Annotated in this window: 41 protein-coding genes and 1 rRNA gene (1 of these 42 cut by a window edge); 25 read left to right on the forward strand and 17 right to left on the reverse strand. The window is 29.2% G+C overall.

From position 1 onward, the window contains the following. Both CRV01_RS08710 and CRV01_RS08715 read left to right on the forward strand, forming a co-directional pair. Window positions 1–2,913, forward strand: partial view of an efflux RND transporter permease subunit gene (locus CRV01_RS08710; protein WP_129007821.1) — the 3' portion only. 225 nt of this gene lie to the left of the window's left edge; only the last 2,913 of its 3,138 coding nucleotides appear in the window; its start codon lies beyond the left edge, outside the window; the stop codon is at window positions 2,911–2,913. Next, window positions 2,906–4,294 carry a TolC family protein gene (locus tag CRV01_RS08715; RefSeq protein WP_129007822.1) on the forward strand — a complete coding sequence of 463 codons (1,389 nt, stop codon included), beginning with the start codon at window positions 2,906–2,908 and terminating at the stop codon, window positions 4,292–4,294. The genes CRV01_RS08710 and CRV01_RS08715 overlap by 8 nt, the downstream gene beginning before the upstream one ends. A 16-nt stretch (window positions 4,295–4,310) precedes the next feature. Here CRV01_RS08715 and nfo read toward each other — a convergent pair whose 3' ends face one another. After that, window positions 4,311–5,153, reverse strand: coding sequence for a deoxyribonuclease IV (nfo, locus tag CRV01_RS08720; RefSeq protein WP_129007823.1), 843 nt, complete (start codon window positions 5,151–5,153; stop codon window positions 4,311–4,313). Between the two features lie 43 nt (window positions 5,154–5,196). Further along, window positions 5,197–5,619, reverse strand: coding sequence for a hypothetical protein (locus CRV01_RS08725; protein WP_258238368.1), 423 nt, complete (start codon window positions 5,617–5,619; stop codon window positions 5,197–5,199). Window positions 5,620–5,648: 29 nt separating this feature from the next. Between CRV01_RS08725 and CRV01_RS08730 the strand changes: the two genes are divergently transcribed. From CRV01_RS08730 to mreC, 7 genes are read left to right on the forward strand one after another with little or no spacing between them, the layout of a single operon-like run. Continuing rightward, complete coding sequence (locus CRV01_RS08730; protein WP_129007824.1) at window positions 5,649–6,722, forward strand: epoxyqueuosine reductase QueH; 1,074 nt, start codon at window positions 5,649–5,651, stop codon at window positions 6,720–6,722. Then, window positions 6,719–7,762, forward strand: coding sequence for a lipid-A-disaccharide synthase (gene lpxB, locus CRV01_RS08735; RefSeq protein WP_129007825.1), 1,044 nt, complete (start codon window positions 6,719–6,721; stop codon window positions 7,760–7,762). The genes CRV01_RS08730 and lpxB overlap by 4 nt, the downstream gene beginning before the upstream one ends. Window positions 7,763–7,817: 55 nt before the next feature. After that, window positions 7,818–8,261, forward strand: coding sequence for a 3-hydroxyacyl-ACP dehydratase FabZ (gene fabZ / locus CRV01_RS08740; protein ID WP_129007826.1), 444 nt, complete (start codon window positions 7,818–7,820; stop codon window positions 8,259–8,261). Between the two features lie 12 nt (window positions 8,262–8,273). Continuing rightward, complete coding sequence (lpxA, locus tag CRV01_RS08745) at window positions 8,274–9,065, forward strand: acyl-ACP--UDP-N-acetylglucosamine O-acyltransferase (protein WP_129007827.1); 792 nt, start codon at window positions 8,274–8,276, stop codon at window positions 9,063–9,065. Window positions 9,066–9,068: 3 nt separating this feature from the next. Beyond that, complete coding sequence (gene clpX, locus CRV01_RS08750) at window positions 9,069–10,292, forward strand: ATP-dependent Clp protease ATP-binding subunit ClpX (RefSeq protein ID WP_129007828.1); 1,224 nt, start codon at window positions 9,069–9,071, stop codon at window positions 10,290–10,292. Window positions 10,293–10,307: 15 nt separating this feature from the next. Continuing rightward, window positions 10,308–11,339 (forward strand): rod shape-determining protein, encoded by a 1,032-nt coding sequence (locus tag CRV01_RS08755; protein WP_129007829.1) that lies wholly within the window; start codon window positions 10,308–10,310, stop codon window positions 11,337–11,339. Then, on the forward strand, window positions 11,332–12,144 hold the full coding sequence (gene mreC / locus CRV01_RS08760; RefSeq protein ID WP_129007830.1) for a rod shape-determining protein MreC: 813 nt from the start codon (window positions 11,332–11,334) through the stop codon (window positions 12,142–12,144). The genes CRV01_RS08755 and mreC overlap by 8 nt, the downstream gene beginning before the upstream one ends. Here the strand turns inward: mreC and ribE are convergent. Further along, on the reverse strand, window positions 12,134–12,748 hold the full coding sequence (ribE, locus tag CRV01_RS08765) for a riboflavin synthase (protein ID WP_129007831.1): 615 nt from the start codon (window positions 12,746–12,748) through the stop codon (window positions 12,134–12,136). The genes mreC and ribE overlap by 11 nt on opposite strands. 160 nt (window positions 12,749–12,908) lie before the next feature. Between ribE and mnmG the strand changes: the two genes are divergently transcribed. After that, the gene (gene mnmG, locus CRV01_RS08770; RefSeq protein ID WP_129007832.1) at window positions 12,909–14,798 is read left to right on the forward strand and encodes a tRNA uridine-5-carboxymethylaminomethyl(34) synthesis enzyme MnmG; all 1,890 of its coding nucleotides are present in this window, start codon (window positions 12,909–12,911) and stop codon (window positions 14,796–14,798) included. 188 nt (window positions 14,799–14,986) lie between these two features. Here mnmG and CRV01_RS08775 read toward each other — a convergent pair whose 3' ends face one another. From CRV01_RS08775 to CRV01_RS08790, 5 genes are read right to left on the reverse strand one after another with little or no spacing between them, the layout of a single operon-like run. Then, the gene (locus tag CRV01_RS08775; RefSeq protein WP_129007833.1) at window positions 14,987–15,457 is read right to left on the reverse strand and encodes a hypothetical protein; all 471 of its coding nucleotides are present in this window, start codon (window positions 15,455–15,457) and stop codon (window positions 14,987–14,989) included. Window positions 15,458–15,495: 38 nt separating this feature from the next. After that, a complete protein-coding gene (locus CRV01_RS08780; RefSeq protein WP_129007834.1) occupies window positions 15,496–16,089 on the reverse strand; it encodes a hypothetical protein in 594 nt (197 codons plus the stop codon). An 11-nt stretch (window positions 16,090–16,100) separates the two neighbouring features. Continuing rightward, complete coding sequence (locus CRV01_RS13735; protein WP_164970036.1) at window positions 16,101–16,256, reverse strand: hypothetical protein; 156 nt, start codon at window positions 16,254–16,256, stop codon at window positions 16,101–16,103. A gap of 54 nt (window positions 16,257–16,310) precedes the next feature. Next, the gene (locus CRV01_RS08785) at window positions 16,311–16,598 is read right to left on the reverse strand and encodes a hypothetical protein (RefSeq protein ID WP_129007835.1); all 288 of its coding nucleotides are present in this window, start codon (window positions 16,596–16,598) and stop codon (window positions 16,311–16,313) included. 48 nt (window positions 16,599–16,646) lie between these two features. Further along, a complete protein-coding gene (locus tag CRV01_RS08790) occupies window positions 16,647–17,201 on the reverse strand; it encodes a hypothetical protein (protein ID WP_129007836.1) in 555 nt (184 codons plus the stop codon). 137 nt (window positions 17,202–17,338) lie between these two features. Here CRV01_RS08790 and CRV01_RS08795 point away from each other — a divergent pair, with 137 nt between their 5' ends. From CRV01_RS08795 to recJ, 6 genes are all read left to right on the forward strand, one after another. After that, window positions 17,339–18,700 (forward strand): NAD(P)/FAD-dependent oxidoreductase, encoded by a 1,362-nt coding sequence (locus CRV01_RS08795; RefSeq protein ID WP_129007837.1) that lies wholly within the window; start codon window positions 17,339–17,341, stop codon window positions 18,698–18,700. 4 nt (window positions 18,701–18,704) lie between these two features. Beyond that, window positions 18,705–19,700, forward strand: a complete 996-nt coding sequence (locus CRV01_RS08800) for an amidoligase family protein (RefSeq protein WP_129007838.1) — start codon at window positions 18,705–18,707, stop codon at window positions 19,698–19,700. Next, on the forward strand, window positions 19,685–20,365 hold the full coding sequence (locus tag CRV01_RS08805) for a gamma-glutamyl-gamma-aminobutyrate hydrolase family protein (RefSeq protein ID WP_129007839.1): 681 nt from the start codon (window positions 19,685–19,687) through the stop codon (window positions 20,363–20,365). Before CRV01_RS08800 ends, CRV01_RS08805 begins: the two co-directional genes overlap by 16 nt. Window positions 20,366–20,470: 105 nt before the next feature. After that, window positions 20,471–21,853 carry a cytochrome c oxidase accessory protein CcoG gene (gene ccoG / locus CRV01_RS08810; RefSeq protein ID WP_129007840.1) on the forward strand — a complete coding sequence of 461 codons (1,383 nt, stop codon included), beginning with the start codon at window positions 20,471–20,473 and terminating at the stop codon, window positions 21,851–21,853. A 103-nt stretch (window positions 21,854–21,956) separates the two neighbouring features. Beyond that, window positions 21,957–23,573, forward strand: coding sequence for a CTP synthase (locus CRV01_RS08815; protein ID WP_129007841.1), 1,617 nt, complete (start codon window positions 21,957–21,959; stop codon window positions 23,571–23,573). Beyond that, on the forward strand, window positions 23,573–25,138 hold the full coding sequence (gene recJ, locus CRV01_RS08820) for a single-stranded-DNA-specific exonuclease RecJ (protein WP_129007842.1): 1,566 nt from the start codon (window positions 23,573–23,575) through the stop codon (window positions 25,136–25,138). The genes CRV01_RS08815 and recJ overlap by 1 nt, the downstream gene beginning before the upstream one ends. On the opposite strand, the gene CRV01_RS08825 is transcribed toward recJ, so the two are convergent. Both CRV01_RS08825 and CRV01_RS08830 read right to left on the reverse strand, forming a co-directional pair. Beyond that, a complete protein-coding gene (locus CRV01_RS08825) occupies window positions 25,133–25,786 on the reverse strand; it encodes a FlgO family outer membrane protein (RefSeq protein ID WP_258238369.1) in 654 nt (217 codons plus the stop codon). The genes recJ and CRV01_RS08825 overlap by 6 nt on opposite strands. 6 nt (window positions 25,787–25,792) lie before the next feature. Then, on the reverse strand, window positions 25,793–26,485 hold the full coding sequence (locus tag CRV01_RS08830; RefSeq protein WP_164970037.1) for a FlgO family outer membrane protein: 693 nt from the start codon (window positions 26,483–26,485) through the stop codon (window positions 25,793–25,795). A 131-nt stretch (window positions 26,486–26,616) separates the two neighbouring features. On the opposite strand from CRV01_RS08830, the gene CRV01_RS08835 reads away from it, so the two are divergent. Beyond that, window positions 26,617–27,165 carry a DJ-1 family glyoxalase III gene (locus CRV01_RS08835; RefSeq protein ID WP_129007843.1) on the forward strand — a complete coding sequence of 183 codons (549 nt, stop codon included), beginning with the start codon at window positions 26,617–26,619 and terminating at the stop codon, window positions 27,163–27,165. A 17-nt stretch (window positions 27,166–27,182) separates the two neighbouring features. Here the strand turns inward: CRV01_RS08835 and CRV01_RS08840 are convergent, their stop codons facing one another. Next, a complete protein-coding gene (locus tag CRV01_RS08840; protein WP_129007844.1) occupies window positions 27,183–27,755 on the reverse strand; it encodes a FecR domain-containing protein in 573 nt (190 codons plus the stop codon). 48 nt (window positions 27,756–27,803) lie between these two features. Between CRV01_RS08840 and CRV01_RS08845 the strand changes: the two genes are divergently transcribed. Beyond that, entirely contained in the window at window positions 27,804–29,921 is a 2,118-nt protein-coding gene (locus tag CRV01_RS08845; protein WP_129007845.1) for a CHASE2 domain-containing protein, read from the forward strand. On the opposite strand, the gene CRV01_RS08850 is transcribed toward CRV01_RS08845, so the two are convergent. Then, window positions 29,905–31,056 carry a glycosyltransferase gene (locus CRV01_RS08850; protein WP_129007846.1) on the reverse strand — a complete coding sequence of 384 codons (1,152 nt, stop codon included), beginning with the start codon at window positions 31,054–31,056 and terminating at the stop codon, window positions 29,905–29,907. The genes CRV01_RS08845 and CRV01_RS08850 overlap by 17 nt on opposite strands. A 79-nt stretch (window positions 31,057–31,135) precedes the next feature. On the opposite strand from CRV01_RS08850, the gene CRV01_RS08855 reads away from it, so the two are divergent. The 5 genes from CRV01_RS08855 to CRV01_RS08875 are packed head-to-tail and all read left to right on the forward strand — an operon-like array spanning window position 31,136 to window position 37,252. Continuing rightward, on the forward strand, window positions 31,136–31,873 hold the full coding sequence (locus CRV01_RS08855; protein ID WP_129007847.1) for a UDP-2,3-diacylglucosamine diphosphatase: 738 nt from the start codon (window positions 31,136–31,138) through the stop codon (window positions 31,871–31,873). Beyond that, the gene (locus CRV01_RS08860; protein ID WP_129007848.1) at window positions 31,870–32,613 is read left to right on the forward strand and encodes a patatin-like phospholipase family protein; all 744 of its coding nucleotides are present in this window, start codon (window positions 31,870–31,872) and stop codon (window positions 32,611–32,613) included. The genes CRV01_RS08855 and CRV01_RS08860 overlap by 4 nt, the downstream gene beginning before the upstream one ends. A gap of 43 nt (window positions 32,614–32,656) precedes the next feature. Next, complete coding sequence (gene dnaE, locus CRV01_RS08865; RefSeq protein ID WP_129007849.1) at window positions 32,657–36,202, forward strand: DNA polymerase III subunit alpha; 3,546 nt, start codon at window positions 32,657–32,659, stop codon at window positions 36,200–36,202. Next, window positions 36,202–36,990: a 5'/3'-nucleotidase SurE gene (gene surE, locus CRV01_RS08870; protein WP_129007850.1), complete on the forward strand. Its 789-nt coding sequence runs from the start codon at window positions 36,202–36,204 to the stop codon at window positions 36,988–36,990. Before dnaE ends, surE begins: the two co-directional genes overlap by 1 nt. Window position 36,991: 1 nt before the next feature. Then, window positions 36,992–37,252 (forward strand): hypothetical protein, encoded by a 261-nt coding sequence (locus CRV01_RS08875; protein ID WP_129007851.1) that lies wholly within the window; start codon window positions 36,992–36,994, stop codon window positions 37,250–37,252. Between the two features lie 10 nt (window positions 37,253–37,262). Here the strand turns inward: CRV01_RS08875 and CRV01_RS08880 are convergent, their stop codons facing one another. From CRV01_RS08880 to moaC, 4 genes are read right to left on the reverse strand one after another with little or no spacing between them, the layout of a single operon-like run. Next, window positions 37,263–38,633, reverse strand: a complete 1,371-nt coding sequence (locus CRV01_RS08880; protein WP_258238370.1) for a M14 family metallopeptidase — start codon at window positions 38,631–38,633, stop codon at window positions 37,263–37,265. Then, a complete protein-coding gene (locus CRV01_RS08885) occupies window positions 38,617–39,561 on the reverse strand; it encodes a M15 family metallopeptidase (protein ID WP_129007853.1) in 945 nt (314 codons plus the stop codon). Before CRV01_RS08885 ends, CRV01_RS08880 begins: the two co-directional genes overlap by 17 nt. A 9-nt stretch (window positions 39,562–39,570) precedes the next feature. Continuing rightward, window positions 39,571–39,834 (reverse strand): YbeD family protein, encoded by a 264-nt coding sequence (locus tag CRV01_RS08890; RefSeq protein ID WP_129007854.1) that lies wholly within the window; start codon window positions 39,832–39,834, stop codon window positions 39,571–39,573. After that, on the reverse strand, window positions 39,831–40,301 hold the full coding sequence (gene moaC / locus CRV01_RS08895) for a cyclic pyranopterin monophosphate synthase MoaC (RefSeq protein ID WP_129007855.1): 471 nt from the start codon (window positions 40,299–40,301) through the stop codon (window positions 39,831–39,833). The genes CRV01_RS08890 and moaC overlap by 4 nt, the downstream gene beginning before the upstream one ends. A gap of 114 nt (window positions 40,302–40,415) precedes the next feature. Here moaC and rpsU point away from each other — a divergent pair, with 114 nt between their 5' ends. Further along, entirely contained in the window at window positions 40,416–40,628 is a 213-nt protein-coding gene (gene rpsU, locus CRV01_RS08900; RefSeq protein ID WP_114840528.1) for a 30S ribosomal protein S21, read from the forward strand. Between the two features lie 158 nt (window positions 40,629–40,786). Beyond that, window positions 40,787–42,370 (forward strand): nitrite/sulfite reductase, encoded by a 1,584-nt coding sequence (locus CRV01_RS08905; RefSeq protein ID WP_258238371.1) that lies wholly within the window; start codon window positions 40,787–40,789, stop codon window positions 42,368–42,370. Window positions 42,371–42,499: 129 nt separating this feature from the next. Here the strand turns inward: CRV01_RS08905 and rrf are convergent. Then, window positions 42,500–42,615 (reverse strand): 5S ribosomal RNA (gene rrf / locus CRV01_RS08910). Window positions 42,616–42,633: the final 18 nt, after the last annotated feature.

The following is a 42,633-nucleotide window of genomic DNA, read 5'->3' on the forward strand; positions in this document are numbered from 1 at the left end:
TTACTTTATTTTTCTTCAACAAGTCAAACAGGAAGTTCAAGTATAAATGTTGTATTTGAAAAAGGTGTAGATCCAGATATTGCTCAAGTTAAAGTAAATAATAAAATTCAACAAGTATTACCAAGGCTTCCAGAAGATGTTAGAAAAGAAGGGGTGACTGTCGTAAAATCACAAGATGATTTTCTTATGATAGTTAGTATGCATGATGAATCAGGAAAATCAGATGAAAGTGATATTTCAGATTATCTAATCACCAATATAAAAGATGGACTTTCTCGAATAGAGGGTGTTGGTGGAGTTGAACTTTTTGGTTCAGAATATGCAATGAGAGTTTGGATAGATCCCAAAAAACTTAAATCTTATAATCTAATACCAGCAGATATAAATAATGCAATCTTAAAGCAAAATTCACAAGTATCTGCAGGAAGTATTGGAGCAAGACCACAAATAAAAGATCAAGAATTAAATGCAGATGTTGTATCAAGAGATAAATTAGAAAATGTAAAAGAGTTTGAAAATATTGTGGTAAAAAGCAATAAAAATGGTGCAGATGTTTTTTTAAAAGATGTTGCAAAAGTTGAATTAGGTAGCAATGATTACTCTTTTATATCAAAAAATAATGGTTATCAATCAAGTGGTATAGGTGTAAAATTATCTGCTGGGGCAAATGCTGTAGATGTAGCAAAAAGAGTTAGAGAATATTTATCATCATTTGAAAACTCTTTGCCAAGTGGATACGTAGTTTCATATCCATATGATACAACTATTTTTATTGAAGAGTCTATAAAAGAAGTTGTAAAAACACTATTTGAAGCCATATTTTTAGTAGTTGTTGTAATGTTTGTTTTTCTTAATAGTTGGCGAGCCACTATAATCCCTGCTATTGCCGTACCCGTTGTATTGCTTGGTACCTTTGCTATTTTAAATTTTTTAGGATTTACAATAAACTCTTTAACTATGTTTGCAATGGTATTATCTATAGGCTTATTGGTTGATGATGCTATTGTTGTTGTTGAAAATGTAGAAAGAAACATGAGAGAGAAAAAACTTTGCGCAAAAGAAGCCACAATTATAGCAATGGATGAGATCACTAGTGCTTTAATTGGGGTTGCAACTGTACTTTCTGTAGTATTTTTACCAATGATATTTTTTACTGGTTCTACTGGAATTATATATAAACAATTTGCAGTTACAATTATATCTTCAATGGTTTTATCTGTTGTTGTAGCATTAACTTTATCTCCTGCTATTTGTGCTACATTTTTAAAACCTCATAATACAAATAAAAAAAGTAATGATGTCCTTGATTGGTTTAATATAAAATTTAGTAATTTAACAAAAAAATACAAAGCAGGTATTTTTAAATTTATCAATGCACCTTTTAAATCACTTGTTGCTTATGTGGTAATAATAGCAGTTAGTATTTTATTTTTTATAAAATTACCTACGGGATTTATACCACCTGAAGATCAAGGTGATTTGATGATTCAATTTACCCTTCCAGCTGGTGCAAGTGCAACACGTTCTGAAAATATTGAAAAAATCATAAGAGATTATTTTTTAACAGAAGAAAAAAATACTATAAATTCAATTTTTTCAATTGTTGGTTTTACTTTTTCAGGAAATGGACAAAATGGGGGATTAGGATTTGTTGAGTTAAAAAATTGGAATCAAAGAGCTGGTATAGAAAATAGTGCAGATTCTATTGCCAATAGAGCAATGATGAATTTTACAGATAATACATCAAAATATTTTATAAGAGATGCACAAGTATTTGTTATGAATCCATCTTCTGTTCCAGGTTTGGGTAATACAGATGGATTTGAATTTCAATTACAAGCTGGTGCTAAAATGACAAGAGATGATTTAATAGAAGCAAAAGATTCTTTATTAGAAAAAGTAAATTCAAATGAATTGATAGTAAATGGAAGAGTTGAAGGAACTGAAGAAACACCACAATTAAAACTTAATTATGATAAGAAAAAAATATTTTCTTTGGGCTTATCATATGATGATATTGATGATACATTAAATACAGCATGGGCTGGTTCTTATGTTAATGATTTTATTGATAAATCAAGAATAAAAAGAGTCTATGTACAAGCTGATGCCCAATACCGATCTAAACCTGAAGATTTATATCAATGGAATGTTAGAAATAATCAAAATAAAATGGTCTCTTTTGAAGAGTTTACTGATATCTCTTGGAAAACAGCTGAAAAATCATTGACACGATATAATGGTTTAGCCTCTTATCTAATTCAAGGAGAAGCTGCTACTGGTGTAAGTTCTGGAGTTGCGATGGATGAGATGGAAAGATTAGCAAAACTTAATAATAAAGACACTAAATACTCATGGAGTGGTTTATCTTATCATGAAAGATTATCAAGTGGGCAAGCTGTATATTTATATGCATTATCTTTAGTTGTAATATTTTTATGTTTAGCTGCTTTATATGAGAGTTGGAGTATTCCTTTTTCTGTTTTATTAGCTGTGCCATTAGGAGTTATTGGAGCTGTTATTGCAGTATATTTTAGAGGTTTAAACAATGATATATATTTTCAAGTTGCACTTTTGACAACAATTGGACTGGTTTCAAAAAATGCAATATTAATAGTTGAGTTTGTTGAAACTGCTTATAAAAAAGGTGAATCCTTAACAGTTGCAGCAGTAGAAGGAGCAACACTTAGATTTAGACCAATAATTATGACTTCATTAGCTTTTATTGCTGGTATTATTCCTTTAGCTATTTCAACAGGAGCAGGAGCAAATAGTAGAATCTCAATAGGTACAGGAATCATTGGTGGAACACTGACAGCAACAGTTTTAGCAATATTTTATGTTCCTCTTTTATTTATCTTAGTAAAAAAATTATTTAGTAAAAAAGAGCAAAAAGGTACAAAAAATGTTTAAATCTTTATTTATTTTAATAAATATTCTTATATTTACAGGATGTAGTTTAAAACCAGAGATTGTATATAATAACTCTGTAATTCCATCTAAATTTGAAAATGCTGTAGATAAAAATAGTAAAGTAGAATATATTCAACCAAAATGGCAAGATTTTGTAAAAAATGATAAATTAAAAAAATTGATTAAATTGGCTCTTGAAAATAACAAAGATTTAAAAATAGCAATTTTAAATATAGAATCAGCAAAAGCTACATATAGAATAGAAAAATCAAAATATTTTCCTTCTATTGAAGCAAAAGCCAATAATACAAATTCAAGAGATATTTCATCAAATAATAATACAGAAATATCTCGTACATACTCTTCAAAATTTGCAACTTCTTATGAGCTTGATTTATTTGGAAAAATCAGGAATTCAAATGATTTTGCATTACAAAGTTACTTATCTACAAAATATGCAACAACAGCAACAAAAATAAGTTTAATATCTGAAGTTATTAATAATTGGAATACTCTTTGTGCCAATATTGAACAATTAAAAATATTAGAAAAAAGTATTGAAAATTTAACCTTATCATATGAATTAACACAAAAAAAGTTTGATATGGGCATTATCTTAATTGATGATGTTTTTAGTGCAAAAACAAGTTTAAAAGAAGCAGAAGTAAGCCTTTTAAATCAAAAAACAATTATTGAAAAAAATAAAAATACTTTTGAGTTATTAGTATCAGCAAATATTCCTAAAAATTTAATACCAAGCGGTTTTGAAGAGAATGAAAAAAGTCTTATGTTAATTCAACCTGGAATCTCATCAAAAGTTTTATTATCTCGTCCTGATATTATTCAGGCAGAATACAATTTAAAAGCAAAAAATGCAAATATAGGTGTTGCAAGAGCTGCCTTTTTCCCTTCTATTAGTTTAACTGCAGATTATGGTCTGGCAAGTAGTTCTTTGAGTTCATTATTTAATGGAAATTCTCGTACTGTATGGTCTTTTATTCCAAGTATCAATTTGCCTATTTTTAAAGGAGGTGAAAATATGGCAAATTTAGATTATGCAAAAGCTCAACAAAAAATAGCCCTTGCCCAATATGAAAAAACCATCCAATCTGCATTTAAAGATGTATCTGATGCTTTGGATGAAAGAGCAAATATAACTAAACAACTTAATGCACAAAAAGATTTAGTAAATACAGCAAAAAAAAGTTATGAGGTATCTTTAAACTCTTATAAGTATGGATTGGGAAACTATTTAAATGTGTTAATTTCACAAAAAAAGTTTTTTGATTCAAAAAGGGCTTTAATAGATACAAAACTAAATGAATTGATAAACAGAGTAAGTTTATATACCTCTTTTGGTGGAAATGAGAAAATAGAGTAAATCTATTTTCTTATTTTTATTTAATAAAACTATATAAAGCTTGAATCTCTTCAGCCCAAATCTCTTCATCAATAGTTTCTAAAACCAGTGGAATATCATCCATTCTTTCATCATTCATGATAAATCTAAAGGCATCCCAACCAATTTGTCCCATTCCTAAACTATGGTGTCTATCTACTCTACTTCCAAGTTCTGGCTTTGAATCATTTAAGTGCATACCCATAAGATATTGTCGTCCTACTACCTCATCAAACTCTTTCCAAGTTTTATCATAGGCTTCCCTTGTTCTTATATCATATCCAGCAGTAAACATATGACAGGTATCAATACACACACCAATTCTACTTTTATCTTCAACTTTATCAATTAGATAAGCTAAATGCTCAAACTTATATCCAAGGTTACTTCCTTGACCTGCAGTGTTTTCAATTACAAGCTTTACATCATTTGTAGCATCAATTGCTTGATTAAGTGATAAAGCAATTCTATCTAAACACTCTTCTTCACTTATCTTTCTTAAATGACTTCCTGGGTGAAAGTTTAGTCTATCAAGTTTTAGTATCTCACATCTTTCAATCTCATGTAAAAACCCATCTAATGATTTTTGTCTTTTCTCTTCTTCAGGGTGCCCTAAGTTAATTAAATAAGAGTCGTGAGGTAAGATATGTTTTGCTTCAATACCTGTTTTTTCCAACTCCTCAAACCATTTGTCTAAAGTCTTTGTATCAAAATCCTTTGCTCTCCACTGTCTTTGGTTTTTAACAAATAGTGCAAAAGCTTTGCAACCTATTTCTCTAGCGTTGATTGGAGCGTTATAAACGCCACCACTAGCACTAACATGTGCTCCAACATATTTCATATTTATGTCCTTTCTAAGTGTTCTATTTTTTGGGATTGTACTATTAATCTTTTTTTATTTTTATTAAGATTGAGTTTTCTTTATCTCTGTGAATAATAATTTTTTCATCTTTTTCAAACAAATTTTTTAAAAAATTTTTTTCATAAGAACTATGTAAAAACTCTTTGTTGAAGTTCTTGCTTTTTTGGCATTTAAAGGTGTCTTTACAAACTTGATTATCATAAATATCTAAGCGTAAAACAGTAACACCTGCTGAAAATACCTCAACTCTAGTAAAGTTTTCAAATTTAGAGATAAAGCCTTTATCATAAAATTTTAGTTTTGGTGTTTTTATAAGTATAGTGGCACTTGAGACAATTTTTGGCTGATTAAAAGAGCATCCAGTAAAAAATATTATGAAAAAAACAAGAAAAGATAACTTTTTAATTCCTAATCCTTTATTATAAAAGTTTCCACTATAATACAAAAAAAACTATAATTAATCAAAGGTTATCCTTGTTAGTACATATTTGTTGCGCAGTAGATTCACACTATTTTTTAGAAAGGTTGCAAGAAGATTTTCCAGATGAAAAACTTGTTGGCTTTTTTTATGACCCAAATATTCACCCATATAATGAATACAGACTTAGATATCTTGATGTTGAATATTCATGTAAAAAACTTGGTATTGAACTTCTTGAAGGTCCTTATAACTTAGAAGAGTGGCTAAAAAAAGTAAAAGGCTTAGAAAATGAACCTGAAAAAGGTGATAGATGCACAGTTTGTTATGATGACAGATTAGAAGTTAGTGCAAAAAAAGCTTTAGAGTTAGGACATGATAAATTTACTACTTCACTGCTTATTTCTCCTAAAAAATCTCAAGATAAATTAGAAAAAATTGGAGCTAAGCTTACAGAAGAACTTGGTTGTGAGTTTATCTTTAAAGACTATAGAAGTGGAAGTGGAACACAAAAACAAGGTGAAGTTGTAAAAGAAAATAGTCTATATAGACAAAACTATTGTGGCTGTTTATTTGGACTAACGGCTCAAAGAGAACAACAAAAGAAAATCATGGATGAAATGTTTTCACCCCTTTCTCACCAAATCCTTCCAGAATCAATAGAAAGTAGGCTTGAACTTTATAAAAAAAGAGATGAAATGGAAGAGCAAGGTATTCCATATCAAATTATTAAACAAAGATTTTTAAACTATAGGCTTTTAAGTGCTAAAGTTAAAATAGACAAAAAAGTAATTCCTTCTTATTTTTTATGTTATTCAACTCTAAATAGAAAAAAAATGAACGGAAGAATAGCTTACGAAAAAGATGAAGTAGCTTATTTAAATAAAGATGAAGTAAAAATCTTAAGTATAGATATGTTTAATTCAATAGGAAATAGCACATATAGAAATGTTTTAAAACTAATGTATAATCCTCCTACATTTGAATCAGAACTAAATATTAGAAATGCTATTACTCAAAATCCATATGGACTTTCAGCTATTGTTATTGTAGATGAAGTAATAGATGGAAAATACGAAATAGAACTAGATTCTGTTATTTATGAAGATGTTAAGGAAGTACTTATATGAAACTTCTAGTTTGTGCAATGGAAGCTTCATCAAATATTCACCTAAAAGAATTAAAAAAACATTTACGTGAAGATGTAGAATTAAAAGGGGTTTTTGATAACTCTTTAGGTAATCCTTTATATGATTTAACATCTTTAGCTATCATGGGTTTTACAGACGCAATAAAAAAACTTAGATTCTTTTTTCGCCTTCGTGATGAACTTGTAGAACTTGCAGGTGATTGCGACAAAGTTTTACTTATGGATAGCTCTGGTTTTAATCTTCCCTTAGCAAAAAAGTTAAAAGAAAGATATCCAAATAAAGAGATTATTTATTATATTTTACCTCAAGCTTGGGCTTGGAAGAAAAAAAGAGTTTTTAAATTACAAAACTTTTGTACAAAACTTTGTTCTATTATTCCTTTTGAAAGTGAACTTTACACCGATAAGGAAAAAATAACTTATGTGGGTCATCCTTTACTTGATGAAATAAAAGAATTTAAAGAAGAACTTACAAATACAAATAAAATCATTTATATGCCAGGAAGTAGAAAAACAGAAATTGTAAATCACATGAATGTATATAGACAACTTGCTTCAAAAATAAAAGATAAAGAACATATTTTAATCATTCCTAAAAAGTTTGATGAAGAGTTTATCAAAAAATATTATGGAGATATTTCATTATTTAAAGTTTCAAGTGATTCGCACGAAGAGTTAAAGCAAGCAGAGTTTGGATTTATTTGTAGTGGAACTGCTACACTTGAAGCAGCACTTATTGGAACTCCTTTTGTCATGAGTTATGTTGCAAAAAAAGTTGACTACTTTTTAGGAAGATTATTTGTTAAACTACCTTTTATTGGATTAGCAAATATCTTTTTATACAAATCAGGAAAAGATGCTATTCATAAAGAGTTTTTCCAAGATGAAGTAACTTTTGAAAACCTTTATAATGAATATAAAAATATAAATAAAAATGATTTCTTAGAAACCTCTAAAGTTCTAAGAGAATATTTGAAACACGGAAGTTCTAAAAATGTAGCTGACATAATTCAAAGCTAATATTTTTTTAGATAAAATGAATGATTTTTAAAAAACTTGAATTATAGGAATAAGAATGCTAGATATAAATGAAATACAAGAAATATTACCTCACAGATATCCTTTTTTACTTGTAGATAGAATTACAGAAATGGAAAAAGGTAAAAGTATAGAGGGATTTAAAAATATTTCTATTAGTGAACCTGCATTTATGGGACACTTTCCTGGACATCCAATTTACCCAGGAGTATTAATCTTAGAAGGTATGGCTCAAGCAGGTGGAGTACTTGCCCTTAAAAGTAATGACCTTTCAAATGAAGAATTAAAAAGTAAAGTTATTTATTTTATGAGCATTGATAAAGCAAAATTTAGAAGTCCTGTTAAACCAGGTGATCAATTAGTATATAAAATTGATATCATTAAATTAAAAGGTACTTTAATTGTACTTGATGGAAAAGCTTATGTTGATGATAAGTTAGTTGCTCAAGCAGAATTAAAAGCAATGGTAGTTGACAAATAGTTGGGAATTTAAATGAATAATATTCACAAAACTGCAATAATTGAAGAAGGTGCACAAGTAGGTGAAAATGTAACTATTGGTGCATATACAATTATTGGTAAAGACGTAAAAATTGGAGATGGTACAGTTATTGATTCTCATACACTTATTGAAGGTAAAACTACAATTGGTAAAAATAATCATATCTTTTCTCATGCTTCAATAGGAACAATTCCCCAAGACTTAAAATTTAATGGGGAAGATGTAGAATTAATAATTGGGGACAATAATAAAATTAGAGAATACACTCTATTTAATCCAGGAACTCAAGGTGGTGGTTCAAAAACTGTAATTGGAAGTAATAACTTATTTATGGGTTATGTTCACGTTGCACATGATTGTATCATTGGAAGTAATTGTATTTTTGCTAACTGCGCAACTTTAGCAGGACATGTAGAGATTGATGATTTTGTTGTAATTGGTGGAATGACACCAATTCACCAGTTTTGTAAAATAGGAACTGGTTCTATGATAGCTGGTGGTTCAGTTGTAACACAAGATATCCCTCCTTATTGTTTAGCAGAAGGGAATAGAGCTAAAATAAAAGGTTTAAACCTAACAGGTCTTAGAAGAAGATTTGAAAATAAAGAAGATATAAACGAAATAAAAAAAGCCTATAAAGCTTTATTTAGAAGTTCAAATGCCATAAAAGACTCTGCAAAAGAGTACTTAGAAGAATCAAACAATGAACATGCAAAAACAATGTGTGACTTTGTTTTAAATACAACAAGAGGAATTCCTTTTGATAGAAAGACAGGAGAGTAATTAATGAGTAAAGAGATTATATGCGACTTTTGTGGTTCAAAAGATAGCGAAACCAATCCTGTAATTGCTGGAGACAATGCATTTATTTGTAAAGCTTGCGTAACTGCAGCACATGAAATAATGACAGGAAGCGCTCCTTTAAATGATGATAGTGACACTGAAGAAGTTTCAATTAAAGAGCAGATAAAACTTAGAACTCCTGCTCAAATAAAAGAGATTTTAGATGATTATATCATTGGGCAAAATAAAGCTAAAAAAGTTCTATCTGTTGCAGTTTACAATCACTACAAAAGAATTTTTAGAAAAGATGAAATTGATGATGATACAGAAATCAACAAATCAAATGTTTTATTAATAGGACCTACAGGTTCTGGTAAAACTTTATTAGCACAAACAATTGCAAAATATCTTGATGTTCCTTTAGCTATTGCCGATGCTACATCTTTAACAGAAGCTGGTTATGTTGGTGATGATGTTGAAAATGTAATCACAAGACTTTTACAATCTGCAAATGGAGATGTGAAAAAAGCTGAAACAGGTATTATCTTTATTGATGAAGTTGATAAAGTAGCAAGAATGAGTGAAAATAGATCAATCACAAGAGATGTATCAGGAGAAGGTGTACAACAAGCACTTTTAAAAATAGTAGAAGGTTCAGTTGTAAATGTTCCGCCAAAAGGTGGAAGAAAACATCCTGGACAAGATGCAGTTCAAGTTGATACTACAAATATTCTTTTTATTTGTGGTGGAGCCTTTGATGGTCTTGAAGAGATTGTTAAGAAAAAACAAGGTGCAAATGTACTTGGATTTAACCAAAAGAAAACTGGTGCAAAAGAAGAAAAAGATTTAATCTCAAATGTAGAAGCTCACGACTTAGTTAAATATGGACTTATTCCTGAACTAATTGGTAGGCTTCATATGATTGCAACATTAAATGAAATCTCTGAAGATGATATGATTCATATTTTAACTGAACCAAAAAATGCACTTATCAAACAATATATAAAACTATTTGAACTTGATAATGTTAAGTTACAGTTTGATAAAGCAGCTTTAAAAGAAGTTGCTAAACTTGCAATTGAAAGAAAAACAGGAGCAAGAGGACTTAGATCAATTTTAGAAGATATCATGCTTGATATTATGTATGATTTACCTCTTTATGAAAATAAAACTGTTACTATAACTAAAGATGTTGTGACAAATAAAAAAGAACCAAAAATAGCTTAAAAAAGAAGGAAGAGTATGTTATTAGATAAACTAATAGGTCTGTTTTCAAGTGACATGGCAATTGACTTGGGTACTGCCAATACAATTGTTTCTGTAAAAGGAAAAGGTATCATTATCAATGAGCCTTCAGTTGTTGCAGTACAAAATGATAGATTCGGAAAAGATAAGATTCTTGCAGTTGGACAAGAAGCTAAACAAATGATTGGTAAAACACCATTAAATATTCAAGCGGTTAGACCAATGAAAGATGGTGTTATTGCTGACTTTGAAATGACTGAAAGAATGATTAGATATTTCATTGAAAAAGCACATGCAAGAAAATCATTTATCAGACCAAGAATTATTATTTGTATTCCATATGGAATTACGCAAGTTGAGAGAAAAGCAGTAAAAGAATCAGCTTTAAGTGCTGGAGCTAGAGAAGTATTCCTAGTAGAAGAACCAATGGCAGCTGCAATTGGTGCTGGTATTCCTGTATCAGATCCATCTGGTTATGTTGTTGTTGATATTGGTGGTGGTACTACGGAGATTGGTGTAACTTCACTTGGTGGACTTGTACTTTCTAAATCAATTAAAGTAGCTGGGGATAAGTTTGATAAATCAATTATTGATTATGTTAGACAAAACTACAACCTTTATATTGGGGAAAGAACAGCTGAAAATATCAAAATCGAAATTGGTACTGCTATTAAACTTGATACTGAACTAAAAATCAAAGTAAAAGGTAGAGATAACTCAGGATTACTTTCAACTATTGAATTAGGTAGTGAAGGTGTTAGAACAGCAATAAAAGAACCTCTTAGAGAAATCGTTTCTGCTGTAAGATCTGTATTAGAAGACATGCCACCTGATTTAGCTGGTGACGTTGTTGATAATGGTGTTATTTTAACAGGTGGAGGAGCACTAATTAGAGGTTTAGATAAATATTTAGCAGATATAATTAAACTTCCAGTAAAAGTTGCTGAAGAGCCATTATTAGCTGTTGCTTATGGTACAAGCAATGTATTAGATCAGGCTGCATTATTAAAACTAATAACTAATGAATAAATTTCTATTCTTTCTTCTTTTTATAGCAGTTAGCTTAGGTTATATCTTTGAGATAGACCAGCTAATTGCTAGAAACTTCAATCCCCTTACAACACTGAAAAAGATGTATGTAAATAATGCAGTAAAGGTACAAAACAATATTGAAAAATATTTTAATCAAGCTGCAACAATAAGTAAACTTCAAGAAGAAAATGCAGAACTTAAAAACTATAAAGAATTATATTTAGCCTCAAACAATGAACTACATTCAGTTCTAGATGCAATTAGTATAACAAAAAACACAAGAGATGATATTAAGTTTACTAAAGTTTTATCTTATGTAAAATTTGATGATTTTACAAAAGTTTGGATTGACTACAAAAAAGAAGATGACTCTATTTTAGGAGTTATTTCAAATGGCTTTGCAGCAGGAATTGTAGTAAATCAAGATGGAAGAGCTAAGGCTTTATTAAATGGTAATGACAAATGTAACTACTCAATCTTTGTGGGAAATACCAAAGCTCCTGGTATTATTCATAAATCAAAAAACAAACACCTATTAATAGCAAAATATATCCCTATTTGGTACAAAATAAGAGTAGGAGACGAAGTTGTAACTTCTGGTATGGATAATATTTTCTTTGAAGGATTAAAAGTAGGAAAAGTTGTGGGTATCAAAAAAATGCAAGATATGCAAGAAGTTCAAATAGAACCTTATGCAAAAGTTTTAACTCAAAAGTATTTCTTTATTTACAAAAAAAAGCAACTAAATCCTGAAGCTAAAGAAGAAGATAAAAAAGTAGAAGAAAAAACTTCTAGTAATTAGCCATAATCGAATCTACTTTATCCCAAGTAAGACCATCTTTTTTACCATTGCTAAACATGTTATAAATATATCTAGCAAACATATCTGTCTCAAGATTTACTTTTGTTCCTACTTTGTATGTTTTAAATAATGTATTTTCGATTGTATGAGGAATAATAGTTAATCTAAAAGAATCTTCTAAAACATCATTTACAGTTAAAGAGACTCCATCAACTGTAATACTTCCCTTTGGAATAATATATTTTGCATATTCACTTGGTAGAGAAATTATATAATCTGTTGAATTTCCAACTTTTTTTATGGCTTTAATAGTCCCTAAACAATCAACATGCCCTTGGACAATATGACCTTCAAATCTATCCCCCATCATCATCGCAGGTTCTATATGAACTTCACCTCTATAGTTTTCCATTGCTAATATCTTTTGAGACTCAGGAGATAACTCTACAGTAAAAGTATCATTTGTAAATCTAACAACAGTAAGACAAGCACCATTTACAGCAACAGAATCTCCAATTTTTGGAGAGTATTTAGCTTTTAGTGTTAGAAAGTTGTTTTGAAGGCTTACTACTTTTGCCATTTCTCGAATTAAACCAGTAAACAAAAAATATCCTTGTATTTATAAAAGTTAGTTAAATATTAATTTGTAATATAAAGTATTCCATAATATCAATTTGTTATAATAGCGAAAATTTATTAATGTAAATCTTTTAGATAAGTGGAAGAAAACATTTATCTAAGAGATTTCATCAAAAAGGACTATGATGAAATATGATGTAATCGTTGTAGGTGGAGGTCATGCTGGAATCGAAGCTTGTTTAGCAAGTGCTAGAATGGGTAAAAAAACTCTTCTAATTACTATGCTTGTTGAACAAATTGGAGCAGCTAGCTGTAACCCTGCAATTGGTGGACTTGCAAAAGGTCACTTGGTAAGAGAAATTGATGCTATTGGTGGAGAAATGGGACTTTGTACTGATGCTACAGGTATTCAGTTTAGAGTTTTAAATGCTTCAAAAGGTGCAGCAGTTCAAGGAAGTCGTGCACAAATTGATATGGACAAGTACAGAGAGTACATGAGAAAAGTTTGTCATAATACTCCTAACTTAGAAGTTTATCAAGATGAAGTAGAATCTTTACTAATAAAAGATGAAAATGAAGTTTATGGTGTAAAAACAAAACTTGGAGAAGAGTTTTTTGCTCAGAAAGTAATTCTTACAACAGGTACTTTTATGAGAGGTCTTATTCACATAGGTGAAAAAACTTATGATGCAGGAAGAGCTTGGGAACTACCTTCTTCAACTCTATCTATCCAATTAAAAGAATTAGGACTAAATGTAGGAAGATTAAAAACAGGAACTCCTGCAAGAATAGATACTGCATCAATTGATTTTTCAGTAATGGAAGAGCATGGTGGAGATGAAAAACCAATGCCTTTTTCTTTTAGAACAAATAAGGATGAGTTTAACCCTACTCAATATCCATGTTTTATAACATATACAAACACAGGAACACACAGTACTATTTCAGGAAACTTCCACCGCGCACCTATGTTTACAGGACAAATTGAAGGGACAGGTCCTAGATATTGCCCAAGTATTGAAGACAAAGTAAATAGATTTGCTGATAGAGATAGACACCAACTATTCTTAGAGCCACAAACAGAAATGAGAACAGAATATTATATCAATGGGTTATCAACTTCACTTCCTATTGATGTACAAAAGCAAATGATTCATTCAATTGCTGGACTAGAAAATGCAAAAATCATTAGATATGGATATGCTATTGAGTATGATTATGTTGATCCAACAGAGTTAAAACATACTTTAGAAACTAAAAAAATCAATAACCTTTATAATGCAGGTCAAATCAATGCAACAACTGGTTATGAAGAAGCAGCAGCACAAGGTTTAATGGCTGGAATTAATGCTTGTCTTGCAATTGATGGTAAAGAACCATTTGTTCTAAGACGGGATGAAGCATATATTGGTGTTTTAATTGATGACTTAGTTACAAAAGGAACAAATGAACCATATAGAATGTTTACATCAAGAGCTGAGTATAGACTTTTACTTAGAGAAGAGAGTGCTGACTTAAGACTAACTGCTTATGGTCATGAGTTTGGATTAATTACTGATGAACAAAATGCAAAAGTTGAAAACAAAAGAAAAGTTATTGATGAAGCTGTTGAATTTATGGCTGAGCAATGGTTTACTTCTAAAAAAGAGAATCTAGAATTATTAGAAGAAATTGATGAAGATAAAATCAAAGATAGAGCAAAACTTATTGACTTAGTAGGAAGAAATACAATAACTGCTGAAAAATTTGATAGGTTAGTTCCTTCATTCAAAGATACAGAGAGTTATTTAAAAGAACAAATTATAGTAGAAGCAAAATATTATAGATATGTTGATAAGCAAAAGAAACAAATAGAAAAAATGAAGAAAATGCTTGAGATGAAGATTCCTGAAAACTTTGATTTCAAATCAATTCCAGGTCTTTCAAATGAAGTTACAGAGAAGTTAGAAAAATTTAAGCCACCAACACTATTTAATGCAAGTGAGATATCAGGTGTTACACCAGCTGCAATTGATATTATTCATATGTATATAAATATTAATTCAAAAAATAAAAAAGGGATAGTGACATTATAATCTAGCATGTCACAAAATAAAAGTATCATCCCTAGATTTATGAGTAATAATCTAGATGATACTTTTAAATTCCTATTTCCTCTAAAACTCAAACCTGATGAAAATAAGTTTGGAAACAGTCACTATGAAGTTGTTGTAAAATAGATTTATAAAGTAAAATTATCTCTTCCCTAAAAGTAAGGAAGATGTTAGTTTTTGTTAGTGATACATTGTTTTTTTATAATATCAAAAAATGAGTGTGAAGTGCTTGTTAGAACTATAAAACTTGATAATCCCCTTGTTGCAAGATGCTTAACTATACTATTAGAAAATTCAACTAAGTAAAGCTCTCCTTTAACTTCCTTTCTTTTTATTTTAAATCCGTTTTTTCTTAATATTTTAAAATATCCTTCTGAATCAAGATAATATCTAGAAGAATCATATTTAAATGTATTAAGTGTCATGTTTATATATTGTCCTTTGTGTAAGGCACCATATCTAATTGATCCATTTGGCAAAACCTCTTCGGATAGCTTATTCAATTTTATCTCGCATGATTGATTCAAAATAAGAGCTTGCTTTTCTGGTGTATTTTCTATCATTATATCTTCATTTATTTTTGCACATCCACTAAAAAAAATAATAGTGCATACAGATAAAAGAGATATTGTCTTTTTCATCTTTTCTCCTTGAATTATTTAATATAGTTTGTCTAGAATCATCTTTTATATTTAAGTCTATATTTCAATGTAATTGTTTCATTGGGGTAGTTTAGTATATAATCAAATCTTGCTTCATTTATTGCATCGTAGAAAGTATTATTTACTTCTTCAAATCTTGATTTTTCAACAAATCTGAAATTTTTTAAATCTTTTGTTTTTGGATCTATTTTAAAGCTAATAATTAAATCTTCTTTTACCGGAGCTACTTTTGGATAACCATGAAATTTTAAATATGGAAGCATTTTTGTTTCGTGTTCTTTTCTTAGTGCTTCTTCCTTAGCATTCTCAATTTCTTCTTTTCTTTTCTCCATCATAGAATATCTATAGCCCTGCTTAATACTGTTGAGTGTATTTATTGCTCCTGTATATGATTCTGAGCTTGCACCTTCCTTAATACTCAATGATGCTTTAGTTACTTTTGCATTGTTTGAATGTTCATTAAAATTGATTGTATAGTAGAAGTTTTTTGATTTTATTTGTGTTGTTTTTCCCTCTAAGTTACCAATATCTCCTTTTGTAAGCATACCTTCAAGACCATTTGCAAATAATGAACAATAAAGTAGTGATAAAAATAAGATTAATTTAATCATGTGTTTTCCTTTTAATTATACTCATCTAATAAGTAAGGTTGTCCACTACCACCAAAGAAAAAGGCACCAACGCCAAAAATCAAACCTAATGTTATAGATATATATTTCGCATACTTCTCATCTAGTTCAGGGTTGATTTTATAAACAACTTGGTCAAAAAACAACATAGAACTAAACCACACACAAGCAAAGACTGCTGGTATAACAATTAATTCTTTCATTTAATTTTTTATTGGTTGATACAGCTTAACTGGAAGCATCTTTTTACTTTTATCATCATAGTAAAAATCAAGAATTTCAATTGGTTCAAGGCTTTTATTGCCATTTTTATCTGCTACAATATTCCATACTTTTCCATTTTTTGTATCTAATAGATATTGGTCTGCCCTCATTTCAGAAATTTGTCCTAATACATATCTTCCATTTTCAGAGGATAATATTTTTGACTCTTTAGCTAAAGAAAAAGTTGTCAATATAGTTAATAGAGATATAAATGTTATTGTTTTCATTTTAGTCCTTTAGTTTACATAAAAATTATAACAAAATATTATTAATTATTATCTTCCAATCATTTTAAGTATAGCTTCTCTATTGTTTGCCTCTGGATTTATTATTCTATGCACTTTGTGAATTGTTAATCTTGAAAGAGTATCCTCATCGTCAAGTATTACTATTTTTGTTTTAAAATCATCACTTGAGTTAATAGGAACAGATCTCATTGGTAACTCTTTTTGTCTTCCTTTTAAATAATCTATAGTAACACCAAAATGTTCGGCAATACTTTCTAGTGCAAAATCTGGAAAATTAACAGCTCCTGACAAATATATACTAACATTTACTCTTTCTTTAGTTTCAATTTTTTCTTTTTTATAAATTATTCTTTCTCGTTTTGCTTTCTTCTTCGGATTATAAAAATTTCTAAAATTAATTATTAGCCTACCGTTAGATTTAAGAAAGTGTTTTATACTTTCAAAAACTTCACAGAGATAATCATTAAAAGTATAATCACAAGAACAATATAAATCATTTGGATATGTATATATTGCATATGAACAAAAAATTAAATCAAATCTAGTTTTACACTTATTTTCATCCCTTGAAATAAAAAACAAAGAAAACTACATCCATACAAAGAATACTGCTAGTTCGTATAAATAATCATTATTTTTTTGTTTTAGTTCAAAAATAAGTCTGATTTCATAAAACTATTCTATAATAAATAAAATATCTCTATTTAAAGGGAGAAGAAATGAAGACTTACGATACGATTATACTTGGAGGAGGAAGAGCCTCTTATTTAGCAAAAAGAATAGGTAGCCTTGGAAAAAAAGTTGCCCTAATTGAAAAATCAAGTTTAGGGGGAACATGTGCAAACAGAGGATGTGTCCCATCAAAACTTCTAATTGGATATGCAGATGTTGTAAGAAATATCCAAGCTTCTGAAAAACATTATATATTAAGTAAAATAGAAAATATTGATGTAGAAAAAATTTTTAAAGACAATAACTCATTTATTGATAGTGTGGATGAAGATTACAAATCTCGCTTAAATGAAAATGTCGATTTATATAGAGGCATAGGATATTTTCTTTCAAATAATGTAGTTGAAGTAAACAATGAAAAACTAACATCAGAAAAAATCATCATAGCAACGGGAACTTCGCCAAAAGAAGCTCTTATTGAAGGTGCATGGACAAGTGATGATATATTTCCATTAGAAAGAGTACCCTCTTCTATTTCTATTGTTGGTTCAGGTTTTATTGCCTGTGAACTAGCAAATGTTTTTGATGCTTTAGGAATCAAAACAAAACTTCTAGTAAGAGGGAATGAACTTCTATCAAATGAAGATGAAGATATTCAAAAAACCTTTAAAGAAGAGTTTAGCAAAAATATTGATATAGAGTTTAATACTACTGTAAAAGATGCTAAATACAAAGATGGTTCTTTTGAAATCACTCTTGAAAGTAAAGACAAAAGTACAAAAGAGTATAAAAGTGAAGCCTTATTATATGCAATAGGAAGAAAATCAAATGCAAAAAGCCTTAAACTAGAAAATACAAGTATTGAAACTGATGATAGAGGTTATATAAAAAGAGATGAATTTTTTGAAACAAATGCAAAAGGAGTATATGTTGTAGGAGATGCAGCAGGAGAATATATGCTACAACATGCAGCAGCATATGAAATGAATTATCTTTATAAAATTCTATTTGAAGATAAAAAAGAACCTTTAAAATTTAAATATATGCCACATGCCGTATTTACTAGTCCAGAAATTGCAAGTGTTGGTCTTACACAAAAACAAGCCAAAGAAAAAAATTTAGATTTTGTTGTATCAAAGACTTCATGGGAAGCAAGTGCAAAAGCAGAAGCTATGAAAATAGATTATCCCTTTACAAAGCTTATTGTTGATAAAAATAGTTATAAAATACTTGGTTGTCATATAATTGGACCACAAAGTTCAACAATGATTCACCAAGTATTAACAGTAATGCATATTGACAATGATATTAGACACTTAAAAGAGATGCTTTATATACATCCTGCATTAAGTGAAACTCTTTTACCAGCTGCTATAAATACAATTAAAGATATTGAAAAAAGGAAATAGTTTTATGAATAACTTTTTAGAACCAAAGGTAACAAAAAATTACAAAGATGAGATTAGACATATTGGATTTGAACTTGAATTTGCAAATATCGATATAAAAGATGTTTTATCTATTTTAGAAGAAAAGTTTGATTTCAATGTAAAAAAAATAAATAATTATCTGTATAAAATCATTTCAAAATATGGTGATTTTACACTTGAACTTGATTTTGAACTTTTAACACAACAAAAAATTAAAAAGAATGCAAAAGATTTATCTAATAAAGTAGGCATAAACATAAAAGAAAAAGATATTGAAAATATTGAAAAAATGATTGGAGATCTTTCAAAAGATATAGTTCCCTATGAAATAAGTACCCCACCTCTTCCTTTAGATGAAGTATCAATAATACATAGCATAATAAAAGAATTAGCAAAAAATCATGCAAAAGGGACTAAACACAAAATATATTATGCTTTTGGTTTACATATTAACGTAGAAGTTATTTCTTTAGAAGTTGAAAGCTTACTAAGTTATACAAGAGCATATTTAATACTTCAAAACTATATAAATAAAGATGCAAAAATAGACTTAGCAAGAAAAATAACACCTTTTATTGATAACTTTAAAAATGACTATATCAAACATGTATTAGATAAATCATACAATCCTTCTATTGATGAATTTATTGAAGACTATTTAAAATTTAACCCAACAAGAAATAGATCCCTTGATCTTCTTCCAATTTTAGCTTTTATCAATGAAGATAAAGTAAGAGCAAAGCTTCCAAAGGAAAAAATCAAACCAAGACCTGCCTTTCATTATAGATTATCAAACTCTATGATAGGTAATGAAGGATGGGAGATTTCAGAAGAGTGGAATAGATGGATTCTTGTTGAAAATCTTGCAAATGATAAAGAATCATTAGAATTTTTATCAAAAGAGTATTTAACACACTTAGATAATATTATTAATCTAACAACTTGGCATGGGAAAGTAGAGTCATGGCTAAACCATTAGTTGGTATTTGCTTACCCGACAAAGGCAATTTTTTTGCATATTTATTTATAAAATTAAACTTGAAACTTCAAAAGGCTTCTTGTGTTAGGTTAAGACCTTCAAAAAAAAATATTGATTTCAAAAAATTAGACGGTTTAATTTTAAGTGGAGGAAGTGATATTGATCCAACTTTGTATGGAGCAAATAAAGATGCTCATAATACAAAACTAGATAAAAAAAGAGATGCCTTTGAATTAGAGATGATTGATAAAGCCTATAAAGAAGAACTTCCTATTCTTGGTATTTGTAGAGGAGCTCAATTAATCAATATCTATTTTGAAGGAAACCTTTATGCAAAAATACTTGACTTAGATGAATATCTAATACATCAAAACTCTATCTTCCCAATAAAAGAAGCAAAAGTTAAAAAAGACACAACTTTACACTCAGCAGTAGAAGAAGATGAAATAGTAATTAATAGTATCCATAATCAAGCAATCCATAAAGTAGGAAAAGACCTAGAGGTTTCATCAAAACATGAATCTATTATTGAATCTGTTGAAAAAAAAGATTACCCTTTTTTACTTGCTTTGCAATGGCATCCAGAATATTTAATATACTTAAAAAAACACAGAAATATTTTTAAAAAATTCATCAAAGCTTGCATCAATTATAAGAGTGATTAAAATTGATTATTAATTTTACTCTTTATTATAACATCAGCTTATAATAGTTTATGCTTATTATAAGCGAGATTTATATAGAATAAAAAAAAAGATTTAGGATATATTATGGAAGAAAATGCCGCTGTTTTAAATAAAACACCATATAGAATCAAAAGATATTACGCATATATCATTGCAACTATTGTTGCTTTAGCTGTTCCATTTATAAGAATAGATGGTAATCATATATTCTTATTATCATTTGATAAGAAACAACTTCATCTTATGGGTATTGCATTTGATATGCAAGAATTATATTTAATGCCATTTTTACTTATGCTTTTATTCTTAGGGATATTTGCAGTAACGGCTATTGGAGGTAGAGCTTGGTGTGGTTGGGCCTGTCCTCAAACTATATTTAGGGTTATTTATAGGGATTTAATTGAGTCAAAACTTTTAGGTCTTAGAAGAATCAAAAACAAACAAAAAGAACCAAACTGGTCAAAAGCAGAAAATGCAGCTAAAAGAGTTGTAGCAATTATCTTATGGACTATTATTGCTTTAGTTGCTGCAGCTGATTTCATGTGGTATTTTGTTCCACCTGAAGACTTTCTTGCTTATATTTTAAATCCAACTGAACACTGGTTTTTAATTGGTTTTGTTTTAGCAATTGCAGGTTTTTTAGTTTATGATGTAATTTGGCTAAAAGAAGATTTCTGTGTTTATGTATGTCCATATTCAAGAGTTCAATCAGTACTTTATGATGATGACACATACCAAGCTATTTACTCTACAAATAGAGGTGGTCATATCTATAATGAAAATAAAGAAAAAATAATTTTCAAACAAAAAGACTTACCTGAAGAATCAAATGAATGTACTACATGTGAAGCATGTGTAACAGTTTGCCCTACTCATATTGATATTAGAAAAGGTTTACAACTTGAATGTATCAACTGCTTAGAGTGTGTAGATGCATGTACTACTGTTATGGGAAAACTTGGTAAAAAATCACTTGTTCAATGGACAAGTACAAGAGATATTAAACAGAATGAGCCAACTAAGTTTGTAAGAAAATCAACTATTATGTACACTATTGCATTAGTTGTGGTTATTGGGCTTCTATTTGTAATGGGTGGTAAAAAAGAGTATATGCTTTTAAATGTAAATAAAACTACTCAATTATATAAAATAAAAGAAAATAATGTAGTTTCAAATAACTTCTTACTGTTATTCCAAAATACTGATTCTAAAACACATACTTATAATCTAGAAGTTTTAAATCACGATGATATTGTAATTAAAAGATTTTCACCTTTCAAATTAGGTGCTGGTAAACTTAGAAAAAAAGTTGTAGTACTTGAAACAGATAAAGTTCTTGTAAACGATAATACAAAAGATACACCTATTTCGGTAAAACTAAGAGCTTTTGCTGTTGACGAACCAAATAGAGTATCAGTAATTAGAGATGCTGTATTTATTTACCCAAGAGCTGACAAACTAAAATAAGTAAAAAGAGGTTAATGTCCTCTTTTTACTTAAATACTTATTAACCTCATATTAGCTATAATCGCGAAATATTTTACTATTTATTTAATTCATGGAGCTATTAATGACTAAATTCATATTTGTTACTGGTGGAGTACTAAGTTCACTTGGTAAAGGTATTACTTCTGCATCTATTGCAACAATTTTAAAACAATCAGGGTTCAAGGTAAGTATGCTTAAAATTGACCCATACTTAAACGTTGACCCAGGAACAATGAGTCCACTAGAACATGGAGAGGTTTTTGTAACAGCAGATGGAGCAGAAACTGATTTGGATTTAGGAAACTACGAAAGATTTATTGACAAAACACTTACAGCTAAAAACTCTTTTACAACAGGACAAGTTTATCAAAGTGTAATTAAAAGAGAAAGAGAAGGTGGTTATTTAGGTAAAACTATTCAAGTAATCCCTCATGTTGTAGATGAAATCAAAGATAGAATCTATTATGCTGCAGATGAGCATGACTTCTTAATCATCGAACTTGGTGGTACAGTTGGTGATATTGAAGGTCTTCCATTTATGGAAGCAATTAGAGCTATTAGACATGAACAACCTAAAACAAATACTATGAATATCCATGTAAGTTTAATTCCATATATTAAAGCAGCAGGTGAATTAAAAACAAAACCAACACAACACTCAGTTCAAGAGTTAAGAAGAATTGGTATTACTCCACACATGTTAGTTTGTAGAACAGAAAAAGAGCTTCCAAAAAATTTAAAAGAGAAACTTGCATTATCTTGTGATATTGATAGAAATGCAGTAATTGAGGCAGGTGATGCACAATCAATTTATCAAGTTCCATTACACTTTATTAAAGAAGGGATTTTAACTCCTTTATCAGAACACTTTAACATCAAAATCAAACCAAATATGGAAAAATGGGATACTTTAGTTAAAAATATTCTTGTACCACAAGATGAAGTAACAATCGCATTTGTTGGTAAATATTTAGATTTAAAAGAGTCATATAAATCTTTAATCGAGTCATTAATTCATGCAGGAGCACACTTAAATACTAAAGTAAATATTCACTGGTGTGATAGTGAGAGAATTGAAGATAATGGAGCATATGAAGTTATTGGAAACTCAGATGCAATCTTAGTTGCAGGTGGATTTGGACACAGAGGTGTTGAAGGAAAACTTTCTGCTATTAAGTATGCAAGAGAGAATAAAATCCCTTACTTAGGTATCTGTCTTGGTATGCAACTATCAATTGTTGAATACTCAAGAAATGTACTTGGAATCGAAAATGCAAACTCTGTAGAGTTTGATGAAAATGCACAAGAGCCAGTAATTTATCTAATTGATGAATTTATGGATCAAAGTGGTAACAAACAATTAAGAACTCATGAATCACCAATGGGTGGAACAATGAGACTTGGTGAATATCCTTTTGAGCCATTAAAAGGAACAAATTTACAAAAAGCATATGGAAATGAAGAAGTGTACTATGAAAGACATAGACATAGATATGAAGCTAATCCAGCTTATAAAGAGAGATTAGAAGCAGCAGGGATGATTATTTCTGGACAATCAAATGGTCTTATTGAAGCAGTTGAAATCAAAGATCACCCTTGGTTTGTTGGTGTGCAATTCCACCCAGAATTTACTTCTCACTTAGAGACACCAAACCCTATAATCTTAGAGTTCGTAAAACAAGCAAATAAAAAAGCTTAATGTCTAAGGTTACAAAACAAAGACTTTTTGAACTATTAAGCGCAAGACACGAGAATAACCCTTATTCTCGCCTTGCAAATATTCCTAGCCCTAATAGTTTAAAAGATATAAAAAAAGCCTCACAAAGAATCAAACAAGCCTTACTTAACAATGAAACAATAACTATTGTTGGTGATTATGATGTTGACGGAGTTGTTTCAACAACTATTATTGTTGATTTCTTCCAAAGAATAGGTAAAAAAGTAAATCATATTATTCCAAATAGATTTGAACATGGATATGGACTAAGCCCTAAAATTGTTGATTTAATTGAGGAAGGTTTAGTTATTACTGTTGATAATGGAATTTCAGCCTGTAGTGCAGCTGACCTTTTAAAGCAAAAAGGTATTGATTTAATTATTACTGATCACCATACAGTTGGTGAACAAATTCCTAAAGCCTATGCAATAATAAACCCTAAACAAGAAGATTGTACTTTTCCTTTTAAAGATATTTGTGGAGCACAAGTTGCATGGTATCTTTGTGCAGCAGTAAAAAAAGAGATAAATGCAAAGGTAAATCTTGAAGAGTTTTTTGATTTACTTTGTATAGCTATTATTGCAGATATTATGCCAATGACAAATCTTAACTATACTATGGTTAAGCATGGTCTTAAAAAAATTAAAACATCATCAAGACCTGCCTTTAAAAAAATCAATGAAATGATTTCAAAAGAGATTTTTGTATCAGATGATGTTGGTTTTACAATTGCCCCTAAAATAAATAGTGCTGGAAGAATGGAAGATGCCTCTATTGCATTGAATTTTTTATTAGCCTCTTCTGAATATGAAGCAAATGATGCTTTACAACTTTTAGAAGAGTTAAACTGTTTTAGAAAAAATCTTCAAGAAGAGATTTCAAAAAAAGCAACTAATGCAACAAATCCTGAAGAAAACGCCGTTATAGTTTGGGGAGAAGATTGGCATGAAGGTGTTATTGGAATCGTTGCTTCAAAGCTTTCTAATGCCTTTAAAAAGCCTGCTTTTATTTTTTCTATCAATAATGGAATTGCAAAAGGAAGTGCAAGGGCAAATGCAAATATAAATTTGCATACTATTATCAATGAAGCTTCTGATTTACTTCTTGGATTTGGTGGACACAAAAATGCGGCTGGCTTATCAATGGAAGCAAAAAATCTAGAAGAGTTTAAAAATAGAATAAATAAATCCCTTGAAGAGCATAAAGAGGACCTACATATAGAACATGATGTTTTAGGTGAGCTCGATGTATCAAATGTAGATATTGAGTTTTTAAATATCATTGAGCAGTTTGAGCCATATGGATTAAAAAACCATAGACCAATATTTAAAATCTCAAATTCACAAATCATAAAAGCTGAACTTTTTGGAAAAGATAAAAATCATACAAAACTAACACTAAATAGTGATGGTTTTTTATTTGAAGCTATTAAGTTTTATTGTGATGAAAAATTTGATAAACCAACTATTGATTTAGTTGTATCAGTAAATAAAAATGAGTTTAGAGGGCAGATAAACCCTCAATTTTTAATACAAGATATTTTATAAAACAACTCTAGGAGGTAAAGAAAGTTGTCTTTCTTTCTTTATTCCTTCTAACTCTAATATCTCATCATCTACACTAGTACTAGAACTAGCAGAAGCTAAGATATTTCCATTTGATACATCAATTAATTTTATAAATACAATCAATGTCTCTGTTGTAATTGTATATGTACCTACAACAGCAAACTTACCATCAACTGTCTTATTAGTAATATCTCTTTGTTCTCTTGTTAAAAGATTTAAGCCATGTTGTCCATAAGAGAAATTTTCACTTAATTCAACTTGTCTTACTATAATATTTTTATTTAATAAAGCATCTTTTAAATGTTCAGATAATAAAAAACCTAATTTTGACCTATTTTCTAACTTATCAATATTTACAAAGTCTGATACTAAAACAACATCATCATCTAGTATATATCTATCAAGTCTAGCTGAAGTTTTTTTAATTAGATTTGTTACTAATGAATTAAAATCATTTGAACCTGTAATTTTTTTATGATTACTAGGAGCTTTTTTAGCTATATTTTCCATAAAAGATGGAAGGTCTTCACTTCCTGTCATCTTCTTTAATGAACAAGAAGTAAATAAAAAAAGAGGGATTGAAACTAATATTATTAGTTTACTTATTTGTAAAAAAGCCTTTATCATAAATCTCTATTTTTCTTGAATGATTTTAATTGTTCTTGCTGGTTTACAATCTTTAAAAAGAATACAATCATTTCTTCTATTGTGTAAATACGTTGCTCTTGCACTTGAAATAATTCTTCCAGTAATATTATCAATTACTCTTGCATTTAAAATCACTTTACCAAATTGTCTTGAATAAGTACCAACTACAACATATGTATTTGGAATTTCATCTTTTAATTTATAAGGGTTTCTTGTAATAAAGTACTCACCTTTTTCATTAATAGAAACTGCCATTTGACCTCTATATTCAATTACATTGAAGCCTCTATTTGACATCTCATTAATCATACTTTCACTTACAATTCTTCCAAACTCTGTAGTCTTTTTAAAATTGTCTAATCTAACAAAAGACGTAATAAGAACAGGTTTGCTAGTATTCATTTTCTTATTTCTCATCATTTGAGTAGCAAGAGAGTTGATTGAACCTTCTAATGTTCTTTGATTAATCACATTATATTGTAAGTCTTGAGCTATTTTCATATGCTCCTTAGTAACTTGAACCTTGTTGTTTTCTTTGATTACAGTATATTCATTCTCTGCATCTACTGATTGTGCTTTTTGTCCTGTAGCCCCATTTATAGACGAATGAGCGACACATCCAGAAAATAAACTAATTGCTGCTGTAGCAAGACAAGCTTTAGCGAAAGTTTTAAGCATAAAATCCCCTTTTTATAATTGCATAAATTTTATTTAAAAACAGCTTATAAATTCTTGAAAGCTCCTTATTTCAGCATTTAGTAATTTAATTTGTTTTATTTTAGTACAATAAAAATCTACAAGGAGATTATATGTCAAAAATAGTAATTCCAATTTCAAACGGTTTTGAAGAGATTGAAGCAATTTCAATAATAGATGTTTGTCGAAGAGCAGAGATAGAAGTAGTTATTGCAGGAGTTGAAGCTTTAGAAACAATAGGAGCACACAAAGTAAAAGTAAGCGCAGATTGTAAAGTTGAAGATATTAAAGAAAATAACTTCGACATGATAGTTCTTCCAGGTGGATTACCAAATGCCTTTACACTCGCAGATAATGAACATGTGCAAAGACTTTTAAAAGAGTTTAAAGCAAGTGATAAATATATAGCAGCTATTTGTGCAGCACCATATGCCTTACATAAAGCAGAAGTTTTAAATAAAAACTATACTTGTTATCCAAGTTTTGAGCAAAAAATAGTTCCAGAAAATTATATCAGCAATCAAAATGTCGTAAAAGATGGAAACGTAATCACATCAAGAGGGCCAGCAACAGCTATGGAGTTTGCACTTGAAATAGTAAAACTTCTTGAAGGGGAAAAGATTTATAAGGAAGTAAAAGAAGGGCTATTAGCAAATAATTAATTGCTAATAGCTATTTATTATTTATCAAAAGGTGGAATTCTTCCTACCATAGCCTCAAGTTCTCTAAGCTCATCATCATTATGGTCTATTAGTTTTTTTGCAGGTTTTACAGTACCATCTGCTAAAACCCAATCCATTTCATGGTGAGCTGCTTCATAAAATTTATGCCCTTTTGCTGTTTTTAATTCTGTTTCTCCATAACAAGTACAAAAATATGATTTCCCATCTTTATGTTGTACATAAACACCAGTTCCTCTAATACCTGCTGTCATATTTTCTGTTTTAACTTCATGCTTATCTCCACCTTCACCAAACACTGCTAAAACACCACCTGTTACTACATTAAGAGTTTTTAATCCACCCTTTTCTTCTATTGAAAATTTTGTATCAGAATTTGCTAAAAAAGCATCTTTGCCTATATTAAATTTTATCTTAGATTTTTTACCAGTTTTTACAAAATCTCCAAGTTTTACAACACTATTTTTTGTAGCTTTTTTGCCATTTATATAAACATCTCCACTACTATGAATCATATCTGCAAATACATTTAGAACAAAAAGAGAACAAAGTCCAATTATAATTTTTTTCATTTTTTGCCTCTCAAACAATAATTTAGTACAAATATTATATCATAAGCAATGAAATTTCTTATTAGACATAAATTATTATTCTTTTTTATATCCTTCATACTACTCACTTTTAGTTATTTAAATTTTGATGAAGTAACTAGTAATTTTGATGAAAAAATTAGAGAAATATTTTTTGAAATAAGAGGGGAAATTCCCACTACAAATAAAGTAGTAATAATAGATATTGATGAAAAATCAATAAATCAACTTGGACAATGGCCTTTTAGTAGAGACTATATGGCACAAGTTTTGGCAAATCTTACAAATGCAGGTGCTGGAATTATAGGTGTTGATATTATATTTTCAGAAGCAGATAGAAGTTCTCCTTCTTATATGTCAAGAAAACTAAATGTAAAGGGTGAATTTAGAGATAATGATCAACTTTTAGCTGCTGTTATTTCTCAAACACCTACTATATTAGGATATTATTTTACAAAAGATTTATCAAAAAATTCCAAACCAACTCCTGTTACAAAATTTACACCTAACTCATCACCTCATCTTTTAAATTTTAAAAATGTAGTTACAAGTATTTCTCCTATACAAGAGAATGCTTATTCTTCTGGATTTTTTAATGCTTTTAATGATCAACAAGGAAAGATTATAAAAATGCCATTATTACTGCAACATAAAGATAAGATCTATCCTTCTTTAGTCTTTGAAATGATTAATATTGCAAGTAATACACAAAATGTAAAAATAGTTCAAGATAACTATGCTATTTCAGGGGTAAAACTTTCAAATATAGATATACCAACAGATAAACATGGTTTTATGAGAATAAATTTTAGAGGGGCAAAAAAAAGTTTTAAATATATCTCTTTTTTAGATATTTTAAATGGCAACTTTGACAAAAATGATATAAATGGAAAATTTATTTTAATAGGAACTTCTATTACTACTTTAGCGGATTTACGTTCTACAATATATGACTTAGCCATGCCAGGAGTTGAGATACATGCAAACATGATTGATAACATTTTAAAAGGTGACTTCTTATATGAACCAACATTTGGCAAAGCCATTGATATTTTAATCATATTTATTTTAACTGTAATTTTAGGTGTATCTTTACTTTTCCTTTCATCTATTAACATAGTAATTGTTATTGTTGTATTAACTACTATTCTTTATTCATGCTTTTATTATTTACTATTTTCTCAAGGTCTTATTTTAAATCTTTTTTATCCAATAGTATCAATTATTATAACAAGCTTGAGTGCTTTTTATATAAACTATCAAAAAGAGCAAAAGCAAAAAGAGTTTATAAAAGATAAGTTTGCAAAAAAAGTTTCACTGGAAGTTGTTAATGATTTATTATCAAATGACAATAATGATTTTAAAACAAAAGAAAAAGAGTTAACTATTTTCTTCAGTGACATAAGAGGATTTACAAATATTTCTGAAAAGTTTAAATCTCCTCAAAAACTAATTGAAGTACTTAATAAATATTTTGAACCAATGAGTGATGTCATTATTCAAAACCAAGGAACAATTGATAAATTTATAGGTGACGCAATAATGGCCTACTGGAATGCACCATGTGATATAGAAAATCATGCTGATAAAGCAGTACAAAGTGCACTTATTCAACTTGAGAAATTAAAAAATCTAAATGAAGAGCTTAAAAAAGATTTTAATTTATCTATTCAAATAGGAATAGGAATTCATACCGGAATTGCTGTTGTTGGAGAAATGGGTTCAGAAGGAAGAAGTGACTATACAATTATTGGTGATAATGTAAATATAACATCAAGAGTTGAAAGTTTATGTAAATACTTTGGTGTTGATTTATTAATTACTGAATCTACAAAAACCTCACTAAAGCAAAAATACCATTTAAAATACTTAGGAAAGGTTATAGTAAAAGGTAAAACTACTGCAATTAAACTCTATGAAGTACTTTTACCAAAAGATTTTAATAAATACCAAGATATCAAAGAAGATTATGAAAAGGCTATTAAACACTATCAAGATAGAAATTTCGCTGCTAGTAAAATTATTTTTGAAAAGATTGAAGATACCTATTCTTCAAAAATAAATAAACTTTATATAAAGAAATGCCATGAGCATATAAATGCAAAAAAAGACAATATTGTTTTAGACTTTGTTATGGATGAGAAATAGAATTTCTACAGAATAATCTATTTTTTTCCCAAAAGTCTAAAAAACTATGAGAGATAGATTTATCTCTCATATATTCATAGGCATTTGATGATTTTTTGAAGTAAGCATCATCTTTTTTTGATAACTTTTCTAAAGAGTTTTTCACCTCATCAAATGAATTTATATCAATGACATATCCAAACTCTTTTTTTACAAAACTACTTGGACCACCACTATTTGTAACTATTACAGGAAGTGAGGAAGCCAAAGCTTCTAATACAACTTGACCTAAAGTATCAGTTGTAGAAGGGAAAATAAAACAATCACTTGAAGCATATATTTGAGATAACTCCCTTTTTTGTTTTCTTCCTAAAAAAACTATATTTTTAAGCTCTTCTTTTCTTTCTAACTCAAACTCTAAATCCCCTACTAAAATAAGTTTTGCATTTTCTAGTTTTAACTTTTTCCAATGTTCTATTAACAAATCAACATTCTTTTCTACAGATAATCTACCTACATACAAAACTTTAAAATCATTTTCTTTAATATCATACTTTTCCCATATATTCTCATTTTTATAGGATTTATCAAAGTTTTCTATATTTATTCCTGCTTTTAGAAGATATAAATCATCTCTTTTAAAAGCTAACTGCTTTTCTATGATATCTATATATTCACAAGACCTAGAAAATAAAGCAGTAAAACTTTTATAAAAAAGCTTCAAATACATAAGTGTGATTTTCTTTATAAATTTACTTTTTGTATTTTTATACATATATGAAGGAAAGTCAGTATGATATATTCCTGCAACTGGTATGTTTAAAAGTTTTGCACTAATCAAAGCACATAATCCAACAGTCCCAGGAGTTGAGATATGTAGTAAATCAGGATTTAGCTCTTTGATTTTATTTTTTATTTTAGAAAAATTAGGAATAACCAAATCTAAAGAGTTATAAAAAGGCATTTTAATTTTAAAAATAGGTTTTATATTAAAAATATTTTCTATTTCTTCATAATGTCTTTTTGAAGTTGAACTTATCACATAAAAATCTTTCTTATGTTTTATTGCTTCTTTACAATAGTCTTGAATAAATCTTGATACACCGTTTAAGTCATATACTGTATCACTTACTAAACATACTTTTATATCATTCATTTTGAAATTTTATTACCTATTAATTACAAAGGTATTACATGTTATTAACTTGTAACCAAGATGGCATAAACTTCTTTTTATGAAATATAAAAGTATCTTTATCTCAGATGTTCATTTAGGAACAAAACATTCAAATACAAAAATGTTGCTTGATTTTTTTAAGCACAATGATAGTGAAAACCTTTTTTTAGTTGGTGATATTATTGATGGTTGGTCTATAAAAAGGAAGTTTATCTGGCCTCAAACCCATTCTGATGTCATTCAAAAAATACTTAAAAAAGCAAGAAAAGGTTGTAAGGTTACATTTATAACTGGTAACCATGATGAGTTTTTAAGACCTTTTGTTCCTTTGATATTAGGAGACTCTTTGGATATAAAAAATGAGTTGGAATATAAGTCAATCAAGGGCAAAAAATATCTCATAACACACGGTGATTTCTTTGATTCAATAACAATGACTAAAAAATGGCTTGCTATCTTAGGTGATTATGGATATGACTTATTATTAAACGTAAATCAGTTTTTAAACTACTTTAGAAACAAGCTTGGAATCAAATCAAAATGGTCACTATCAAAATATGTCAAAGACAATGTTAAATCCTCTGTCTCTTTTATCACTGATTTTGAAGATACCCTTGCAAATCATGCAAAACATAAACAATATGATGGCATAATATGTGGACATATCCATAAAGCAGAGATACGAAATATAGATACAATAGAGTATCTAAACTGTGGGGATTGGGTTGAGTCTTGTACTGCAGTTGTTGAAACTTTAGAGGGAGAATTTAAAATCATAAATTGGCTAGATAAATGAAACTAGGATTAGTATTAAGTGGTGGTGCAGCAAGGGGAGCTTTTCATCTTGGAGTATTACAGTTTTTAGAAGAACAAAATATTAAAATAGATACTTATTCAGGTAGCTCAATTGGAGCTATTATCTCAGTTTCCCATGCAAGTGGAATAAGTGCAAAAGAACAACTAAAAATTTTCTCATCAAATGACATCAAACAAGTTTTAAAATTTAATTACCTCAACAAAGGTTTATTAAAAATAGATACAAAACACCAAATACTAAATGAGCTTCTTCCAATAAAAAAACTTGAAGACCTACCAAAGAAAGTATATATAAATGCCTATGATTTAAAATCAAAAAAGCTTTACTATTTTGATAAAGGAGATAGTCATGAACTTTGTATGGCATCAAGTGCTTTAACACCTCTATTTAGACCTATAAAATATAAAAATATGGAACTAATAGATGGAGGTTTATTTGACAATATGCCTATCAAACCCTTACTTGATTTAAAACATGAAATATATACAGTAGATGTAATGCCTAGTAAAAATATCCTAAATGAAAAAGCTAGTTACAATCCAATTAAGAGAATAAAAAGAAAAATCTTCAAACAACTAATTGAAAATGCAAAATATAGCATAGAACATACAAATCACTATATTACTTCCCCTAAAATAAGGCACTTTAAAATGTTTACTTTTAAAGAGCTAAATAATTGTTTTAACTTAGGATATAAAGAAGCACAAAAACATTTTTAGATATAATTAAATCTATAAGAAATCCAAAATAAAAGTTAAATTCATGTCAGAAATACCAAAGTTTACCCATTTACATTTACATACAGAATATTCATTACTTGATGGTGCAAACAAGATTAAACCCCTTGCAAAAAAAATAAAAGAGTTAGGAATGGACAGTGTTGCCATGACAGACCATGGAAACATGTTTGGAGCTATTGACTTTTATAATGCAATGAGAGCGCAAGGTGTAAAACCAATCATTGGAATGGAAGCATATATTCACAACTCTGAAGAAATAGGTGACAAATCTACAAAACAAAGATTTCACTTATGTTTATATGCAAAAAATGACACTGGATATAAAAACCTTATGTATCTTTCATCACAAGCTTATATGCATGGTTTTTACTACTATCCTAGAATTAATAAAAAGATGTTAAGGGAAAATTCTGAAGGTCTAGTTTGTAGTGCTGCTTGTCTTCAAGGAGAAGTAAACTGGCATTTAAATTTACAAAATGAAAGAAACGTAAAAAACGGTGCTAAAGGTTATGAAGAAGCGAAAAGAATTGCCTTAGAATACAAAGATATCTTTGGAGATGATTTTTATTTAGAGATTATGAGACATGGTATTGGTGACCAGCACTTTGTTGATGACCAAATCTTAAGAATTTCACAAGAAACAGGAATAAAAGTAGTTGCTACAAATGATACACACTACTTAAAACAAAAAGATGCTGATGCCCATGAAGCATTTATGTGTATTGCAATGAATAAACTTTATGATGATCCAAATAGATTAAGACACTCAGTTCATGAATTTTATTTAAAATCACCAGAACAAATTGCAATGCTTTATGCTGATATTCCTGAAGCAATAGAAGCAACTCAAGAGATTGCTGATAAATGTAATTTAGAGATAAAACTAGGAGATCCTACTCCACCAAACTTTAAATTTACTAGAGATAAATTAAGAGAACAAAATCTTGAAATACCATTTCCAGATGAAGAATACTCTTTAGAAAACGATAAAGCCTTATTTATCCATGAATGTTGGAAAGGTTTAGAAGATAGACTTAAAATTGTTCCAGAGGAAAAACATCAAGAGTATAGAGACCGACTTCAAGTTGAAATTGATATTATTAATAACATGAAATTCCCAGGATATATGCTTATTGTATGGGATTTCGTTATTGTAGCAAAACAGATGAAAATCCCTGTTGGTCCAGGAAGGGGTTCTGCTGCGGGAAGTTTAGTTGCCTATTCTTTATATATTACAGATATTGACCCTATGCCTTATGGCTTACTATTTGAGAGGTTCCTAAATCCAGAAAGGGTATCGATGCCCGATATTGATATGGACTTCTGCCAAAGTAGAAGGGGAGAAATTATTGACTATGTTGTTCAACAGTATGGTAGGGAAAACGTTGCTCAAATTATTACCTTTGGTAAACTTCTTGCAAAAGGGGTTATTAGAGACGTTGCCAGAGTTCTTGATATGCCATACTCAAAAGCAGATGCAATGGCAAAGCTTATTCCAGATGAACTTGGAATTAATCTTGTAGATTCATATGAAAAAGAACCAAAGATTAAAGAACTTTGTGACTCAGATCCACTATCAAAAAGAGTGTGGGAGTTTGCTTTAGCCTTAGAAGGTCTAAATAGAAATGCAGGTACACACGCAGCTGGTGTTGTTATTTCAAATGAACCTTTATGGAAAAAAACACCTCTATTTAAACCTTCTGGACTAGATACAATTGCAACCCAATATAATGGTAAATATGTAGAAGATGTTGACTTAATTAAATTCGACTTCTTAGGTCTAAAGACCCTAACAGTTATTGAAGAAGCAAATAAACTTATTGAAAAAAGACATGGAAAAAGAGTTGACTTCTTAACAACAGATGTTAATGATAAAGGTGTTTATGACCTAATCCAAACAGGTAATACAATTGGATTATTCCAGATAGAATCGGCTGGTATGCAAGATCTTGCAAAAAGACTTAAACCTTCAGGATTTGAAGATATCATTGCGATGCTTGCACTTTATAGACCAGGTCCGATGGAGTCAGGGATGCTTGATGACTTTATTGATAGAAAACATGGACGAGCAGAAATTTCTTACTTCTATGATGAATTTATTGAACCATTACAACCTATTCTAGAACCAACTTACGGGGTTATTGTTTACCAAGAGCAAGTTATGCAGATTGTGCAGACAATCGGTGGTTTCTCACTTGGTGGTGCGGACTTAGTTAGACGGGCTATGGGTAAAAAAATTAAAGAAGAGATGGATAGACTTAAAGGTGAGTTTGCCCAAGGTGGAGTAAAAAAAGGTTATGTAAAAGAGCATTGTGAAGAACTGTTCGACCTGATTGTAAAATTCGCAGGATATGGTTTTAATAAATCTCACTCAGCTGCTTATGGATTAGTTACATTCTATACCTCATATTTAAAATGCTACTACCCTGCTGAATTTATGGCGGCACTTCTTACACTAGAAAAAGATAACACAGATAAAGTTGTAAAATATGTGGATGAAGTTAAAAGATTAGGTCTAGATCTTTTCCCACCTGATATAAATAAATCTGACCTTGTATTCTCTGCAAAGAAAATTGATGGTGAAGAAGTTGTAATGTTTGGTATGGGTGCTATTAAAGGTGCAGGTGATGTTGCTATTAACTCAATTTTAAAAGAAAGAAAAGAGAATGGTGACTTTAAAGATATGTCTGACTTTATTTCTCGTATTGATGGAAGTAAAGTAAATAAAAGAGTAATAGAATCCCTTACAAAATCAGGTGCTTTTGATTGCTTTATGTATTCTAGAAAATCTTTATTAGATCAAATAGAAGTTATTGGTGATACAGTAAGTAAAGCAATGACTGCAAAAAAAATGGCAACGGGATCACTTTTTGGTGACAGTGAAGAGCTTACTAGAATTGAACTTGATTTAGAACACTTACCAGAATATGAACCAAAAGAGATACTAGAGTTTGAGAAAGCTTCTTTAGGTTTTTATGTATCAGGACACCCTTTAGATAGCTATAGAGAAGACCTTGATAAAATTTCTTATACTCTTAGTTCAGAAATTGATGAAGTTGCAGATGGTTCACAAGCATTGATTATTGGTAAAATTGAAGAAATAACTCAAAAAATTTCAAAAAAAGGAAATAAATTTGGTATTGCCAATATCCTTGACCTTCACGGAAATATTGAGATTATGCTTTTTGAAAATAGATTAAAAGAGCTTGAAGAAAAGTTTGATTTAAATGAGCCAATTGCATTTAAAGTAAAAGTTACAAAAGATGGTGATTTTACTAGAATGAATATCCTAAAGATTGAATCTTTAGATGATGCAAAAAAAGAGAAAATTAAAACAAAACATAGGGAAAAAGAAGAGCCACCTTTAACTGTTGCTCTACCATTTAATCATACAGATGAAACTATGTTTAAACTTTTTGAAATAGTTGCCAATAATCAAGGGAAAAGAAGTTTACGAGTAATTGTAAAATCAAAGCTTGCAGATGTAGAACTAGAGACAGGGTTTGCTGTTACTTCACAAGTAGAGACCCTAATTAAACAAATTGATGGAGCTTATGTAGTTGCATGATGAAACAAATATTAATTACAAATGATGATGGCTTTGATGCAATAGGACTTAAAGCTTTAGTTGAGGCTTTATCTTCTCTTGCTAAAATAGTAGTAGTTGCTCCTGCTAAAAATAAATCAGCTTGTGGTCACTCATTAACCCTTGACAAACCACTTAGAATGGTAAATGTGGATGATGATTTTTATAAAATTGATGATGGTACTCCAACTGATTGTGTTTTTATCTCATTAAATAATCTATTTAAAGAAGGATATAAACCTGATTTAGTAATTAGTGGTATAAATATTGGTGCAAATATGGGTGAAGATGTAACTTACAGTGGAACTGCTGCAGGAGCTATGGAAGCAGTGCTTCAAGGTGTTCCTGCAATTGCTATTTCACAAGTATGTAAAGATAGATGCCAAGATATTAAAAATGGTTGGGACTTTGCTCTTGCAAAAGATACTATTTTTAAACTTGCTAAAAAAATATTAGCTAATGAGTTTCCTTTAGGCAAAAGAAGATTTTTAAATGTAAATATCCCTCCTATAAAAAAAGAAGAGTGTAAAGGAATAAAAATTACTAAAGCTGGTTTTAGAGAGTATGGCAATGATACTCATAGGCACTATAACCCAAGAGGAGAAGAGTATTATTGGATTGGATTACATCCATTAATTTGGCAAGAAAGTGAGAATAAAGATTGTGATTTTGAAGCCATTAAAGCAAACTATATATCAATTACTCCTATAATGCTAGACTTAACTTCTTATGATGATATAGACAAATTAAATACATGGATAAAGGAATAAAGTGAACTTTACAGAATCTTTAACAAAACATATTGATAAGTTAGTAGGTACTTTAAAATCTGAAGAGGATTTAAAAGAGGTTTTAAAAAGAAAACTTACAAAAAAAGAGCTAAAAGTTTTTATTGCTATTGAAGAAGGAAAATCAATTCAAGAAACAATGGAACTAATCAAAGATGATGAAGAAAGAGTTAATGAACTTTACAAAGTAGCTTGTAAAAAAGTAAATCAAGAAAAGATCAAAAAAGAATTAGTTGATTTATAAATAAAAAGTTCTACAATGAATTTGTAGAACTTTTATAATTTTTATTGTTGAAATAAGAAACTCTCGCCGTTGTATTAGGGTTTTTATCAAAATTCACTAAAACCATTCCAGCAAATTTATCTTTTTTATAAAACTCTACACGAAATATCTTTCCACTTTTATCAATAGAAAATCTTTTAAGTAATCTATTTTTATTTACTGTTACACCTGCTTCATCATTTTTCTTATGTACAAAACCAATTACATTTACTCTTAAATCTTTTATTGGTTTAATTTTAAAGTTTTTATCCACATTGATAATTGAACCTAATGGAACAGTAAACTCTTTGCCATCAATTGTTACATCAATATTTTTATCAATACTTTCATGCTCTAAATAATCAGGACTTAGCACTGCAAGTCTTCTATTCCCATAATGAATTGCATATCCATCACCTCTTTTAATAACCGTTAATAAAGGGTTTGAAGGACTAAATTCTAAACTTCCATCTTTTTTTATAGGGAAATATCCTAAATGACTTCTAATTTCACTTAATGGCAATTGAATTTTTTCATCGTAAAAACTAATATAGATATCGTTATCAATAACATCTCTAACAGCCATAGGTTCTAAGGGAAAATACCTTTCATATTCAATTCCCATAATATCCATATATTTTTCAATAGCTAATAAATGATAATATGTTCTTTCATGTAGTGGTAAAGATTTGCTAGCCTCATTTGCAAAAGCTGCTTTTTTATTATTGATAGAAAAGTAAGTTAATGTCTTTTCCATCTCTTTATCACCAAGTCTAGTGTGAGTGTTTTTAACTCTATACTTATGTTTTGAAGTAATAAGACTACTATTAATTGAAGTTACAACCTCATTTGCTATTTCACTTAAATTTCCATAATGTTCAGTATCAATTGATTCTTGATCAACAATTGCACTTTGTCCCCATCTTAATGGAGAGTGTAATCTATCTATGTGTTTTTTTCTATAAAAACCACTTCCATCATGTAAATTTAATACAAGTTTAACTTCATCAGAAGTGATGTATTCTTTTATTCTTTGGATTGAGTCATAATCAGGATCTGTAGAAGATATTTTTGCAAACTTTCTATTCATATCTCCAAAAGGTCCTCTATCTCTTTTAATAATAGAATAGAAATTTAGATTAGGAACAACCCAAACAGAACCTTTCTTAATCTTATAATGAGTAGTAATTAGTGATGCTGCCATAAATCCACCTGGCTCATCTCCTTGAATACCACCAATAATTAGTAAGGTATTATTATCTTCTTTCCCTTTTTTAATAAAGTCAAAATCAAAATCATGACTATCAGCATAAATATTTTGTGAAAGCAGAAGTAGTAAAAAAAGTTTAAATAATCTTAACATGCCAAGGTTCATACCTTACACCATCCTTATTGTTAACTGTATATCTCATATCTATATATTTTAATTTTCTCATTTTGAAGAATTCATCTGTTAATGCAAATCTCGATGAGAAATTAGCTTTTCCAAAACCTTTTTTACCAACATCAAAATCTGCAATGCTATGATAAGTATATGCAGGAGGTGCTAAAGATTTAGAGGCATCTGTTAGATTACCATCTACACTATGTACTTTATCTAAAAAAAGTTTAGTTTGCTTTACGATACTTCTTACACCTGAAGTTAAAGTCAAACTTTCTCCAATATCATCAATCATTTGATAATAAGTCTCTTCGGGATGTCCTTTAAATAAATAGTGTCCTGTATAAGGGATTTTCCTAACATCTTTTTTATTTATAGAATCAGTAATATTTTGAGAAATTCTTTTACCATAAAAACCATGAATAGAAGGATCATAATAAAAAATTGATTCTAAAAAATCTAACTCTTTTTTAGTAAACTCATCCATCTTACTAGAGTGTCTTGCAACTTTTAACATATAATCAAAGTCAATAATATTAAAGTTTCCATAACCAACATGTCTTTGTACAAGATTAATTTTCTTTCTAACACTTTGGAACTCTTTTAAAAACTTCTCTTCTATAAAAACATCTTCAATAATCGTTTTATTTTTTCTAGCAATAGAAGAGTTATTAGTATCTTTTGTATTAATTTGTAAAGAGTCTTTTACTTCACCTATATACTCTTCTTCACTTAATACATACTCATCTTTATTTCTATCTATTTCTTCTAGCTCACTATCTTTATTTCCAAAGATATTGTTAATTATTTTCTCAAAACTACTATCAAAAGTATCTGTTTTTGCAAATAAATTTGAAGTTCCAAATAATGAAGCTAATGCTGTTGATTTTAAAAAATCTCTTCTTTTCATCTTTATGTCCTAAAGCACCATTTTAATATCTTTATGATCGCCTAACATTTTGTAAATCTCTTTCCTATCATCTTCATTATGAACAATTAACTCTAAAGAATAGCTTTTAAATTTACCTTTTTTACTTACTTTTGACTTTTCAATAGAGTATTCTCTTTTAATAAGAATTTCTTCTGTAATCTTATTAGCATTAGATGTTTCATGTATTACAATTTTATATTTCCATGAACATGGATAATCTAATTGAAGTTTCTCTTTACTTAAATCTATCATCTTGTAAAATCTCCACTTTTACCACCACTTTTTGACTCTAATTGAACTTTTGAAATAACCATTGATTTATCAATTGCTTTTACCATATCGTAAATAGTCAATAATCCAACAGATACACCAGTTAGAGCTTCCATTTCAACACCTGTTTGTCCATTTAACTTTGCACTAACAGTTAATTTAAAACCTGGAAGTTCTGGTAATTCATCAATATCACAATTTATTCCAGTTAATAATAAAGGATGACACATTGGTATTAAATCACTTGTTTTTTTAGTTCCCATGATTGCCGCAACTACAGCAGTTTGAAGAACAGGACCCTTTTTACCAGTATTATTAATAATTGCTTCATATGCTTCTTTGCTCATAGTTATAATTCCAGAAGCTACTGCAATTCTTTTTGTTTCATTCTTTGATGAAACATCAACCATTTTAGGTCTATCATTTTCATCTAGGTGTGTTAATTCCAATTTAAAACCTTTATTCTTATTACCTTTATTATACCTTTTTAATAGTTAAATAGAAATTAAGTAAACTTTAAATATAATGCAACCCTAAATTTAAAAAGAAAGTGGGTGATTTTAGTGCCAGGCATTAAAGTTAAAGATAACGAATCTTTTGACGAAGCATATAGAAGGTTTAAGAAGCAATGTGATAGAAATCTTATTGTAACTGAAACTAGAGCTAGAAGATTTTTTGAGCCGATGACTGAAAAAAGAAAGAAGCAAAAAATTAACGCTAGAAAGAAAATGCTTAAGAGATTATACATGCTTAGAAGATACGAATCTAGGCTGTAGTATTCGTTTTCTATACCAAAGCCTCGATTTTATCGGGGCTTTTTTTTATTCTACTCACACATAACTCTATATATCATTTAGAAATCTATATACCACTATCTTGACACTAAAAACAACTAAAATACAAATGCAAAACTATTTAAAATAAAAGGAATACTTTGAGTATTAAAGAATTATCTCCATTAGAACAACTTAAAGCTTCTAGAAATCCACTTCATGTTATTGAAGATATATATAAAGAAGCAGAAGAAGGAATTGCTTTAAGTGAAGAATATATAGGTTTATTAAAGTGGTATGGAATGTACCCTCATATTAATTCAGAACAAACTGAAGATAAGAAATACTTCATGAAAAGAATTAAAATTGTTGATGCAAAAATAAATTTAAAACAATTAGAAGTACTTTCTAAAATAGGAAAAGAGTATGCCCAAGGTTTAGTAGATTTTACTACAAGACAAAATGTTCAGTTTCACTATATACAAATAAAAGATTTGCCAACTATATTCAAACTACTAGAATCTGTTGGACTAACATCAAGGATGGCGTCAGGAGATGGTCCTAGACCTATTGTAACTTCTCCAATAGCTGGAATTGACCCTAATGAAATTTATGACACAACTGATTTAGTTAAAGAAGTTGATGGATATTTTGATAAAAATGATGACAGATTCTGTAACTTTTCTAGAAAATACAAACTTTCAATCTCTGGTTGTGCAAAACATACTGCTTCCCATGAAATACAAGATTTAGGTTTTACTGCTTTTAAAACTGAAGATGATGATATTTTATTTGATTTAACTATTGCAGGTGGATTAGCAAAATCAAAACAAATTGCAACTAGAGCCAACAAGTATGTAAAGCCAGAACAAGTGAGAGATGTAGCAGTAGCCTGTGCTGAAATCTTTAGAGATAATGGGAATAGACAAAATCGAAATAAAGCAAGAGTACGACACCTATTTAATGAATGGGGTCTTGAAAAGTTTATTACTGAATTAGAATTAAAATTAGGATATAAACTTCAAGATGGATTTGATGAACCAAAAATTACATCATTTGAAAATAGAAATCATTTTGGTATTCATAAAGCAAAACAAGAAAATGAATCCTTTATTGGTTTTGCAACAAATTCAGGAAGAATTGCAGCAGAAGACCTAGAACTTATTTCTTTTGTATGTAATAAATACTCTGCAAAAGGTATGGCACTAACAGGAACACAGAACTTTATTATATATGGAGTCAAGAGTGATGATGCACAAGCATTAGCCGATGAAATTGATGCATTAGGCTACCCATATAACCCAAGCCCTTTTAGAGCAAGATTACAAGCATGTACGGGTAAACAATTTTGTAAATTTGGTATAACTGAAACTAAAGAGTTTGCTAAAACTGTTGTTTCTCAATTAGAAAAAGATCATCCAAACTTCAAAGAAAATATAAATATTGCTATTTCAGGTTGTGGAAATGCATGTTCTCATCCCCAGATATCAGATATTGGATTTGTTGGTACAAAAGTAAGAGATGAAAATAAAAATAGAGTTGAAGGGTATGAAGTGATTTTAGGTGGTCAACTACACGGTGTTAATGAAAGTAGATTTGCACATAAAACAGGAATTAAGATTACTGCGAAAGAACTACCAAGCTTTATTGGCAAATTAATTGAATCATATAATGAAGATAATCTAGAACAAAGTTCATTTAAAAATTATTTGAATGTAGTTGATTTAAAAGAAAAAACATTATAAGAAAGGAGAGAGGAATCTCTTCTTTTAATAATTAAGAGTTAAAGGCATAAAAAAGAGGGCTAAAAAAAAGCTTACCATTACCAACTTATCTTAGTTGCTAATGGTAAGCTTTAGAATAATATACTCAAGAGCTGGCAGCGACCTACATTTCCACAAGGGGACCCTGCAGTATTATCAGCGCAGAAGTGCTTGACTTCCAGGTTCGGAATGGAGCTGGGTATTTCCACTTCGCTAAAACCACCAGCAATATGAGTATCAAACAT

Origin of the sequence: Arcobacter sp. CECT 8983, from assembly GCF_004118855.1 — a bacterium.
Taxonomy (GTDB): Bacteria; Campylobacterota; Campylobacteria; order Campylobacterales; family Arcobacteraceae; genus Halarcobacter.

Bases quoted from the DNA above. Each gene is read 5' to 3' on its own strand.
- CRV01_RS08860 (WP_129007848.1), top strand. From the start codon at position 31,870: ATGAAACTAGGATTAGTATTAAGTGGTGGTGCAGCAAGGGGAGCTTTT.
- lpxA (WP_129007827.1), top strand. From the start codon at position 8,274: ATGAATAATATTCACAAAACTGCAATAATTGAAGAAGGTGCACAAGTA.
- surE (WP_129007850.1), top strand. From the start codon at position 36,202: ATGAAACAAATATTAATTACAAATGATGATGGCTTTGATGCAATAGGA.
- CRV01_RS08890 (WP_129007854.1), bottom strand. From the start codon at position 39,834: ATGATAGATTTAAGTAAAGAGAAACTTCAATTAGATTATCCATGTTCA.
- mnmG (WP_129007832.1), top strand. From the start codon at position 12,909: ATGAAATATGATGTAATCGTTGTAGGTGGAGGTCATGCTGGAATCGAA.
- dnaE (WP_129007849.1), top strand. From the start codon at position 32,657: ATGTCAGAAATACCAAAGTTTACCCATTTACATTTACATACAGAATAT.
- CRV01_RS08840 (WP_129007844.1), bottom strand. From the start codon at position 27,755: ATGAAAAAAATTATAATTGGACTTTGTTCTCTTTTTGTTCTAAATGTA.
- CRV01_RS08715 (WP_129007822.1), top strand. From the start codon at position 2,906: ATGTTTAAATCTTTATTTATTTTAATAAATATTCTTATATTTACAGGA.
- CRV01_RS08880 (WP_258238370.1), bottom strand. From the start codon at position 38,633: ATGTTAAGATTATTTAAACTTTTTTTACTACTTCTGCTTTCACAAAAT.
- CRV01_RS08830 (WP_164970037.1), bottom strand. From the start codon at position 26,485: ATGCTTAAAACTTTCGCTAAAGCTTGTCTTGCTACAGCAGCAATTAGT.
- CRV01_RS08805 (WP_129007839.1), top strand. From the start codon at position 19,685: ATGGCTAAACCATTAGTTGGTATTTGCTTACCCGACAAAGGCAATTTT.
- fabZ (WP_129007826.1), top strand. From the start codon at position 7,818: ATGCTAGATATAAATGAAATACAAGAAATATTACCTCACAGATATCCT.
- CRV01_RS08885 (WP_129007853.1), bottom strand. From the start codon at position 39,561: ATGAAAAGAAGAGATTTTTTAAAATCAACAGCATTAGCTTCATTATTT.
- CRV01_RS08800 (WP_129007838.1), top strand. From the start codon at position 18,705: ATGAATAACTTTTTAGAACCAAAGGTAACAAAAAATTACAAAGATGAG.
- lpxB (WP_129007825.1), top strand. From the start codon at position 6,719: ATGAAACTTCTAGTTTGTGCAATGGAAGCTTCATCAAATATTCACCTA.
- CRV01_RS13735 (WP_164970036.1), bottom strand. From the start codon at position 16,256: ATGTTGTTTTTTGACCAAGTTGTTTATAAAATCAACCCTGAACTAGAT.
- CRV01_RS08755 (WP_129007829.1), top strand. From the start codon at position 10,308: ATGTTATTAGATAAACTAATAGGTCTGTTTTCAAGTGACATGGCAATT.
- recJ (WP_129007842.1), top strand. From the start codon at position 23,573: ATGTCTAAGGTTACAAAACAAAGACTTTTTGAACTATTAAGCGCAAGA.
- mreC (WP_129007830.1), top strand. From the start codon at position 11,332: ATGAATAAATTTCTATTCTTTCTTCTTTTTATAGCAGTTAGCTTAGGT.
- ccoG (WP_129007840.1), top strand. From the start codon at position 20,471: ATGGAAGAAAATGCCGCTGTTTTAAATAAAACACCATATAGAATCAAA.
- CRV01_RS08785 (WP_129007835.1), bottom strand. From the start codon at position 16,598: ATGAAAACAATAACATTTATATCTCTATTAACTATATTGACAACTTTT.
- CRV01_RS08795 (WP_129007837.1), top strand. From the start codon at position 17,339: ATGAAGACTTACGATACGATTATACTTGGAGGAGGAAGAGCCTCTTAT.
- clpX (WP_129007828.1), top strand. From the start codon at position 9,069: ATGAGTAAAGAGATTATATGCGACTTTTGTGGTTCAAAAGATAGCGAA.
- CRV01_RS08780 (WP_129007834.1), bottom strand. From the start codon at position 16,089: ATGATTAAATTAATCTTATTTTTATCACTACTTTATTGTTCATTATTT.
- CRV01_RS08815 (WP_129007841.1), top strand. From the start codon at position 21,957: ATGACTAAATTCATATTTGTTACTGGTGGAGTACTAAGTTCACTTGGT.
- CRV01_RS08850 (WP_129007846.1), bottom strand. From the start codon at position 31,056: ATGAATGATATAAAAGTATGTTTAGTAAGTGATACAGTATATGACTTA.
- CRV01_RS08775 (WP_129007833.1), bottom strand. From the start codon at position 15,457: ATGAAAAAGACAATATCTCTTTTATCTGTATGCACTATTATTTTTTTT.
- CRV01_RS08845 (WP_129007845.1), top strand. From the start codon at position 27,804: ATGAAATTTCTTATTAGACATAAATTATTATTCTTTTTTATATCCTTC.
- CRV01_RS08825 (WP_258238369.1), bottom strand. From the start codon at position 25,786: ATGATAAAGGCTTTTTTACAAATAAGTAAACTAATAATATTAGTTTCA.
- CRV01_RS08835 (WP_129007843.1), top strand. From the start codon at position 26,617: ATGTCAAAAATAGTAATTCCAATTTCAAACGGTTTTGAAGAGATTGAA.
- nfo (WP_129007823.1), bottom strand. From the start codon at position 5,153: ATGAAATATGTTGGAGCACATGTTAGTGCTAGTGGTGGCGTTTATAAC.
- CRV01_RS08855 (WP_129007847.1), top strand. From the start codon at position 31,136: ATGAAATATAAAAGTATCTTTATCTCAGATGTTCATTTAGGAACAAAA.